This window comes from Psychrobacter muriicola 2pS (assembly GCF_904846535.1).
Classification (GTDB): Bacteria; Pseudomonadota; Gammaproteobacteria; order Pseudomonadales; family Moraxellaceae; genus Psychrobacter; species Psychrobacter aquimaris.
The window spans coordinates 1-57,671 of the sequence record NZ_CAJHBC010000004.1; the positions used below are offsets into that span (position 1 = coordinate 1).

Genomic DNA, 57,671 nt, shown 5'->3' on the forward strand with positions numbered 1-57,671 from the left:
ATATAATATTGAAAGAACTATTAAATTTTCTCATCTAAATAATATATTAATTTCAGATCATTTTAGCACAAATGATCCTTCTGAAACTTTAGAAAAGTGTGTAAGGTTTTTAGTTCCTTATGAACATAAAATAGAACTATTTGAAGGATATGTATTAATTTCTAATCAGAAATTTAATCTTAAGTTAATTTATAAGGCAGGAGTGGCCTCTATAAAAAGTGGAGTTAGAAAAAATAATATCCCTTATGAGGGTTGGGTTGTAAACACTCCTTTTAAAGACTTAAAGAGATGCAATACTATAGAAATCTATTTAGAATCGGAGGAAGATTTTTTGGTAACAAACCTATTATTTGAAGAAATTGATTTAACATAATTCTATAATTGTATATTAATTGCTGCCTTAATTCTAAAAAATCTTCATATTTGGATAAAATTTAGCCGATGTTTAACAATACAAAAAAATTAAGAATGGTATTTATAGGAGATGCTTTAACTTTTCAATCATTAAAAAATGAAAATATATTCGTAATGAATCATACAAATAATTTTTTTGATAAGTTTGCTTTAAAGCATGCAAATATATTGTTAGTCGAATCAGCTTGGAGTGGTCACAAAAACAAGTGGCGCTATAAAATTGCCAATTACACTGATTATCCTGAGCGTAATAATGTTGAGTTACGTCGACTCTTAGAGCTAGCAGATAAATACAATATTCCTGCGGTATTTTGGAATAAAGAAGACGGCGCTCACTTTAACCGTTTTATCGACTCTGCTAGTTTATTCAAATACATTCTGACCGTTGATTCTAACTGTGTTGAACGTTACCGCGCTATATTGGGTAATAGCGTGAAAGTAGGCGTGCTACCTTTTGCGGTACAGCCTAAGTTTCATTACCCCACCGATTTACCATCACGTTATAACGAAAGCCTATTTGTCGGTAGTTATAGTCAGCACATTCATAATGCACGCCAGCAGTGGCAGGATATAGCATTTACTGCAGCGTCTCCTTATGGACTTACCATCGTTGATCGTAACTCTGATCGTAAGTCTGATGTCTATCGCTATCCTGACCTACCGAATATGACTATCAAGTCTGCTGTTCCTTATGACCAGACGGGTGAGCTTTTTAGGCAGTATTCGCATTGTCTTAACGTTAACACTGTGACTGACTCTCCAAGTATGTTTTCCCGCCGTCTGATTGAGATTATGGCCTGTGGGCGATTGGCAGTGACCAATCCTAGCTTATCAGTCAGCACTCGTTTCGAAGGCATGTGCGAAGTCATTGAAAGTAAGGAGCAAGCAGATGAATTGTTCGCGCAGTTGTCTAGAGGCTATACCAAACAACAAGCAGAGATGATGCGCTACGCCAGTGACCATGTACTGAAAAATTATAACTATGATCAGTGGATTAAGCGTATTGTAGAGTTTATCGAGCTATGATCAATTGCCGTTGCTTTCTAAATCCTATTCTTATATGACAGTCTAAAATTATGAACAAAATAACTCATGCCGTTATCCCAGTCGCAGGCTTTGGTACACGTATGTTGCCATTGTCTAAATCCGTGCCAAAAGAGCTATTGCCACTTGGTAATCGTCCTGCTATTCATTATGTCGTTGAAGAGGCGATTGCAGCGGGTATCAAGCATATTGTCTTGGTCGGCCATGCGCAAAAGAGTGCAATCGAGAATTACTTCGATATCAATGCTGAGCTGGACAATCAGCTGCGTCATAAAGGTAAAGATGAGCTAGCCGATAGCTTAAATTGGTTACCAGAAGATGTGACAGTTTCGATGATACGCCAAGGTAAGGCATTAGGTTTGGGTCATGCCGTACTCGCGGCTCGCCCCATTATTGGTGAGCATGATTTTGCCGTATTATTGCCCGACGTTGTGCTTGATCCTTTTACGGGTGATATGGCTGCTGATAACTTAGCCTTTATGATTGATGCTTTTGCTGAAGATAACCATTCACAGATATTGGTCGATAAAGTCGCTGATGAAGATGTGCATAAATATGGTATTGCCAAACTGCATGAAGCATTTAGTGAGGAGAGCAAGGAAGATGATAAAGCAAACAGTAATGCCAGCTTTAAAGTCGCAGGATTTGTAGAAAAGCCCGATTTAGCCGATGCACCCTCAAAATTAGCAGTCGTTGGTCGTTATGTCTTTAGCAATCACATTTTTGACTACCTGGCCAATACCAAAGCCTCGGTCGGTGGTGAAATTCAGCTGACCGATGCTATCGATGCCTTGATTAGCGAGTATGGCGTTAATGTCACGACCATGCGCGGCGACAGCTATGATGCAGGCGATATGCGCTCATATATGCAGGCATTTATCTATTTTGCAGAGCAGCAATTAGCAGAAGATGAATAGCTGATGGATGAAATAAAGGGCAATAGCGCTTATAACAGTGCTCGAAACTCTACATACTGGCAGCAACTACAAATGCTTGCTAAGCAGCCATGGTCACTGGCAGCATTGTTTGCGCAAGATGACAGTCGTGCAACGCGCTTTAGCATGCAAGCTGGCGCACTATATATGGACTATAGCAAGCAATGTATCGATGAGCAGGTACTGGCAAGTCTGTTGCAGCTAGCAGAAAGTTGTGAATTGTCTACACGAATTGATGCGTTGATGCAAGGCGCAATGGTGAACACCAGTGAGGAGCGTGCCGCTTTGCATACGGCATTGCGATTGCCAGAGGATGCACAGTTAGACATTGATGGGCAAAATATTGTCGCTGATGTGCATCAGAGTCTTTCGCAAGTAGCGCGCTTATCTGAACGTGTTCGCAGTGGTACATGGCGCGGGTTTTCTGGTCAAGCTATTACGGATGTGGTTAATATTGGCGTTGGTGGTTCTGATCTTGGCCCGCTTATGGCGACTACCGCGTTGGATGAGTGGGCAGATACTGAAATTGAAGTACATTTCGTCTCTAACATGGATGGTACCCAGCTTGATAACTTGCTCAAGCACCTAAATCCTGAGACCACCTTGTTTATCATTTCATCCAAATCATTTGGTACGATTGATACGTTATCTAATGCTAAGACAGCATTATCGTGGCTGCTGGCCACTGCCAAGCTGCGTGCAGGCACTGAAGACAGTGTGTTACGCCGCCACTTTATTGGTATTTCAGCTAATAGTGAAAAAATGAGTGCTTGGGGTATTCATCCTGAGCATCAGCTACAGCTTTGGGAATGGGTTGGAGGGCGTTTTTCTTTATGGTCGGCGATAGGACTGGCGATTGCCATTCGTATCGGGATGGCTGGGTTTAAAGAATTATTAAGCGGTGCGCATAGTATGGATGAGCACTTTGCGCAGACGGATTTTGCAGAGAACCTACCCGTATTATTAGGGCTACTTGCAGTTTGGAACAGTACATTTTTACAGGTAAATGCTCATACCGTATTGCCTTATGATGGTCGTCTCAGCTATTTACCAAGCTACTTAACCCAGCTTGAGATGGAGAGTAATGGTAAATCGGTCACCCAACATGGTGATCATATCGATTATGATACTTGCCCGATTTTATGGGGCGAGATTGGCTCTAACGCGCAGCATGCCTTTTATCAGCTGCTACATCAAGGCACACAGCAGGTGTCTTGTGACTTTATTGCTTGTGTGCGCCGTTATAGTGGTCAATCGCAAAACGCGCCATTACAGCAGCAGCATGAGCTGTCTTTAGCCAATTGCTTGGCACAGAGTCGAGTGCTGGCTTTTGGTAATGCCGCGCTTCAAGAGTCTGAGGTTCAAGTAGCTTCTGCTGCGGATAAGTATAAATATTACCGTGGCAATCAGCCATCAACTACATTGCTAATCGATGAGCTGACGCCGCACAGTTTGGGCGCGCTGATTGCGCTTTATGAACATAAAGTCTATGTCATGGCCAGCATTTGGGATATTAACCCGTTTGATCAATGGGGCGTTGAGATGGGCAAGCAAATGGCAGAGTCCGTACATCAAGCCATGCAACAAGCAGGTGAGAGTCAGTTTGACAGCTCTACTAACCAGCTCTTAAAACATATTCAGCAGCTGTCTTGATCGTTTTGCTACTAAGTCGATAATCATTAAAGGTGAACGCATGAGCGCTGTTTCTATAAATGACAATACACCTAAATATACGTATGAGTCTAAACTACAAAGCACTGCAAGCAAGCAAGTTTGTGTGCTTATTGGTCATAGCATTGAGGCAATTACTAGCGCCGTTGTGCTGGCAAGTCTTGGTCAGCGCGTGCATCTTTATGCCGATATTGAGCTATTGACGCAGCAAATACAACAATACGGCTTTGAGCATCATTTGCAAGCACTGTGGCAGATGTATGAGCAGCAGCAGGTTATAATCAGTACAGCATTACCGGCTAGCGCTGACACGTTAATACAATATTATGAAACGGCAAATTTTAGTGACAGTCGTCACATCAATGAGAGCAATGAGATTAGTAAGATTGACGACCAAGGCACCGTTGCGCTTTATTGGTTATTTTTAGACAGTATCAAGCCAGTATGGGCAGAAGCCAGCTGGATTACCGCCTTCAACCACAGCCATCAGCAATCGTTACCCGTGATTATAAGTGGCATTGAGAAACTAGGGGTTGTCTCAGCACTGGCGCAAAATTTGCAGCGCGCGTGGGTCTACTATGTGCCGTTTGTATTCTTGCAAGACGGTGATGCTTATAGCTCAATGTTAAATCCTTCACTGTGGTTACTTGGTGAAAAAACAGCCAACAGTAGCCAGCATCTAGAAGTATTGAAGCCGTTAATGCAGCATGCGCGTGCCGCTCATCACGCTGATATCGCAACGATAGAGTTTGCCCGTAGCAGTATCATGGCGATGCTTGCAACGAGAGTAAGTTTTATGAATGAGATGTCACGCTTGGCTGATAGTCAACAGGTAGATATCAAGCAAGTCAGTCGTATCATGGGGCTAGATGCGCGGGTTGGTAGCAGTTATCTGCAAGCGGGCTGGGGCTTTGGTGGTAACACACTACCCACTGAGCTGGCTAAGCTACAGCAGTCCAGTCAATCGCACAGTTTAGATATGCCGCTGTTGCAGTCAGTCATGCACATCAATGAAGACCAAAAAGAGCTAATATTCCGTAAATTCTGGCAATATTTTGATGGCTTTATTGATAATAAAACTGTGATGATTTGGGGCGGTAGTTATAAATCAGGCTCAGGACGTACCGCAGGCTCAGCCATACATCCACTACTAGCGTTATTATGGTCTTATAATATTCGTACTTTAGTGTATAGCGATAAAGCACAAGGTGAACTTGCCATGCTTTATCAGCAGCAATCATTACTGCAATTGATTAACAATCCTTATCAGCAGCTAAATGCCGCACAGGCGATTTTTATCGTTAGTTGGTCGCCGCAAGATCAACTAGACATTGCCAAGCTTAATCAACACGCGATGCCAGTATTTGATGCGCAAAATGCACTGACACGATTGCAGATCGATAGTCTGGTAGGCGATTATATGGGCATTGGTCGGTCTAAGTAGCTTTATTCAAGTTTTTCTGTTATTAAAAAAGCTCGCTGATAATTATTAGCGAGCCTTTTTTTTGATTTGTAATTAAAACTATCCGCATTAAATCGTATTCATTTACGCTGGTACAGCACCTTGCGCCGCTAGCCATTGTTGAATCTCTCGAATTTTAATAACTAGTAATTCTTTATCGCCACGACTTTCAATGTTTAATCTGATAAGTGGTTCGGTATTGGAGGCACGCAGATTAAAGCGCCAATCGCCAAAGTTAAGGCTTAGGCCGTCCAGTGTCGATTTGATCGGATTTTCGCTGCTAAATTTTTCTTCAATAGCGTTAATAATCATCGATGCATCATGAGTTGTCAGACGAAAATTAAGCTCGCCTGAGCTAGGATAAGCTTGGATATAGCCAGTGACCAATTCCGATAGGGTTTTACCAGTGATAGATAACAATTCAATGGTTAACAACCATGGAATCATGCCGCTATCGCAATAGAAAAAGTCTCGAAAATAGTGATGGGCAGACATCTCGCCGCCATAAACAGCGCCAGAGTCACGCATGACTTGCTTAATAAATGAATGTCCAGATTTACTGATGACAGCCTTACCTTCATGCTCTTTAATCACCGCTTCAGTATTGTAAATGACACGTGGATCGTAGACGATTGATTCATTTTGGTACTTATTCAAGAAGGCTTGAGCGAGCATCCCAACGATGTAACTGCCATCAATAAATTCACCATGTTCATCGAATAAAAAGCAGCGATCAAAGTCGCCATCAAAAGCAATACCAAGGTCTGCTTTGTTTTCCAAAACCGCGTGCTGAGTCGCCACTCTATTGGCTTCAATCATTGGATTGGGGATGCCGTTAGGGAAGCTACCATCTGGTGTATGATGCAGTTTAATCACTTCAATTGGCGCACCAGCTTGTGCAAGCTTTTCAATCAACAAATCAACCACAGGCCCTGCACTGCCATTGCCTGAGTTAATCACTAATTTAAGAGGTTTGAGCTTATCGGTATCAATAAAAGTCATGACATGATCGATATAGGCGCTTTTATCAGTTAATAATTGCAACGTTCCTGATCGGTTTTTAGTAGTAAATTGCCCAGACTCTGCCAATGCTTGAATCTCTGCCAAACCATCATCGCCACTGATTGGCTTTGAGTGCTCCTTAACCAGTTTTAAGCCGTTATAGTTAATAGGGTTATGACTGGCTGTGACCTCAATACCACCCAAAGCCTGATAGTAACTGGTAGCAAAATACACTTCTTCTGTACCGCTCATGCCCAAGTCAATCACGTCGACACCTGCATCAACGATGCCTTTGATAGCGGCTTGTTTTAATTGCTCACTAGAGTGGCGAATATCACTACCAATGACGATAGCTGGTTTTAGGTCTGCTATATCATTGGTTTGGGTTTGAGCAGATGCCTGATAACGCTGATATAGAATCTGTGCAAAGGCGCGCCCGATGCGATAAGCGATATCTTCATCTAGATTCACGCCAAGTTCGCCGCGTATATCATAAGCTTTAAACGAATTGATGGTGATAGCATTGAATTCCGTGGCTGGCTGATAGCTGGTGGTCGCAGAAGTCGACATAATGATAAAATTCCTTGCACGTGAGCAATGATAAAATAAGAAAGTAGATAGCATAATTATAAGATAATCAGGGTTCAATGATACACTAACTGCCGAATGAGTTAAGTGAGTGTCAATAATTTTGACTCAAATTTGTAGCGATTCATGACTAAGCTGCACGCTATACTAAACAATAAAATGGCAACTTCTGTATTACGTAAAGCTAGCAAACAGCACAATAGACAAAAAAATAAGAGCATTCCTTATGAGTATTTTAGACAATAAAGTAACAGTGCCCGCGCCAGTGCAAGGGACGCCAACTGCTAGCGGTGAATTAGACGATTTATTGGCTTTGATGGCACGGCTACGTGTTGATTGTCCGTGGGATAAAAAACAAAGCAATCATAGTTTAATTCCTTATGCTATCGAAGAAGCCTATGAGTTGGGAGAAGCGGTACAAGATAATGACGATGAGGATATCAAAGGCGAGCTTGGCGATGTGCTGCTGCAAGTCGTTTTTCATTGTCAGATGTATGCCGAGCAAGGTCGCTTTGATATGAGCGATGTTATCACCACTTTACAAGAAAAGCTCATTCGTCGTCATCCGCATGTGTTTGAGGCTGAAACCCTTGAAGATGACGCGGCAGTAAAAGCTCGTTGGGATGAGATTAAAGTGGAAGAGCAGCAAGCGCGCGAGGCACGAGGCAAACCCAAACGTCGTCTAGACAATACCAAAGCGGGCAGTGCGCTCATGCAAGCGCAAGATGTACAAAAACAGGCGTCAAAGCTAGGGTTCGACTGGGAAGGCGTTAGCGGTGCCTTTGATAAGTTGGATGAAGAGATTACCGAGCTTAAGAATGAATTGATAGATAAATCCAAAACTGAAGTCAAAGCCAATATCAGAGAGATTGAAAAGGAGCTGGGTGATTGTATGTTTGCGCTCGTCAATGTCGCCCGTAAACTTAACCTTGATGCAGAAGCAGCCACCTTAACGTGTGTGCATAAATTTAAATCACGTTTTGGCTATATTGAAGAGCAATTAGCGGTAAGTGGTAAGCGTTTAGAAGACAGCGATATAACAGAGATGGATGCACTATGGGAAGCGGCGAAACAACATGAACGTTTATCATAAGGTCTCGTTTGTTAGCTTAGTCAATACGGCTGTTTTCAGTCTAGTATTGGCGGTTCTCATCTTGAACAGTGTTCAAGCTGCGCCTTGTTTTGATAATCCTCAGCGTGCCTACGATTATCTATTGGCGCAAGAAAGTGCCAAAACACAGGCACGTGATCAAGCCACTGTGAATATCAATCGAGCCAGTGAAGGCGAGCTGGTTTCGCTAAATGGTATCGGTAGCAGTAAAGCCCAAGCGATTATTCTATATCGTGAGATGTTTGGTAGTTTTAAGACCGTTGATGAGTTAGCAAAGGTCAAGGGTATTGGCGCAAAAACGGTTGAGAAAAATCGAGGACGTTTACGCGTACAAGATTAAGGGCCGTATTTTGCTTTAATTAACCCCAATATTGACAAAATAGCACGTAAGTAAATGTCATAACACACCTACTACGCGCAAAATTTGTTAAACTAGCGGGTACATCCGCCTGATAAACGCTGTGTTATTCAGGGGTGGTTAAAGAATACCGGCGAGGAGTAGATGCATGGCCGAGCGTGCCGCCAAGCAGTTAGAACTGAACAAATCTGAATTACCCAATTCCATTACTGAAGTCATTGCCACATTGACCCGAGCTGGGTTTGACGCCTATATCGTTGGTGGTGGTGTGCGTGATACCTTATTGGGTCTGCGTCCAAAAGACTTTGACGCTGTCACTGATGCCAAGCCGCATGAGATCAAAGACGTCTTTGGCAAGCGCTGCCGCATTATCGGTCGCCGCTTTCAGTTGGCGCACGTGTATTCAGGCCGTGAGTTGATTGAGGTCGCTACTTTCCGTGGTCCACCAACCAATGATGCTAATACCAATCAAGACGGTATGATTCTGCGTGATAATGTTTGGGGCGATATCAAACAAGACTTCTCTCGTCGTGATTTCTCTATTAATGCGCTTTATTATCAGCCGCTCAAAGGGGTGGTTCATGATTTTTGCGGTGCCCTTGAAGATATTGATAATAAAATCATTCGGCTGTTGGGTCATGCGCCAGTGCGTATCGAAGAAGATCCAGTGCGTTTGTTGCGTGCTTTACGCTTCAAAGCCAAGCTCGGTTTTGAGTTTGATGACGAGTTAGCCGATCAGTTTCATGATGGCAACTGGGCATTGCTTGAGCAAATATCACCGCATCGCCTCTATGATGAAACCCAGAAGATGTTTACTGGTGGTTATTTAGTGCCATTATTGCCGCTATTGTTTGAGTCGGGGGCGATTGATAGCTTAATTATCTATCCACCGTCTGAGCCAAGTGCACTGGTCAATCAAGTCGCTATTAATACCGACAAACGTATTGCTGCGGGCAAAAGTATCAATCCCGCGTTCTTTTATGCCGCGCTATTATGGGAAAACTATCTGCATCAATTGGCAAAGGCTAAGAAGCGCAATATGCCGTTTGCTGAAGCGCAAATGCATGCAGCTGGTAAAGTGATTGATCGTCAACGTATCAAAACGGCGATTCCTAAATTTGCAGAGCAGTTTATCCGTGATATCTGGATATTGCAGCCAAAACTAGCGGCGCCACGTAGTAAACAAATCGTTCAACTCTCTGAGCATCCACGCTTCCGTGCGGGTTTTGACTTTTTGTTGTTGCGTGAGCAATGCGGTGATGCTGAGCATCCGTTATCAGAGTCTACTAATGGTATGGGCGATTGGTGGCAAACCTATCAAACGTTGTCTGAACGAGAGCAGCAGCAAGCCATTGACGATTTTGATGAAAACATTCGTCGCGGTGCCTATAAACAAGCGCAGCGTGGTCGTGGGCGCAATCGTCAAAAGCCAGAGTCAAATAGCGTCGATCACTCAATATCTCATCAAAACAATACCAAGCATAGCAAAGCCAATGATACAGCTGAGCAGGGTAGGAATGATCAGAATATGGTAAATGACCCGTCAAATATTCCAGCACGCCGTCGCCGCGCTGCCAGTCAATCTGCCTCTGTTAAGCAATCTAGTGGCAATAAAAACAAGCATTATGAGTCGCAGCAAGTAAGTCAAGATAGTGATGAGCTTGCTCAGTTACGACAGCTATCCCTTGCTAATAATAGCAACCAAGCGGCAAATAAACGTCATCATTCCAAGCCTGCACCACTATTTGTAATCGAGCACGAAAAAGTTGTGCCGCCATTACAGAAGCAGCTATCAAATGGCGATAAGCCTGATAGTCGTCAAGAGGCTGTCCAGAAAAAACCTGCTCATAAGAGTGCATTGGCAGAGAAAGCGCTAAAAAATCAGGATGCCAGTTCTGATGCTAACTCTTATAGTAAAGCTGATAATAAGCCTGATCTCTCAAATCAAGCTCAGCAGCCCAAAGCAATACAGTCAGAGGATACGTCTTCATCTGTGGCTCGTTCGGTAGCAAGATCGCCTGCGTTAGTCAGTATGAATAATGAGCCGATACCGCATAAGCGTCGCCGTCGTCAGCCAAGTGTAGATAGTATAAATCTTGCTAATAGCACAGAGACGCCAGTAACGGTTAACAACAACGATAAAGCTGCAGCAAAGTATGCAAAAAAAGCACCTAAGCCAGCAGCCCAGCCTACTGATAAAGTAGATATTCCGGCTAAAAAAACGGCTGAGCGTAAAAAAGTGGCTAAGGTTGCGACACCTGCAAGTGCAAAAAAACCAGCCAAAACGACAGAAGCAAAGTCTGCTAACGGCAATGCTGGTACGAGTAGTGTGAATGACAATAAAGGCCCTGTACCATCGAAACGTCGCCGTCGCCAGCCTAGTACCAACAATGTCTAACATTACTGACGATGCGGGCAACGCTAATTGGGTAACCTGCTATGTAGGTTTGGGTAGCAATTTGTCTAACGAGTTGGGTTCACCGGTAGAGCATTTGCAGCAGGCAATCGCAGCGATGCAAGAGCATAAGCAAATACGCGCGGTTCGTGTTTCTTCATTTTACGCTTCAGCACCTATGGGGCCGCAAGATCAGCCTGACTTTGTTAATGCCGTCGCTGAGTTTGAGACGATACTGCCGCCTTTAGATTTGCTTAGCTACTGTCAACAGTTAGAAGAGCAGGCTAAGCGCGCACGAATACGGCGTTGGGGTGAGCGTAGTTTGGATGTTGATATTTTGTTATACGGTGCAGCGCAAATCAATGAGCCGCAGTTGACCGTACCGCACGCTGGATTGTTTGAGCGTAATTTTGTCTTGTTACCGCTGCGAGAGTTAGCACCAGCGCTTATCATTGCTAGTAAATCAATAGATGATTATCCGCCTAGCAAAGATTGGACAGGCTTAAAACTACTATAACCAATCTACTATAAAACAGTGACAGCGTTAACCTGTTTTAAGTTGAATCAACCATACCAAACGATTGCTAAGTGTTTTGATTACAATCAGAATAATGGCTAGAAACAGTTAAAAGCACTACAGGTTAATCGAGGATCATATGACGACGTTATCTACTTTAAAAAAATTTAAAAAAGACGGTACCAAGTTCACTTGCTTAACGTGCTATGACTCGATGTTCGCACGAATGATGGACAAGGCACAAATTGATACTATTTTAATCGGTGACAGTTTGGGCATGGTTGTGCAAGGTCATGACTCAACGTTACCTGTGACTGTCAATGACGTGGCTTATCATACAGCCAATATTGCACGTAGTAATAAACACGCTCTGATATTGGCTGACCTGCCATTCATGAGCTATGTGACCCTGCCAGAAGCGGTTGCCAATAGTCGCCAGCTGATGCAGGCGGGCGCGCATGTGATTAAGATTGAAGGCGGTAGTGAGCTTTGCGATTTAATCACGACTTTGGCGCAAGCAGGGACGCCTACTTGTGTGCATTTAGGGTTAACACCGCAGTCAGTCAATGTGTTTGGTGGTTATAAAATCCAAGGTCGCGGTGATGAAGCGGCTGATAAATTGCTTGCTGATGCGAAAGCAGTTGTCGCTGCAGGTGCTGCGCTGCTAGTGTTAGAGTGCGTACCTGCTGAGCTTGCAAAAGCAGTTACGGAAGCCGTCGCAGTGCCAGTTATTGGGATTGGTGCTGGTGCAGATACGGATGGTCAAGTGTTGGTCATGCATGACATGCTAGGTATGGCGCACGGCCGTGTCCCGCGCTTTGTTCATGACTTTTTGACTGATGAGCGTAATAGAGCACACAGTATTGAAGGCGCATTTGTCCTTTATCAGCAGTCAGTACGTGAAGGCAGTTTTCCAACTGAGCAGCACCAATTTAGCTAATATTTTATTTTTTATGATTATCAGTAGAAGAATAGTTAACCATGCCAATCATTCATCATCATATCTCCGAATTGCGTACCGCTTTACAGTCTTATCGTGGACAGAAAAATGACAATCAAAATAGCCCACAACGCATCGCTTTAGTACCAACGATGGGTAATCTGCATGATGGCCATCTTGAATTAGTAAAAATAGCCAAGCAACATGCTGATATCGTGGTGGTTAGTATTTTTGTCAATCCTACTCAATTTGGCGCGGGAGAGGACTTTGATAGTTATCCTCGCACGCTTGATGAGGATGTCGCTAAGCTAGCAACGGTCGATACTGATTATGTGTTTGCGCCCAGTATCGAAGAGATGTACCCAGTGTTACCGCCGCCGACTTCTGTTCTCGCAGGAGCTATTACCACTCAATTATGTGGTCAATCACGCCCTGGCCATTTTGACGGTGTTGGTATTGTCGTCTCTAAACTGTTCAATATCGTACAACCGGATATTGCTGTTTTTGGACAAAAAGACTATCAACAATTAGCGATTATTAAGCAGTTGGTACGTGATTTAAGTTATCCGATTGAAATTATAGGGGCACCTATTGTCCGCGCTGCTGATGGTTTGGCGCTTTCATCGCGTAACCAATATTTAAGTGCTACTGAGCGTGAGGCAGCACCTATCATCCATCAATCGCTACAGTATTTAGCAAAGCAGTTAGAGAATGAAGAACAAAGCCAACAAGCTGTTCAGTCGTTGTTAGCAGAAACGCATCAGCGTATTACTGATGCTGGCTTCATTATTGATTATTTAGAAATTAAAACCGATATGCTAGAGTCACTCACTAATGATGCTGTAATTTTTAATGCAGAAAACAAGAATTTGATGATTCTAGTCGCTGCTTGGCTAGGACGTGCACGTTTATTAGACAATCAATTAGTGACAGTGGATCAATCGTTGTGACATAGTAATTTGCAGGATGCAATGGACTAGAATGGGTGAATCATGGATGTAAGTCAGGATGGAAATAACGATAAATCTGAGCAGGCCGCACGTAAAGTAGCAATCGATAAGCTCAGTATCCTAGTGGTATCAGGGCGTTCGGGTTCAGGTAAAACCTCAGTATTGAATATCTTAGAAGATTTAGGATATTATTCTATTGATAACTTACCGTTATCCTTATTGCCGGATGCCGCGCATAAATTGGTCAATGAAAGTGGGATTCGTCGTATTGCGCTTGGCGTTGATATCCGAACACCGCGAGCGGATCTATCCAACTTTGCAGAGATGCATGCATCCCTAAAGAAAACGTACGGGGCGCATGCGGTAAAAGTGGTGTATGTGACCGCGCAAGAAAGCACCTTGATAGCACGTTTTAATGCGACACGCCGCGTACATCCGCTGATGTCACAGGATATCGATAGTGACAATGCCAAGCACATTGCTTTTAATCTACCTGCCGCGATCAAAAAAGAAGTGGAGCTGTTAGAGCCTATCGCAGGTCATGCCGATATCAGAATTGATACCAGCAGTCTGAATATTCATCAATTGAAAGACAGCTTGCGTGAACATGTCGGCGTGGACAATCAGATTGTGGTTAATCTGCTGTCTTTTGGCTTTAAATATGGCAGTCCTATTGATGCGGATTTCGTCTTTGATGTGAGGATTTTACCCAATCCACATTGGAACCCTGAACTGCGTACTTCGACAGGTCTAGACACTGAAGTTGCTTCATTCTTTGCCGACTATCCTGAAGTGGTTGAGATGACTGACGATATAGATAAGTTTTTAACTCGTTGGTTACCAGAATTTTTACACAATAACCGCCATACAGTGACAGTGGCTATTGGCTGTACTGGCGGTAAGCATCGTTCAGTATTCATCACCGATAATTTACAACGTCGTCTTGCCGATGTTATGCCACAAAGTATAAAAGTGCTGGCGAAACATCGTGAAAAAAATCGTTGGTAGTTATTGGTAAACATCAGGGCATGTTTTCATTTTTATGACTATTTTTAAAATGAGGACACGCCCTTATTAATTTTATTACTTATTATTTTGGAAAGCTTTTATGATTGACTGGAAAGAACAGGATATGCGCGTTTCGCGCACTGAACTCAAAAAAGCCCATGAGCGTTTGCAGAAGTTGTCGATACCACTTGCCAGCTTATCGAAAAAGCAGCTCAAAAATCTGCCAGCCAGTGACTATTTTATGGCAGAACTCATGGCATTGGCCGATATCACTAGTGCTAATGCTCGTATTCGCCAAACCAAGCGCGTTGGTAAGCTGATTAGTGAAGAAAACCGCCACGAATTGGTAAAAGCATTATTTGATGCGTTTTTCCCTAAAGAACAGGTCTCAAAAATAGAAAGTTGGTTTGAGCGTTTAAATATTAATGATGAAGGGACGCTTAAGCAGTTCGTTAAACAATACCAAGCATCTGAACAAAATAGTATGTATCAATTACTGTTATGGATTGAATACGCCAAACATACCCAAGATGATGAGCTGATGGCAGAGTCTAAAGCAGACTTAGCCAGTTATATTCGTGAAGTCGCTATTTTGTCGCAATTGAAAAAAGAAAAATAATAAGATGATAGCGACTAAATAACTTTGACCACTATTTATACAATATCTCCACTTATAAATTAATTTAGTATCCAAATAAAAAAGCCAATCATCAAGTGATTGGCTTTTTTATGGGTAAGAGCATTTATGTCCAAATGACACTTATAGATAAATGCTAGTCCCTAACTTATAACGGTGCCTAATTTATATTAGTACCTAACCTATTTCTTTTCAGCACGCACTTTGTCAACCAAATAGTCAACGACTTTAGGTACAGTGGCGCTTTCACCAGTGACAACGTATTTGCCTTGCACGACGACTGCTGGCACACCAGAGAGCTGATAACGCTTAGCGCCTGCTTGTGAACGACCAATTTTCGTGCCAACGGCGAATGAATTATAAAGGCTATTGAATTTCTTCTCATTAACGCCTTTCGATGCATACCATTTGCTTAATGATGATTGGTCAAATATTTTCTTACCATCTTTATGAATGGCATCAAATAGCGCGTCATGGGTCTTGTCTTCAAATCCTAACAGCTGAGCGGCATAGAAACCACGAGCGTTGGCTTCCCAGACAGGGTTAAGCGCTGCTGGTGTTTTGAAAAAGGCAACATCTTTGTCTTTGTTTTTAGCCCATTTTTCCATATGTGGGTTAAGAACGTTACAATGCGGGCAACCATACCAAAAAAACTCACGAACAATGATAGCATCACCGCTGATTTTTTCTGGATTGTCTAGCACGCGATAGTCTTTTCCGGCGACATAGTCGGCAGCTTGTGCGCCCATAGTGGCAAGTCCAATGGCCATGGCCAGACCAGTCAGTGTGATGACACGTTTCATACTTTATCCTTGAGGTGTGAAAACTTAGGGTTTGTTGAGATATTCTAGTATCGTATGGTTTTGAGTATAGCGCACAGGTTTTTAAAGTGCCCAAACGAGATAGCGTCGAGTATAATCGAACTATAGTGACGTATCGACTATAATAACGTAAAACATGGTCACTTGTGAATCCGATTCTTAACTAATGGTTGTAAAGCTGTGAGCTATTATTTAAGGCTTATTTCACTGTATTTTTTGGACTTTTTTTTAGCGTTTTATTATTTAGGCTTTAGGCTGTTTGAGCCATCTATCACCTAAAAAAACGGAACAGAAAATATGAACGTTTGCTAAGACCATTCACAATCGGTGACGATGTACTCACGACAAAGCTGCCGCTCTCATGCTAATATTAGGTACATAATTGTGCACTGTATATGATTACAACGATAATGACAATAAAGGAAAAATGCAATGAGCTCAGCTCCATCTTCCTCGCCTTCTTTGAATGAGCAAGCAAGCAGCAGTCTTGATGAAACAACGGCTACCGCCATTAATGTAGATCCTAGCGAAGTCGACAAGTTTAATAAGTTGGCCAGCGAATGGTGGAGTAACACGGGTGCATTTGCGACTTTGCATGAAATAAATCCACTGCGTTTAAATTGGATAGAGGAAAACGTCAAGCGTAGTTATCAAAATGACAGCGCTGATAAAGACAGTCATAAAACGGCTGAGACAGGCTTGGCTGGAAAAAAAGTGCTCGATGTTGGCTGTGGCGGCGGTATATTGTCGGAGTCTATGGCACGTCGCGGTGCGGATGTGACAGGGATTGATTTGGGTACCGAAAATCTAAAGGCGGCAGCGCTGCATGCAGAGCAAAGCGCTTTAAATGAGACTTTACGCTATCAGCATATTCCAGTAGAAGAATTAGCCAAAACTCATGCAGGTCAGTTTGATGTAGTGACTTGTATGGAAATGCTCGAGCATGTGCCTGATCCAAGCTCGATTGTACAGGCGTGTTTTGAGCTATTGGCACCAGGCGGTGTCTGCGTGCTATCGACGATCAATCGAAACCCTAAATCATATCTATTCGCCATCGTTGGGGCAGAGTATGTATTGCGCTTGCTTGATCGCGGCACTCATGACTATGCCAAATTTATTACGCCAGCTGAGCTAGACAAAATGGCAATTGACGCTGGATTTACACGTCAAGATATCATTGGGTTACATTATAATCCGCTGACCAAGCGCTATTGGCTGGCTCAAAATGTCGATGTCAATTACATGATGGTAGTACACAAGCCACTGGCTTAAGCCGAATGCCGTATTTGGTTGTTTTCATGCCATACTATTTCACTCAACACCTTATCTATATTAAGAGCATTCACTATGAGCCAATTTGTAAAAGCGGTTTTATTTGATCTCGATGGGACATTAATCGATACGGCTGCTGACTTTGTCCGTATTATCGGTAAAATGAGCCGCGAAAATGATTGGCAAGCACCGCCTGAAACAGAAATTCGTGAGCAAGTTTCTGCTGGTGCCTCAGCGATGGTACAGTTGATGCTACGTCATAACGATCAAATTGAGGTTAACGAGGAAGCTTTACTGGAGTTTCGCCAACAGTTTTTAGATGATTATGAAGCTGAGATATGTGTTGATAGTTGTGTGTTCGCTGAATTAGAAGACGTGTTGACTGCTCTTGAAGAAAAAGAGGTGCCATGGGGTATTGTGACCAACAAGCCGCGTTATTTGGCAGAGAAATTACTAGACAAGATGCAGTTAGACGGGCGCTGTTCTGCTTTGGTCTGTCCTGATGATGTGTCTCGCTCAAAACCCGATCCAGAGCCAATGTACATGGCTTTAGAAAAACTTGGAATCCCTCGCGGCGCTGCTGGTTGTGTACTTTACGTTGGCGATCATATACGTGACATTGAAGCTGGCAACGCGGCTGGTATGCCAACAATTTTGGCGGCTTACGGTTATATTCCACCTGAAGATCAAAAAAACCTAAAGAAGTGGGGCGCAGATTATATTACTGATACGCCTGAGCAATTAAACAAACTGTTGCTCTCTTCTGGTAAATTTGACTATCTATAAATCAAGTTTGCTACCAATCTAGTTTTTTAAAGAAACCAGATAAGTATTCAACATTCCAACTATTAAACGATAAGCAGTGAGCAATGCCATGAGTGACAATATTAATCAGCCGCCTAATCAGCAAGACAACCAGAGAACTGTTCAAGGTCTAAATCAACCTTTAACTCATGATGATATTCGTAATTTTGTGCCGTCTGATAATTGTTTAGACGGTAAGACTATTTTGGTCACGGGTGCAGGTGACGGTATCGGCCGCGTTGCAGCGCTGACTTATGCTCGCTATGGAGCTACAGTCCTATTATTGGGACGTACCAGCAGTAAACTTGAATACGTTTATGATGAAATTGAAAGTCTTGGCGGCAAACAGCCTGCCATGCTGCCGATGAATCTAGAAGGGGCAACCTATGCTGAGATGCAGCAGTTAGAGGGGTTGATTAATAAAGAAGTCGGTCAGCTCGATGGTATCTTGCACAATGCGGGTATGCTTGGGCAGCTAACCCCACTTGAGATGTATGACGTCGATACATTCGCACAAGTTATGAAGGTTAACTTTACCTCGACGTTTATGCTCACCCAAGCATTGCTACCATTACTCAAAGATGCTGAGAATGGTTCTATTGTTTTCACCTCTAGCACAGTTGGTACACATCCTCGCGCATTTTGGGGTGCTTATGCGCTGTCCAAGCAAGCCGTAGAGGGTATGAGCGATATCTTTACTCAAGAGACACAGACTACGACTAATCTACGTTTTAACTGTGTTAATCCTGGCGGTACTCGTACCAATATGCGTGCTCATGCTTATCCAGGGGAGAACCCTATGAGTCTAAAAACACCGGAAGATATCATGGCAGGCTATGTCTGTTTGATGAGTGATGCCAGTATTGGGGTACGTGGTCAAGTGGTTGAGCTACAGCCGAAAGATTAGCCATGGGATTTTTTGCTAAGAAATGTCATTATTTAGCCCATTTAGTCGCTTGCGTTCAGATTGAAGGCACGCTCTAGTAGGTTGCAATCAATCATAAATAACCCCATCTATTTGTTATTAAACTGATTTGTAATATCTAATTATCATAAATAGGATAGAGTTATGGCAGGTGGTTGGTCAAGAGATGGTGCTGAGCACGAACAGATGGATGCGACCGTTAATGATGCATTAGAGCGGGCGCGACGTGCGTTGCCAACTGGCATCAGTGCCGAGCTGTGTGATGAATGTGGCAATCCTATTCCAGAAGCACGGCGGTTAGCAGTACCTGGTATTCAGCATTGTGTCAGCTGTCAGACAGAACTTGAACAAGAGGCGAGAGCCGCTGAGTTGTTCAACCGGCGCGGTAGCAAAGACAGTCAATTACGTTAAAAAAGAAAAAGGGCAGACATTGCTATATAAAACAGCAATGTCCGCCCTTTTTTTGTCTATTATTATATAACCAGTGCCATTAGTTCACGATCGCAGGCATCCCAATCGATAAAAGGCAGTGTCTCTATAGAAGACAAAAATGCTGTCCTATCTTTTTCTTCTGAGCGGTCGCTTTCTACCGTGGTCTCGTTGTCGTTACTAGTGTGTGCATCCAACTGCAAGATAATCTCTAGCCGACTATCAACTTGTGCGCTGACCGTACTGGTGGTTAAGCTGTCAGGAGTAAAATTGATTTGTAGCCAGCCGTCAGAGGTATGTACCACACCTTTGATACGTTGCCAATTCGGTAGCGTTAATAACCAACTCTGTAACTCATCCGCTTTTAATATGTAGTGCGCTGGCAGTCGCCAACCCGCCAACTGTAACTCTTGCTGTTTCTCATGATAACGGTAAGGTAGCTCAATATCTGTGTCGGTCTGCGCGTCATCTCTATCTGTAAAAGCGTTGGATGACAAGGCGGTCGATAGGGCGTTACTCTGCGATTGCAAATTAATAATCGATTTTTGAGCGTGAACGATATTGACTGTGCGTTGTTTCGAGATAACCTGACTGGGCTTGGTTAGCTGAGTGGTCAGCTCTGACATGCTTGATTCTGATAGATAGGCATGGGATAGGTTTGCAATATCAGGCGTGGTTTGTGAAAATGCTGCCCAAATAATTTTTACCTGTGCATTTAGCTTGGCTATCCATTGTTGCAGTGCTTGTTTTTCGCTATCGCTTAATTGCGCATAGCGATTAATGACCAACACATCGGCATCACGGACATGCGCTTGAAAACCGTCATGATCACGATATTTGTCTTGCTGCCATTGCACGCCACTCAGTACCGTTATTACTGCCTGCATATTGAGCGCTGTTTGCCAATGCGGTGCACTGAGCTGCATGATAAGCTCACGCGGATGAGCAAGCCCTGTAGGTTCAATGAGCAACCGCTGTGGATGATGCTCACTAAGTAGCCGACTGATAGCAATTTGTAATGGCAGCTGACTGGTACAACAAATACAGCCACCACTGACCTCTCGTATCGCAATATTATCTTGCTCAGCCATACTATCTTGCGAGCTTGCCAACAGCGCACCATCAATACCGATACGACCAAATTCATTAATCAGTAATGCCCAGCGCTCATCGGTAGGTTTAATAGCAAGCAGCTGATTAATCACGGTGGTTTTGCCAGCACCCAAAAACCCTGTCACCAAGGTGCAGGGTATGTTTTGAAAAATAATAGATGGTTTCAAAATGGTCTCAAAGATGCGCCTCATCTGCTAGGAAACGTAAACGATGCTAACAGAAAACGAGGTTAAGCAAATGTGTTAAGTGACTGTTTTAAGTGATTCTCTCAAACAAACGTATTAAGTGAATACATAACGCAAAGTCTATTCACTTTTAACGGTTTCTACTTCGGCTTCGTCAGGAACGAATACGTAGCCTACACCCCAAACGGTTTGGATGTAACGTGCTTGTGACGGATTGTCTTCAATCAAACGACGCAAACGTGACACCTGTACGTCGATAGAACGCTCCATCGCACCCCATTCACGACCACGCGCAAGGTTCATCAGTTTGTCACGGGTTAATGGCTCACGTGGATGCTGCACTAAAGCCTTTAATACTGAAAACTCACCTGTCGTTAAGGTAACAACATTACCATCGCGCTTGAGTGTACGAGTCGATAAATCAAGGGTCCACGGTCCAAACTCAACCACTTCAAGCTGATGGCTTGGTGCACCAGGCAGCTCGCGATTTTGACGACGTAATACCGCTTTGATACGAGCCAATAGCTCTTTTGGGTTAAATGGTTTTGGCAGATAATCATCCGCGCCTGCTTCAAGACCGGCGATACGATCGGCATCACCCCCTTTTGCGGTAAGCATGATGATAGGAATGTCACCATTGTCTTCACGTAGACGCTTACAGATACTAATGCCATCTTCGCCTGGTAGCATCAAATCGAGTACTACCAAAGAAAACAGTTCACGCTGCATCAATTTATCCATCTGACTGCCATCATGAGCTGTACGGACGACAAAACCATCGTCTTCCAGAAAGCGCTGTAATAAAGAGCGCAAGCGTGCATCATCATCGACGACTAAAATACGCTGAGTCAAAGTATCGGGGCTGTTATTATCGGTCATACAGGCATCCTCTTATAAAAATTATTATTAGTAGAAATTATCATTAACAGTTAAGGCTAAAGGTTATATAGTCAAAATGACATAAAGAAGATACGGTGTCAGGCTCGTTGAGTCTACTATTCATAGTATTTTAACGTGCTTTCATCATAGCTAAATTATCTTGAATCGACTGTACAGAAAAAACCATGAGCAAAAAACTGTTTTTATTTAATGAGTGGTGAAAAGTAAAGGTCCGTCTCAATCCATCATAAATTTGAATACTATTGTTCAATGCGTCAGCGCGTACCAATATTTGTGCTATTGATACTTTAGTGTATAAGATTGCACCGCGAATTGCATCACCCATGAGAATAAATGCTGTATGCGTTTGTTTAACAAAGCGACAGAACCTATGATATGAGACGATTTTTGCCATAAAACAAGCGATAAAGAACGAAAAGATAAAAAGGATTTTTATTCATGCAGCTTTTGCTATAATGCAAAACTACATTTCTCAACGATTGATACGTCTATGAGTAGCACTGATACCTTAACGCCATCTCAAACCTCGACAAATGCACAGGTTTTGGATGCAACCACACACGCGAATATTCACGACAAGCTTGCTCGCGCGCTTGGCATTAAGACTGCTCAAGTCAATGCGTTTGTCAAACTTTACGATGAAGGCGCGACCGTTCCGTTTATTGCCCGTTACCGTAAAGAAAAGACGCAGAATCTTGACGATGCGCAATTGCGAGCTCTAGAGAAGTCACTCAATTATGAGCGCGATATGGCAACCCGTCGCCTTAAAATCACTGAGCTGCTTAGTACACAGGGCAATCTAACGGACGAGCTACAGACGCGTATCGATAATGCGACGTCGAAACTTGAGCTGGAAGACATCTACTTGCCATACCGCCCGCGTCGCCGTTCTCCAGCTGCCAAAGCACGTGCTGCTGGTCTTGATGTGGCAGCGCAAGCCGTCTTGACGCAAGAAGTAACACCAACCGCTGCACTTGCTGACTATCAAGTACCATCTAGCATCACCGATGATAGTGGTAATGAGATCGAAGTTGATTTTAGCGATATCGACAAGCAATTGGCTGGCGTACAAGCCATCATCGTTGATGAATGGACGCAGGCTTTGGCGTTGCTAGACAACTTGCGCAGTGGCTTTGCCAAGACGGCCAGTATCGTGTCTGCCGTTGCCAGTGAGGAAAAACGTGAAGTCGGCGAGAAGTTTAAAGATTACTTCGAGCATAGCGAAAGCCTTGCGCGTCTGCCGAATCATCGTTTATTAGCGATGCTGCGTGGTCGTCAAGAAAACGTCTTAGGTCTCAAAATAGAAGGCGAAGACGCACCCTTTATTGAAAAAATTATTAAACATTTTGAGCTTGATGCCAAAGCACCCGCTGAGCGCCGTGAATTTTTAGTAGAAGCCGCGACCAGTTTATGGAAAGATAAATGGCGTCCGCATATCGAACATCGCTTATTGACGGAAAAACGTCTGACTGCTGAAGCGGATGCGATTGATGTGTTTGCCAATAATCTACAGCATTTACTCATGTCAGCGCCTGCTGGTCGCAAAGTGATTTTGGGCGTTGATCCCGGTATTCGTCATGGTGTCAAAATGGCCATCGTCGATGCGCAAGGCCACGTGATGCTAGACAGCGAAGACAAGCCTGTCGTCGCCACAGTTTATCCATTTGCGCCTGATAATAAAATGGATGAAGCCAAAAAAGTCATCGATGAATTATTAAGTACTTACAACGTTGATTTAGTTGCTATCGGTAATGGTACGGCGAGCCGCGAAACAGACGCGATGATTAAAGAAATTTTGGCTGCCAACTCTGAGTTACAAGCCAAAGCAGTTATCGTCAATGAATCTGGCGCTTCCGTCTATTCAGCCAGTGAGCTGGCCAGTGATGAGTTGGCTAATTTAGATGTTTCTGTACGCGGAGCCGTTTCTATTGCGCGTCGCCTGCAAGATCCATTATCAGAGCTGGTTAAAGTCGATCCAAAAGCCATTGGTGTGGGTCAATATCAGCATGACGTCAACCAAACCCAGCTGGCAGACAGTTTGGATAAAGTGACTCAAGATAGTGTAAATGCCGTTGGCGTTGATGTGAATACGGCAAGCCCTGCTATCTTGGCGCATATTGCTGGTTTGAACAAAAACGTCGCGCAGCAAATCGTGACCTATCGTAAAGAGCATGGTGCTTTTGATAGTCGTGAGTCATTGAAAAATGTCCCACGCTTAGGCGCTAAGACCTTTGAACAAGCAGCAGGCTTCTTGCGTATCCATGGTGGTAGTAATCCCCTTGATGCCACTGGTGTGCATCCAGAAAGCTATGCGCTGGTCGATAGCTTATTGGCACAAACTGGTCAAGCATTGCCAGAAATAATCGGTAATGACGGCGTACTAAATACGATCGATACTACTGCACTTGCTGCTAATGATGACAATATTAGTGTATCCGCTATTATCGAAGAGTTAGCCAAACCAGCACGCGATCCACGTCCTGAATTTAAAACTGCCAATTTCCGTGAAGACGTTAACAGTATTAAAGACTTAGCAGAAGGTATGCAGCTTGAAGGTGTGGTGACCAATGTGACAGCCTTCGGTTGCTTCGTTGATGTTGGCGTCCATCAGGATGGTTTGGTACATATCTCACAAATGGCCAATGACTTTGTCGCTGATCCGATGAATCGTGTTAAGCCAGGTGATATCGTTTCAGTACGTGTCATCTCTATCGATGAAAAACGTGGTCGTATTGGCTTTAGTATGAAGCCAGAATCTGAAAAGCCTGCGCGCCCAGCAGCGAAGGCGGCTGAAAGTACTGGTAATAATGAGAAAGTCAGTCGTCCACGTAGCGATAATGCAAATAGCAACCGTCCGAATAGTAGCCGTCCAGCTACTGATAAACGCCCGTCGAAACCTCGTGGTAATCGTCAGGATAAAGACAATGCTAATAATAATCGTAGCAAAGCACCAAAGGCTGATAAAGCAGAAGCGCCTAGCAAAATGGGCACGCTTGGTGCATTGTTACAAGAAGCTGGCGTGACCAAAACCAAAAAATAGTTATTACTCATCATCATAAAAAAGGCAGCCTAATGGCTGCCTTTTTTATGGAATTTATCTACAAATAGAAATTGCTAATGAACACTGATAACTGCTCAAAACTTAACTCGCTAAATAACTTTTTTTCAGTGATCTCAGTTAACAGCAGCGTTTGTGTCGTACTCTATTTCGTATTCTATAAAGCTTCTGTGGTTTCTTCGCCTTCTTGTAAATCTTGTTGTGCTTCTAATGAGCCTTCTTCTTGCATGGCCTCTTCTTGCATCACTTCTTCTTGCATCACTTCTTCAGCATCTTGAATCCCTGCCTGTTCGGCATCCATTTCCATTGATTCTTGCTCCGCTTGAAGCTCAGTAGTCATCGGCTGTTGGCTAGCGCTATTATTCACGTTTGCTCTTGAGATAATTTGGGTCTCACTAATCTGAAACGGAGTAGATTGATTGTCTGTTGAGGCATTATTTATATTTTCAGCGTCTGTCTCAAGTGTGGTGGCGGTAGCCGCAGCTTGCATATCAACTGCTGCAGTATCAGCAGGTGCTGCCATAGCCAAACTTGGGATGGTGAGCGCAGCGCCAATGAGTAGCGATAAAGATAGAGTACTTTTTTTCATGAATCAATTCCTTAATTTACAATCTTATAATGTCAGTTTAAAAAATTTCAAACTGGACGCTTATGTTGCCAACTGTCATATATCGCAGTTGCATATCAAAAATTTATTTAGTAATTCAAATCTATATATTTAATATATCTAACATTTGATTTGTAGACAAAATAAAATCATGATAACCATTAAGAGATTATCATGATGGATTTGGATAAAGAGCTTTATAAGCTGACCTAAATCAGTGATAAAAATCTAAAGGGGAGAATACCAACTAAACAAGCGTTAGTTCAGTAGTGCATAGATTAAAATTCTAACAGACGGATGTTAGCAGGTGACTTTGTGCAACTATTGTATGGTTATTGTCAGATAGGAAAATAGCGTTACTCTCTACCTTCCTTTCCTTGTTTTTCATAATAATGGTGCTTCAACTAACCTTGTCCATCTGTATTTTATTAAAGTCTTACTCAATCACGATATACTTACCAGTGTTTGGATCAACGACGCGTTGTTGAGGGCTGCTATTAGGAACACGAGTGACTGGGAAGGTTTGATTGATTTCAGTGTTATCGATAACATCCTCATCTGCTTCTTCGCCAACGATTAGGGTACGATTGGCCTCATCTTCGATAGCAATGGCTGTACCTGTCGCCGTATTTATACGCTTGATTTGATCTTCTGGTACGATGATGACTTCTTTTACGCTATATTTAGTAGGGCGGATAACACGTGTGGTTTCAACGATGACAGGCTCTACACGGCGATCTTCAACAATAGCGATTTGTGCCTCTGGTGCTATAGCTTCTTTTATTTCGCTCATAATAGGCGTTGGAAACTTGGCACCGAAGTGGTTATCGCACTGCTGCATGCTTAAACGTATTGGATTGCCAGCCTTGTCCATATAGACGTTGACAGGCATGCCAGCGGCGATAGGGACGTATGTACCAACCAATGCGCCCGAAACACCATAGCGCCCATTCGACTGCCCAACGCCTAAATCGCAAGCACCTGCGGAGTAATCATTGGCTGTTAGGTTGTTTGCATTGACCACTGTTTGAGGAATCATTACTTCAGATAAGCGCATTTTTTTGACAGTTGCTTCACCCGCTTGGCGCTTTGGGTTTTGATAAGTATAGGGGGTATAAAATTTGGCCGAACCATCTTTGACGGCGGTGACACACTTCTCATAACTATCATAGCCAACGTTGCCATGGTTATCGGTAGTCATAGCGGCGTTAGCAGAGCTTGCAAACATAGCAAGACCAGATGTCAGTACGGCAGCGGTCAATACATTCATTTTCATCGTTACGTCCTTTTAATTAGATTAGGATCTTTTGATTGGTTCTAAATTAATGATAAATAAGTCAGACTTAGTTTTTATTAATATGATTTTTATTACACTGGCAACTTACTTTGACACGTCTAAAGCCTTAATGAATTTCAAACTCTCAGTGAATAAACGGTTCGTTTTGATAATTATTTTTTATAAAAAGTCACTATAAAATATGGGGTAAAAAATACTTTACCTTTTTCATGCTACGTCATTCATTGCAATATGGCTGTGACATTAATCTAGGGATATGTAGATTAATGTATTAGAAAGGCAAAAATTGCCAATATTGTTTACTGAAAAATTACGTTATTATTATTTATTAACAATCACTCAAGAGATTGCTATCCGACTAATGAGGAAACATAGGCAATGAAAAACCGTATCTTATTGCTAAGATACGGTCATTGATAAGATATTAAGAATTAGATTGCTTCGATTTATAGATAGGTAATTTTAAGAATCGACAACTTCAAAACTAAGACCTGCATGCTCTTCTAAACGTGCTAGTAGATGATTACCCATGGCAGAGGCTGGCGTCCAAAAACCGCCACCAACTTCTTCTTTGCTGATATCTTGTGCGAGACATAATGCTGCTTGCGCTAGCATACGCGAAGTACTGCCATAACCTGGATCTTTGTCACCCGTTACTTTCGTATTGATTGTGTCTTTATTAGCCGTCTTTCCGAAGAGGCGAATGTCAAAGTAGCCGTTTGCTTGCTCTTCTGCAGATGGACCAGAACCTGATTTGGGTAGCACGTGCTTAGATAATAACTCACGGCTCGGTTTGACCATCATAGCAGTGGCAAATCCAAACAAGCCGGCGCTCATTGCATAGCTTGATAATTGACCTTTCACGCCATCTTTCATCCACATCGCTTCGTCATATTTAAAGTCGCGGCCATACTCATAGCCAAGCAATTGGTTGGTGCGATGCACGATACGGGTATTGATACTGGCCATCACAAAAGGAGCAAGCCAGCGTTTGTGCTGGTTATCGTATTCTGGTTTGCTGACGTTATCTTGGCGCACGTTTGGTGCATCTTTGTCATCGTTGAGTAGATAAGGATTTGCTACCTGCTTACGACGTGACTTATCCTTTCCGACTTCTTCAAAAATAGTCGCCATCGAGGCAATGGTGCCGCCTGATAGACCGCCTTTCGCCGCTTTGACACGCATATGAATCACATCGCAGGCGCTACCAAACTTCTCTTCTGCCTGTTGTTGGGTAAAGTAGACGCCCAAATCCGATGGAATCGAATCAAAGCCACAAGAATTGACGATACGAGCGCCGCTTTGCTTTGCCGCGTCCTGATACTTGTCCATCATATCTTTGATGAAGATAGCTTCACCGGTGAGATCGACATAATCTGTACCATGAGTGGTACAAGATTTTATCAGCGGCTCACCATATTTGAGATAAGGACCGACGGTTGAAATGATGACTTGGGTTTGTTTGGTCATCTCATCAAGGCTGTCCTTATCGTCACTATTGGCAATGATAATATCGACGGTGCTGCCAAGCTTAGACTGCAATTCATTCAGTTTTTCTTCATCACGACCAGCAATCGCCCACGTGACATCAGAGCCATCTTTGTCTTTAGTATTAGATAAAAACTCTGTTAAGTAGTGTGCTGTGATTTGACCAACAAAGCTGGTTGCACCATATAAGACGACCGCATAAGGACGATTTTCATCGTTGTTCTGTCGCGTGTTGTTTGCAGTATCCGTATTGGTATCCATATTTATTATCCTTAATAGATGTTTTGATGAGTAGTTTGACGTTTAAAAGCTATTGCCGTTTAACAGTCAGAGTTTGAAGTCTAATGTGTGGATAGAAATCAAATTAACCACATGATTAATGTCTAAAATTTATATCTGTCTGAAAGGCTATATTAAAGTATTTTTGACCAGTAAAAATGACTTGTAAGTTACTGTTTATAGCAGATTATATGATGAAAATGTTGAAGGCTCAGTGATAACTAACCATCTATACACATAAGTGCTATTAAGCGATAGAAAAAAGGTCTGCTGCTAAGATTTGCTACAAAGGTTACATAACCTACCGATATTATTACTAAAATGAACGTTTTCTGAAGATAAACATTGCTAATCTATGGTCGTAAGCAGTAGTAATGAGTATCAAAATTAACGAGTAGTAAAAAAACAAAAAGTAAAGTGAAAAGGATTTTAGAGGCAGCAATACCCACATCAATAATAATGATGATTATTTTATGATTTCTTATTGGTGGGGTCTATTGTATGACTTTGAATATCTGATTTTTCAATAATAATTTAAGGAGAAGGTTATGTTTCGCTGGGCTATTATTTTTGCCGTGATCGCATTGTTAGCAAGTTTATTGGGTTTCGGCGGTGTCGCTGGGTTGTCTGCTAATTTGGCATACATTTTCTTGGCCGTTGCTGTTATTTTATTTATTGTGGCATTTGTAAGCCGCAAGATGTAATTAATAACTGTAAATTGTTAAATAAAAAAAGTCCTCAATTGAGGACTTTTTTATTGATGTGTATTAATCATTAATTTATATAAATTTTATAAAAATAAATTCATCTTTATAAACGTTTAGGCTGAATAATGTGTTCCATCCGTTTGGCTAGACGAATATCATGGCTGGTAATGCCGCCGGTATCGCCAGTTGTCAAGCGCACCTCTACCACGTTATAAGTGTTACGCCATTCGGGATGATGCTCGAGTGCTTCGGCATGGAACGCTGCTTGATTCATAAAGCTTATGGCTTCGACGAAATCGCTAAAGTGATATGTTTTCACAATAGCATTACCCTCACGCTGCCAGCCAGGCAATTCTTCCAGCTGCAAGTTTACTTGTTTATCAGATAAACTACTCATATTAATAACCTTTATTGTTATGTTGGTTTGGTTTATTAAAAACTATATCAGGCACAAAATTGTAGATGCTAGAGCTATTTTATAAAAAAATATCCATTATCTTTTTCAGCTGTAGCATTGGCACTAGTACATCCGCTTAAAGGTACATCAATTTAAAGACCTTTTACTCTATAGCCATTATAGGACAGAAAACCCACCTATATTTGTTATCTTGCCATATATTCAAAGATAAATATACGACGGCAGACAGCAAATAAACAGGTGGGTAATGGTATATTAACGCTTAAAATTTATTAGGGCGTGTCCTCATTTTTAAAATGGTGATAAAAGTGAGATAAGTAGCAGCCAAATTGAAAAATAATAAGTACGTCAAACACTTTTAAATAAATCGTGATGCTTATTAGCGTACTTCATTTTCTATGGCTCATCGCTTAAGCATGAGCTATATCAAGTCTTGGTAATCAGGATGTTTGCTGATGTATGACGAGACAAACGAGCACTGTGGTATTACTTTTTTATTCTGTTCACGTGCATAATTCAGTGCATGCTTAACCAGTGCGGAACCAATGCCGCGCCCGCCCAATTCTTGCGGTACGATCGTATGATCATAAACAAACTTATCATCACGCTCTTGATAGCTAATATAACCAATATGATTGTCAATGGATGTTTCAAAGCGCTTGGCTGCTTTGTTATGAATAATCTCTAGATCCATCTTAGAATTCTGTTCGCTCATCTGTACGCTCCACTTATTGACTATCGCTATCGAGAACTTAGCATTTATTAAATGTGCTATGCGCCACAATAACCATAGCTATGTATTATGAAATATTAACTTATAAAATCGAGTATAGGATTCCAGACCTTAGTAATCCATGGGCTTACCGTAAGAGTAGATAGTGCGACTGTTAACTTTCTTAAAGTATAGCTATTTAGGCTAACCACATAGGCATCTTACGGACAGCTATAGAGAGATATCACCAAGCATAAGACAAAGCATGGCGGACTACTGGTGGAAGCCATTTTCCTAAACCGTCGGCATCTTGTTTATCTGGCGCGACACCATAAGCAGTTGTATTTTTCACAGTAGATAGGGATTGAGTATGAGCCTGCCATTCTTCAGTGCTCGGTTTACTAAAGTGACGGATACGTCCTAGCATTTGCCGGAATTGTGTACCAAAGCGCCCAGTATTATAGGGTAGATTATACTTGCGACATATTGCCTGTATTTGCGGCGAAATACGAGCGTAATGACTGGCGGGCATATCAGGGAAGATATGATGCTCAATCTGATGAGATAAATTACCAGTCAAAATATGAAACAGCTTATTTCCTTGAATGTTGCTAGAGCCGAGAATCTGGCGTACGTACCAGTCGCCTTTGCTCTCATTGTCATCAAGATGAGTATAAATATGTGCTTGTTCGGTAAAGTGCCCGCAGAATATCACCGCCCATGTCCATAGATTACGAGCAATATTGGCAGTAACATTACCACTCAGTGTCGTCATAGCACTACGCCGACCTAATGTCAGCCCTGCTAATGTGGGTAGCAAAATATGATCTTTACCGACTTGTCGTGCGATTTTGGCAAATAATGCGCGAGATTTTTGTTGCATGGTTTGGTGTCGATCAGGGGAGTCTGCATATTCGTCGACACTGATTTGAATGTCATGAAAGGCGACAGCCCACTCAAAACCTAGAGCCAGTATCGCCGTTTTAAACATATTATGGCGGTCGCTTGGCGTCCAAGGTTGCTCATCAGTCACGCGAATTAAGTGATAGCCAACGTCGTGGTCACGACCAACGATATTGGTAAAAGTATGATGCAAGTAATTATGAGAGTGTTGCCACAATGGGGCAGGACAGACAATGTCCCAATCAAATTTTTGGCTATTGAGATGCGGATGCTGCATCCAGTCATACTGACCATGCATGACATTATGCCCAAGCTCCATATTGTTTAGGATTTTACTAAAGCTAAGCAGTGAGGTACCCAATAGCCAAGTCGCGACAAGCTTACGTTTTGACTGCATGCATCCAGCCGCTGCTAATAAGCTACGCGCCGTCATCTCACTATAGACTACCGTGGCATAAACTCGTTTAATGTATCGTGTCTCCTCACTACCTAACGAATTCATCACGCTTCGGTAAAGCGCGTTTAATTCATTAGCGAGGGCATCAGATTGCGCCTTCGGTAGCGGCGCTCCTGTCAACGTTGGGTAGCGAGTCAACTGCTTTTTTTTCGATAGTTGTGCATCAGTTAGTGGGGTCAAAACTGGTACAGCAGATTGTGCAGTAGTGACGGGTGGTAGCAAGCGCATAAATAATCCTTAACCGAAATGGTACGGATAGACGGTACTGGGTTCGGTTCAATAAGTTGTTTAAGTTTTTTACCGTAGGCTATAAGTTAACGTCAAAACGTCAAGCTGTGTTTCTATCTTATGAGCATTTATTTTTATCACCGTGTTGCTAAATATCCAGCACCACATCAGTCATGGCAATGTTGATGCAAGTCTGAATAGATTCATAACCATCACTGCTCATTTTGCCAGTTTGGATATTTTTGACCACGCCGCTGACTTTATTGCAGCGACACAACTGGCAGATACCTTGTCTGCAACCATGCGCTAAGCGAATTCCTGCGTCTTCCGCGGCATTCAATAATGTCGTGCTACTGTCAAACTGCCGTTGCCTCGCCCGTAAATAGACAGTATGTTGTTTTGCGTATTTTTTTCTATCGAGCGCTTGATCGTTATCAAATTTAGAATCGGGCGAAGTATTGCCAAAGTTTTCTATAATGATGTTATCGCGCAAGTTTTTGTTTTGCGGTAAGGTTATCTCTGCCGCTGCTTTATATAAGCCAGTTAACAGAGCCTGCGAGCCGCATGCAAATATTTGCGTATCTGCCAGTGGTAGGCCTAATGCCAACAAACCGTCCGCGCTCAAGTGTCGCTTGCTAGCCAAATAAGTAGCAGATTCTTTAGTATTGACCAGATGATAGGTAAAAGCTGGGTACGCTGCGCTCAATTGTTGCCATTGGTTTTGAAACGGAAACAGTTCAGTACGACTATAATATAACAGCGTCACCCGATGCCCGCTTTCCAGTGCCTGTGTAATAAATCCTAACATGGGAGTAATACCGCTGCCACCAGCGATAAATAATAGAGGGGCAGGTTTCTCGGCATCTGATTCTATTCGTGCTGTTATAAATGATTGTTGCAAAGTGAAAGAGCCACTGGGAATACTACTGTTGATGATACTGCCAAGTGTCATATGTTTGGTTAAATAATCCGAAACCAACCCTTGTGGCTTAATAGCAATGGTAACGGTAAGGTTAGGCGGTTGTTTTTTGCTAGCACCACTATTAATAACATTGTCGATAGTATCATCGTGCCACCAAAGCGGTTGGTGCGCCAAACCTACTAATGAATAGCTGCGCTGGTGATACACGTCCTCAATAAGAACGCTTAAGTTAAGATGTTGCCCACCTTGCCAACCACGTTGCGTACCAATTAATTGCCGTCGAAAAGCGTGATTGGTCTCAAATCTGAGCGCTACTAAGTCATCGTTCAGTGGATATCGCGCAATAAGGCGTAGCTTCGGAGTCGTCAATGACCAAAATGGATATAGGTGCGACCCGATAAAATCGATAAACGCATGTTGAATAATTTCAGGACTATAGCCGTTGGCCATATGGTCAGTACCTTTGTTAGTGCTATCAGAGTGATTTATATCATAAATATTGTGTTTGCTTGTGCACCAGTTTAGTGGATATCACTGATGTCAGCTCACTCGTTCTGTTAAGCTACTCTAACATGCTAACGACTATTGATTAAATTTGCGAAAGTTTTGATGCTATTTTTTGTGGTCTTTATAAAACAGTTATAAGTCAAAATGTTAAGCGAGGCGTTTCGATGATAGGTTTCGTTACCACTTTTAGCTAGAAAGCTTCGCACTCTGTGACAAAAGCTTTAAAACAACCGCTAAAACAATCTGTTGGCTTGCAGGGTATGCGCCACAATGCGATAATGGCTTATAATTTGTAACCCTGATTTTGAGGTGCAGCAAGCTTGGCATCATTGCTAAGTATGATTCGCTTGCCTCTTCTATGCAGTCTATCGGAGTGTTAATGGCTCAATATATTTACACGATGAACAACGTGTCAAAACTTGTTCCGCCTAAGCGTGAAATTTTAAAAAATATTAACCTGTCATTTTTCCCAGGTGCCAAAATTGGTGTATTGGGTATTAATGGTTCAGGTAAATCAACCTTGCTACGCATTATGGCGGGCGTGGATACTGAGTTTAGCGGCGAAGCGCGCGCGCAGACAGGTACTAAAATTGGTTATCTGCCGCAGGAACCACAGCTCGATGACAGTAAAGATGTGCGCGGTAATGTCGAAGACGGCATGCGTGAAGCATTAGATGCACTCGCTCGTCTAGATGCGATTTATGCCGAATACGCTGAGCCGGATGCTGATTTTGATAAATTGGCTGAAGAGCAAGGTAAGATGGAAGATATCATCCAGTCTTGGGACGCTCATAACCTAAACAATCAGTTAGAAAAAGCGGCCGATGCGCTACGTCTGCCACCATGGGATGCTGATGTTAGCAAACTGTCAGGTGGTGAAAAACGCCGCGTAGCACTATGCCGTTTGCTATTGTCACGCCCTGACATGCTGTTACTTGACGAACCAACCAACCATTTGGATGCCGAATCTGTTGCATGGTTAGAGCAATTCTTGCAGAACTACAGCGGTACTATCGTTGCCATTACCCATGATCGTTATTTCTTGGATAACGTCGCTCAGTGGATTTTGGAGCTGGATCGTGGCCATGGCTATCCGTACGAAGGCAACTATACCGAATGGCTAGAGCAAAAGAACACGCGTTTAGAGCAGCAGAACAAACAAGAAGAATCATTCGCTAAAGCGCTGAAAAAAGAGCTTGAGTGGATTCGTAAAAACCAAAAAGGGCAACAAGCCAAGTCTAAGTCTCGTGTACAGCGCTTTGAAGAGCTGAACTCAACCGAGTTCCAGCAGCGTAATGAGACGGCTGAAATTTATATTCCACCTGGTCCACGTTTGGGTAATAAAGTCATTGAAGTGAATGATATCTCCAAATCATTTGGCGACCGTTTGCTATATGAAAACTTAAGCTTCAACGTGCCAGCAGGCGCTATCGTTGGTATTATCGGTCCAAATGGTGCGGGTAAAACCACGCTATTCAACATGATTACCGAGCGTGACAAACCAGATACTGGCTCAGTCGATTTGGGTGAAAGTGTCAAAGTTGCCTATGTTGGTCAGGTACGTGATAACTTAGATGACAACAAAACCGTTTGGGAAGAAGTGTCTGACGGTCTTGATATCATTACGGTTGGCGACTATACCACGCCAAGTCGTGCTTACATCGGTCGCTTTAACTTCAAAGGCTCAGACCAGCAAAAACGCGTCGGTCAGTTATCAGGTGGTGAGCGTAACCGCTTGCAGCTTGCTAAGACACTAAAGCAGGGCGCAAACGTCTTGCTACTCGATGAACCATCAAACGATTTGGATATCGAAACCTTACGTGCGCTAGAGGATGCGATTCAAGTATTTCCAGGTACGGTAATGGTGGTGTCGCATGATCGCTGGTTCCTTGATCGTATCGCCACTCACATCTTGGCATTCGAAGATGAAGGTCCTGTTTGGTTCGATGGCAACTATTCTGAGTTTGAGACTTATCGCAAGAAAACCATGGGTGATGATGCCAGTCCTAAGCGTGCGAAGTATAAGAAGATTACGAACTAATACTTCTACTTAGTATATTTACATCCAATAAAAAAGACCTCTAATTATTAGAGGTCTTTTTTTGTACTTGTTTTAAGTGAATAATAATTAACGCTTACGACCAAATTTACGCTGCTTTTTATTGCTAATCTCAGTAATCGCATGGGTAATTTCTTCTTCGTCTAGGCTAGCGACTTGCTGCAAAATCTGCATCATATCAGGCGTCAGGACATACTTAGCATGATGGGCAATGTCATTGATACGATGATCAAAGGTCAATACGCCAGTTTCATCATCTTTTTGCAAGTAATCAAGACGAGTCAAGGCACTGATGAAGCTGGTGAATAAGGCGCGGTCAAAGAAATCAGGGATATCATCTGCATATAGTACAGATAAGCGCTGACCCAGCAGATGACACAGATCAACGACTTCGTTTTCGGTCAGATTACCTGAGCCTTGCTGGGCGAGTAGAGCAAGGGTCATAAAGTAACGCTCAAGGCTCTGCCCAACAGGTGTCGCCAGCACTTGCAACTGCTGATAGCATTTGCTGTTTGATTCAGGGACGCTGAGTACGCCATCGCTCAATTCGACAATCAGACCATGAGAGAGTAGGCTATCGACTTTTTTGTTCAAGGTATCAGCCAAGCCATGTGCTGGATAATATAAGAACAGCTCGCTTTGTAAGAATGGATAGAGTTGCTTAGCAATATTGTCCAAACGACTGCGTTCGATACGACCATTACGCGCGACTAAGGCGGCTAAAAAAGACAGTAAAATAAAGACATGGAGAATGTTATTACGGAAATAGCTGAGCAAGGCCGCTTGCTTGCCGGCGATCTGAATGATATCGCCTAGGATATGCGGCGTACGCTCAATAAGTTTCAGCTTAATACCATAATCAATAATTTGCTGCGGACTCATATCTGTAATGACGGTGTCATCTGAGTAGGACAGCTGCTGAGCAAGACCTTGATAGAGGGCAATTTGTTCGCGGCATATCGTTTCATCTAGAGCAGCTTTAGGTGCAGATAAGAGCACTAAAGACAATAGTGATACTGGCGTTACGACCGCAGCCTTATTGATGTGCTGCATGATTTTGACGCCGATGTTATCGACCATCGCACTGGCTTTATCATCGAGAGGGGTATCGGTACGATCTGTCGGCAAGCTATTGGCTGGCACATCGAATTTTTTCATAAAGTCGCTAAGATGCAGCGGTGTGCCAAAGCTTAAATGTACATTACCAAAGATACGCTCAATTTTACGGCCAACTTTGAGTAAGCCTATTAAAGATTCAGATTCTTTAGGCTTGCCTTTTAGCTCACCAATATAGGTGCCACCTTCCATGATACGCTCATAACCGATATAGGTCGGGATGAAAACCACTGGCTTCTCAGAATAACGTAATTGACTGTGCACCGTCATTGCTAGCATGCCCATCTTCGGTGGTAATAAACGTCCTGAACGTGAGCGACCACCTTCGATAAAGTACTCAATCGGCGTGTTCCGCGTAATAAGGGTGTGCATATATTCGCGGAGGACGGCAGTATAAAGTGCATTGCCACGAAAGCTACGACGTATATAAAAGGCAACCGCACCGCGTAATAGTGGCCCCAATACGGGCACATCTAGGTTGTCACCAGCAGCGACATAAGGAATGCTCAGACCGCGCTTGTAGATGACATAAGACAGTAATAGATAATCGACATGGCTACGATGACAAGGCACATAGACAAGCTCATAGTCAGTCGCAAGCTCGCGTACGCGCTCGAAATGATGGACTTCTACGCCATCATAAAGTTGCGTCCATAACCATGTTAAAAACTTATAAAAACCACGCACGATAGAATGTGAATAATCATTGACCATCTCATTAGCATAGCCTTTAGCCAAGATACGGGCTTCACGTACGCTGATACCGGACTCTACCGCTTCTGTCTCTATCGCATGTTTGATAGCTGGTGAATACACTAGCTTGTCTACTAAATTGCGTCTGTCTGATAAATCAGGGCCGAGCATACTGGCACGCTGCTTGTCTAAATAAACGGTAAGCTGCTGCTGTAGCATACGGACCAGTTCACGATTGCTGTCGGCGGTCGCTACCAAAGCATAATTTGGTGCTTCGTTGGCATCACTAATGCTACTCGTGATGTCTAAATTGCTGTCTTTTGCAGGACTTTCTTTTATATCATCTTTTTTTATAAAATTATCTTTTGAATCAATGGCTAGCGCATCAAAAATAGAAGACCCTTCGTCATCACCTTTAAGGCTATTATTGATAAGGGTACGTAGATCTTGGGGTGGATGGAACTGTACAAAGGTGTCACGTCCCATTACCCCGATATTAAAGAGCTGCTTGGTAATGCTAGGGTCTTGCCAGTTGTCAGCGGTCAGCAACTTAAACAATGAATCCTCTTTTTCTGGAGCACGTCCCCATAAAATAGAGACGGGCACTAGACGAACCTTGAGATCTGGATGCTGTAATACAGCGGATACTAAGCGTGACAGGCGCGGCGATAGCTGACTGTCTTTAGCACTTGGATGTTTTAAAAAGATAATAGCCGCATTTTCTTTGATATCATGGGCAGCATCATGTACCCCAACCAATGCTGGCGGTAGATTATGCTCTTGCGTCTGCAAATCAATCAAAATACTGTTGGAGCGTGAGTAATCTTGTAGTACATAAAACCTTAGCGTTTGATCGTCAGTGTCGAACTCAGGTAATTCACCCAATAGCTTAGGTTTGACAGCGACGTCGAGCAGTTGCCCCGATAGCTTGCGATACAGCTGATTAATCGGAGCAGTCGAATAAGGCTTGGGGGCGATTGGATTGACGTCAGTATTAGAAGCGCTGTCGGTTGTAACAGGCGCTTTAAAAATCCGTTTTTTTAAGAACTTCGGTATCATAATCAGTATCAAAAATAGTCAAATATGTTGCGCTTATGATGCCATAAAAGCCACCAAAGCGATATATAGTGTCTGTATATACTGCTAATATTAATACGGTCTGGTCACTATATAGTGAGTTAAGCCGCTCTTAATAAGCTCAAATAATTGAAAGTTAATGTATTTAGCGTGATAATAGTTTGGCGGCAACCAAAAATAACTATATTTAAACTCACCCTTTAATATCATTGATATAAGCTGAAATATTATGACACCAGCGATTAATCTTGCCAAACAACGCGCTCTTGATTATCAATTACATGAATATATCCATGACAGTAATGCCGACTCTTTTGGATTAGAAGCAGCAGAAAAGCTAGGCGTGGATGTGTCACAAGTGTTCAAAACCTTGGTGGTGTCGACAGATACTGGTGCGCTTGCCGTTGCTACCTTACCCGTGGACAAAACGTTAAACTTTAAAAAAATGGCTAAGGCACTATCTTCGAATAAACTGTTGACCTGCAAAAAAGTTCAAATGGCAGACCCTAAGCAGGTAGAGCGGAGTACTGGCTATGTGCTGGGCGGCGTCAGTCCATTGGGACAAAAGAAGCGCTTGCCGACTATCATAGACAGCTCGGCTGCAGAGCAGACAACGATTTATGTCAGTGGTGGTCGTCGTGGTTTAGAAATTGAGCTGCCACCAGCACAATTAGCTGCCACCCTTGCTGCTTGCTTTAGTACTATTACTGATGATTAAAAAATTACTGCTAACTAAAAATCATTGCCGCTGACGGGTTGTTCAAGCAAGCCTGAGACGATAGCTGATACCTTACCCCTCGCTCATATTTTATAAGGACATATTCATGCCACATTTAACCATTCAAATGACGCCCAATGTCAGTATTGCTCATGAAGAATCATTTCTTAAAGCGTTAAATAAAGCATTATGGGACAGTGGTCAGTTTAAACAGCCTGCTGAAATCAAAACACGTATCGTGCCTATTGAGACATTTTTGGTGGGGGTTGAAGATGATGAGCAGGCGTCTGGCTTTATTTATGCGAATCTAAAGCTCATGAGTGGTCGTGATATGGTCGTTCGCAATCAGCTCGCTGAGCTATTGACGGTAGCCATAGAGAATACGCTGAGTGAACAGCAGTCAGGGCGCGCAGCGTTACAGATATGCGTAGAAGTTGAAGAGATTAGCGCGGTGTATCATAAAAAAATGCTGGGTAGCTAAAAATGTGAATATCGTCCAAAGTGACTACCCATAAATCGCTATAAGTACTCACATAGCGATTTGCTGGCATACTGGGGTAATATCATCACTTCGACTTTATAACCAGCCGTTTTACCTTCAGTCGCCATCAAGTTGCGGGCAATACGTAAGCGATATTCTCCTGTTGTGGGCAAGCAGCCTTGATAAATGATACCGCCTTTGGTGCCATCTTGCGTACCATTCGGCATATGTAACACGCCGACGTTAGCAGTCTCGGGCGTGCCAGTAAGTGGTGCAATATTAATCACAGTATATTGATGACTGGTTGCATTAAAACGATACCACCGCTCATTTTCATGGGTGTTCAACTTGCCAGTGATGATGCTACTAATGGCGCCTTTTGTAAAGTGAAGAGGAGTATCGCTACTTTTAGCAATAGCACTGTTGGTGGCTATGCTGACTAGCGCGGTACTAATGACCAATGCTTGTATATATCGAGCGGCTAATGAAGCGGTCTTATAATGGGTTGGTAGCATGAGATACTCCTGATTTAGCTATCTACTATTTATTGTTTTTCGTCAGACTGCTTTCAGTTAAACACAAAAAAGCGCCTAAATGATAGGCGCTTTTTTGTTGATTATTGATGCAATCTTAGTCTAGAAAAGCGAAGTTCTCAATTTCCATCGCTGTCATGCTATCGCTTGGTGCGACCATGGCTTCGGCGTGACCTGAAGTACGTGGCAGCAGCTTATCAAAATAGAATTCAGCCGTTTGGATCTTAGCTTTGTAGAATTCTGGTGATTCAGTGCCACCATTTTCAAGCTTGTCGTAAGCGACTGCTGCCATACGCGCCCAATGATAACCCATCATCACATAGCCTGAATACATCAAGAAATCGTCTGATGCAGCAGAGATGATCTCACGGTCTTTACGTGCCATTAGCATCAAGCGTACGGTCAGTGTGTTCCACTCAGCACATAGCTTGGTGAGCGCCCAAACAAATTTACGCATGTCTTTATCAAGCGCATACTCGCCACACCATTTCATGATGCTTGAGGTGTAATCGCGGATGATTTTGCCTTTAGACTGCAAGATCACTTTACGACCGAGTAAATCCAATGCTTGAATACCAGTCGTACCTTCGTACATGGTGGCGATACGAGCATCACGAGCAATCAGCTCCATGCCCCATTCTTTGATATAGCCATGACCACCATATACTTGCTGACCGTGTTTGGCCGCTTCGATACCTAGCTCAGTTAAGAAGCCTTTTAGGATTGGTGTGTAGAAACCCAATTTGTCATCCCACTTTTCAAACTCTTCATCATCACCGTTAGCGATACCCTGTGCCATTTTATCGGCATAGCGCGCAGAATGATAAATCATTGAGCGGCCACCTTCTGCAAAGGCTTTTTGGGTCAATAGCATACGACGTACGTCAGCATGGTTGATGATAGCATCAGCAACTTTTTCAGGCTCTTTCGTGCCTGATAATGTACGCATAGAACGGCGGTCCTTGGCATACGGTAGCGCATTTTGGAATGACAGTTCAGTGTGTGCTAGACCTTGGATGCCTGTACCGATACGTGCCGTGTTCATAAAAGTGAACATAGCTTTAAGGCCTTTGTTCGGCTCACCAATGAGATAACCAACCGCATCATCAAAGTTTAAGACACAAGTCGCTGATGAGCTGATACCCATTTTGTGTTCGATCGACCCACAAGTCACGCCATTACGCTCGCCAATTTCGCCTTCAGTAGTTGGCAAAAATTTCGGTACGATAAATAATGAGATACCGCGTGTGCCCTCTGGAGCATTTGGCAGGCGCGCAAGCACAATATGCACGATGTTTTCCGTTAAATCATGCTCACCGCTTGAGATGAAGATTTTGGTGCCGCTAAGCTTATAAGAGCCATCGTCTTGCGGAATGGCTTTAGATTTAACTTGACCCAAATCCGTACCACATTGTGGTTCAGTCAAACACATAGTACCAGCCCAAGAGCCTTCAACCAATTTATGTAGATAGGTTTCTTTTTGCTCATCGCTACCATATTGCATAATGGTATTGATACAGCCGGTTGATAGACCAGGATACATCGCCCAAGGCCAGTTCGCAGTGCCCATCATTTCAGACTTAATGAGGTTGATTGACATGGGCAAGTTCATACCGCCAAATTCCTCAGGGTACGAAATACCTTGCCAACCACCATCTACGAACTGATCGTAAGCTTCTTTAAAGCCTTTAGGGGTGGTAACCACACCATTGTCAAAATGACAGCCTTCTGCATCAGCTGGCTGGTACAAAGGTGCTAAAACGTTTTCAGCGAAGTCAGCAAAGCCTTGTAAAATCATATCGACCGTTTCAGGATCCGCATTTTCACCATTATCTAGGTCTTTGTAATGGGTTTGAAAGTCAAAAACATCATTTATTAAAAACTTGATATCACGTAAAGGTGCTTTGTAAGTTAACATAGTCGCTCTCTTTAGTTATTCGCTATCATAGATGGTTAGCTCAGTAGTTGAGCCACGTTTCATACAAACGGTTGTTTATTTTTAGAGATAAAGATAGACAATATCACTGATTGTCATACAGATTTGTTAAAAACAGCTCGTCCATTTAGATTACCGTTGAGGCGTCCCTGATAAAAAACAGCTGTTGTGGCGTTGATGTCAGTATAAATCTTCTATAGCGACAAATATATAACTAATAACAAATATTCATAATTTATATGTAAAATAAAAACATTAAGTTATTAATTGCCAATCAGATTTTTATTGATATTCATCGTTAAAGCGCTGTTTAATGAAATTTTTTTTAGTAGAAAATAATATTTAAGTGCATTGACGAGATAAGGAAAGCCAATTATGAGTGTATCAAAGCACGAGACAAAGCGAGTATCTTGGCTGACAGCGTTATTTGCTCGCATGAAGATTTTAATTAATGGGGAGCTGGCGCATCTGTTGACAGTGAACCGTAGTAAGAGACCGTGGCACATGCCGATTATTGCCGCGATCGCCATTAGTTTCCCTGTGTTTGTGGGCGCTTATTTTGATGCTTTATCGTCAGGTATTAAAGCATCTTTGGGAGCGATGGTTATTTTAAATACACCATTAGCTGGCAAGTTGCCCTATCGCTTGGTGACGGTGATGGCATGGGGCTTTGCCATGTCGCTGTGCTTTGCGCTGGGTTTGATTGCGCAGCATGTCCCCATATTGAAATTGCCGATATTTACTTTAATGGCCTTTGGTATCATCATTCTTGGACGCTATTATCGTCAGCCGCCGCCAGCAGGATTGTTTATAATGATGGCAGGTGCGATTGCGTTATTTATACCACTGCCTTTAGAGGACGTTATGCCAGCTACGGGTCTGGTGATGCTGGGTAGTGGTTTTGCCTTGATCATGGCGCTGCTGTATTCGCTGTTTTTATTAGCGACGCGCCCGTCCAGTCCTACGCCCATTTATAGCTATGAGCCAGATACAATTAGTGAAAGTATTATTGTGGCTGGTTTTGTTAGCCTAACCTTACTCATAGCATTAACTCTGAATCTGACCAATCCATATTGGGCGGCAATTAGCTGCTTTATTATTATTCAAGGTATTCATTTACGTACTATGTGGATTAAGCAAATACATCGTTTGCTCGGCACAATATTGGGCGTAATTCTGGCGAGTTGGATGTTGTCTTGGGGGTTGTCGATATGGGGCATAGCGTTGGCAATCTTGATAATGATGCTCTGTATTGAAAATTTGGTTGATCGGCATTATGGCTTGGCAGTGATATTTATTACACCGCTGACGATATTTATTGCGGAATATGGCAGTGGTTTGCCGCTTTCTGAGCAAGCTTATTATGACGTGATTCGTGCGCGCTTGTTCGATACAGTGATTGGCTGCTTGGTTGGTTTGAGTGGCGGAGTAGTGATGCATTCAACCAATTTACGTGTACCACTAAGGCGTATGGAAAACTGGCTGCTGGCGCGCTTTGAATAAAATAAAAAGAGAGGCATTAAAGCCGCATGAGCTGAGTTCATGCGGCTTTTTCAATATAGATTTGCAGTTAACGACTGTGGAGAGTCTTGGTTGCTTGCACAACATCAATAGCGTGACCCGTCCAACGCTCAAAGCTTAGCGCTGCTTGCCCGATGAGCATGCCATAACCGTCCGAGGTCTGCGCGCCACGTGCAGAAAAATGCTGCAAAAATGGCAGCTCACGTCCATACATCATATCGTAAGCGTAGTGACCGTTTAGATTGTCGCTCAGTGGTAGCGTATCCGCTGATAAACCGATAGAGGTCGCATTGATGATGATATCAAACTGTCCGTCTAATTCAGCCGTGCGGCAAGTTTCAATCTGCTGCTCATGAATAACAGGGCTGGCCGCGCTCAGCTCATCGACGAGTGCCGTTGCTTTATTTAACGTACGATTGGCAAGAGTAAGACTGGCAATACCTGCTTCAATTAATGGCAATATCACCCCACGTGCTGCCCCGCCTGCACCAATGAGTGCTACGCGAGCATCTTTTAGTGGCCAACCCAAACTTAACATGTGATTGACCAATCCTTGTCCATCAGTATTATCGCCATACAATGCTTCGATGAGTGGCACACCACTTTGTAACAGTGTTTTATTTAGTAGCAGTGTATTGACTGCGCCTGCAACCTTGGCGTGTTCAGACAGGCCACCGCGCGCCACGCAGCAGTCATAAGCGATTTGTTTAAAAGGCACAGTCACATTGGCTCCAACACCGCCGCCCTGAAAGAATGCTTCGATAACAGCGGTAAAACTTGCTGCATCATCGGGACAATATTGACGCTGATAGCTAATCTCAATGCCCGTCTGCGCTGCAAATAACGTATGAATTTCAGGGGATTTGCTGTGGGCAATGGGATTGCCGATAACGATAAAATGCTGGGTCATAATGGATTCGCTTGCAGTAAGAGGCAAAAATTGATTAGTAGAAAGGCCTTAATAGGCAATCATCATAAGGGATAACACTATGTTTGACAAATTGGCTCTCTAACGAGTAAATACTTGAATAGGTAGGTTTTTTGATAGGTTAGGTCTTTAACAAATCTGTACTGTCTGGGAGCGTTATCCGTAACGTAAAGGGTAGTCAAGTGTTAAGCAGTTGGGTAAACTAGAGAGTATGAAAATTTTATATTGATATTTTCGGCAGTTGCATAACTATAAGGAATTGAACTGTCAAAACCCAGTGATAAGAAAGCTTATTTATAAAATATATTATCCATTATCAGCGGCCCATCTGCCTGCTCGTTAATACTATTTTGAGAATCATCTAAAAGTGTGAGTAAATTGCCCATGTTGAATAATAGCCTACAGACCCTATTGGTCGGTACGATAATGGCAGTTGGCGTGTCGCTCAGTGGCTGTGATAGCAGTAAAGACGACGCCCAAAATCAAGGTGCCAATGCAGATATGAGCGAGCAAACCGTCGCTGACAATGCTCAAGCACAGGACAGTGCTGCGACGAATGCCGATCTAGACGGCGCTACTGCTCAGCAAGGTACGCAAGTGAAATATGACGTGTCGGGATGGGGCACTAAAGATGTAGCGTCACTGAACGTCGATGATTTAGATGAGATCAAAGCGACTTTTGGTAAGGTCATGAGCACTGATGAGAACAGCCTCGACTATGCCAGTAATCCAGCCGTCAAATATCGCTTTATGGATACCGATGCGCCGTATTTGGATCTGATTGATTCTGAGAAATATCTCGAACTTGGCTGGTACTTTGCCAATCCTACCGATTCCGATAAAGAAAAGGAGATAAGCCAAAACCATGCCGAAAAAGCGCATAAGCTTGCGCGTCAACTGATGGGTGATGAGGGCGGACAACTGATTTCTGATATGCTTAGTGGTCAAATTATCAAAAATAAAGTCATCGGTGGACAAAAAATAGAACTGGCGAAATGTGAGTTCTATAGTTGTATGCTGGTCATCAATAAATCTGCTGCCCAAACAGATAATAAATAAGCTGTGCTAGCTATGATGCCGCTCAGTAATTGGCTATGTATACATCCATCAAGCACTAAAACGGTTAGCTCAGTGACAGTATCATTAGACAATCGTGGGTTGGCATATGGCGATGGCTTTTTTACCACTATGGGGGTCATCGATGGACAGATACTGTGGTTGAATCATCATCAGCAGCGCCTTATTTCCCATGCTGAAGCTTTACAACTTGAATTAGACAGTCACTCTGTATTGGCGATATTGCAGATGCATGCCGAGCAACTACAACAAGGCATGCTGAAGTTGATGGTGACTCGCGCCGTGCAAGATGTCCGTGGTTATGGCTATATGCCAACCACGTCTGGTAGTGCTTGTGAGATTTGGCTAAAATCCTCTGCGATGACCGTCACTACGACTGAGCAATTACGCTTGCCTGATGGGTGCTTAATCCCGATGCAGCCTATCAGTTCTGCCATTTGCCTATCTTCGCAGCTTGCCTGCTTACCGCCACCATTAGCAGGACTCAAAAGCCTCAATCGCCTCGACAATGTGCTGGCAAGTGGTGAGCTACAAGGTATCAAAGCTCAAGTATCGGAAGCCAAGATCAAACCAAGCATTGGCGAGGGTCTGCTACGAGATATGGGTGGTCGTTGGGTTGAAGGAACGATGAGTAATGTTTTTTATCAATTGTCTGAAGCACCGTTAGCAAAACTATCATCAGAAAAAACATCATCAGAGAAATTATCTACGCTTCCGCTTCAGCAAGACAATGCAAACTATCTAACTACTGGTCAATGGTATACACCCTCCATGGCGCAATCTGGTGTCGCTGGCGTGATGCGTCAAGTGCTTATCGATGCTTTATCCGGTATGGAACAGCCTGTCATCGTTAGGTCATTGCAAGATGAGGATCTACCGCATTTAAGCCAGCTATTCTTTTGTAATGCACTACGAGGTATCATGCCAATGAACAGCCTGACTTTATTATCGGGTGAGGTGGTGTGTTTTTAAGCGATTTAATCGTATTTAAAAAGGGCGGCCTAGAGCTGAGCGTTATAACGGAAAGCGTTTAATATAATTTACGATATTGCCCACGACCAGTAAATTGAATAATACCTCTATCGCGTAACACTTGTAGTTGCTGACGAATTTTATCTTTAACATGATTGTTTTCGGGATGTTTAAGCTTTAATAAGTCGGCAAACGCATAAACTTGATTGAGAGAAAATCTATCTTCTAGTCTATCGATACATTGCCAAACATCTAACGTCCAACCACGTGAAGTCGTAGATTGCGCGCGTAAAAACAAAGTTTTTTGAAATTGCTCGGTGACATTATCGCGTGGTATGACTTGCTCTCTTTTAATCAAAAACACCTTTCCTGATTCAGGCACTTTACGCAAATCAATATTGCAACCAACCCAACCAGCACGTCTAGCAGCGACTGATAAAGGTTTGCGCTTGATAATCATATCAGGCTTAAAAAAATGCTTAGGGATGATTAAAAAGTTATTAACTCTGTATTCTGGCGAATAGGTTAAAAAGAAAAAGCTTGGATTATTGTCGCTATTGATACGCTCAATCATGGTGTCATAAGCGCCGTCATTGATAATGTTGCTTAATTTTGCTTGCTTACTTTTTAGCTCATATTGCTCATTACAATTTGCACAATAAAAGTCAGCGACAGGCTTATTGTTAGTAAATTCTGCCAATGGCTCAGTATTGCAATTAGGGCAGTAGCTTTGCTTAGCAACCCAATCCTCACTCAACACTCTAATGATTTGACTAGGTGACTTATAATTTTTGGCAAGGTTTTGATTAAAATATAGATTCATAACCAGTTTTCGTTATTAGAGAAAAGTAAAAATACCAAAAGAAGGTAGTAATATTAGCGCATATAAGCAGGCGTAAATACCAAGATAATTGATAAGCTAAGCAAATACCATTGAAAATCGCGCGGTTCAGTGCTAAATTCTAGCAAACTTCTGCCTCGCGAGTTGCCATGAGCAAGCCTACATCTGAAACGCCTCCTGAACGTCCTAATGAAACGCCGTCGAATAGATCAGATAGCAGTGTTGAGGAGCGTGTCGATACCACGCTACCGGACGCGCAGCCAGTAGTAGACGATAGGGTAGAGGAAACGCCAGCGACAGATGTGTCACTCATCAGCGGAGATAGTAAGCCACGTACATATAAAGTGGACAACCAATCATTTTTTATGCAGCGTGGCTATCAGGTGTTGCTGGTGCTGGGGCTTATCGCTGCATTTTTCTTAGTGATGGTCTATCAGACATTGTTTGGGCGGATTGAGCAGCCAAAGCAAATGGTCACAATTGAGCAGGGTCAGAGCTATTACGGTCTACTGCCGCAGTGGCAACAGCAAATCCCGCTATTTTCTGCCACGATTGCCAAGCTTTATATGAAAACACAAGTCGATGGCCCCTTACATGCTGGTATTTATCGATTACCAGAAAACCCGACCTTTGCTGAAACGCTACAAGTGCTCACGCAAGGGGTAAAAGCATCGATGGTAAAGGTGCAAATCATCGAAGGCAAAACCTCTAAAGATTTATATCAGACTTTACGGGATAATAAAGGCATCAAAAAAGAGGTGCTGACCGACGATAGTGGCAATGATAGAGACAATGCCGGTATTGCTCAAGCGTTGGATTTGGTCGGTATATTGCCAAGTGAAGTGATCAATAGTAACGACCCTATCGTCAATCACAATCTTGAAGGCTGGTTTGCACCTGACACTTATTATTACGGTGAAGGCAGCACTGATAAGCAGGTACTGACCGATTTATATAAGCGTCAACAGCAAGTATTGACTGAAGCGTGGGAAAATCGTGCGCCCAACTTACCTTATAAGACGCCTTATGAGGCGTTAGTGATGGCCTCTATCATCGAAAAAGAAACCAGTGTGGCAGAAGAGCGTCCTTTAGTCTCTGCGGTATTTAGAAATCGCTTGGATAAAGGTATGCGGATGCAGACCGATCCGACCATCATTTATGGTATGGGCAGTCGCTATGACGGCAACATTCGCCGCAAAGACATTGATGAAAAAACGTCTTATAACACTTATCAAATTGATGGCCTACCACCAACACCTATCGCGCTACCATCGGCCGCCTCTATCGAAGCGACCTTGCATCCTGCAGATAGTGACGCATTGTACTTTGTGGCGACAGGTAATGGCGGGCACAAATTTACCAATAGCTTGGCGGCGCACAATCAAGCGGTAAAAGACTACCTAAGCGTCATGCGTCAAAAGAAATCGCAAACACCACCGCAGTAATTTAATCCTCTATCTTTTTTCAAACCTATCGTGAAATGAGCGTTATGCAACTGTCTATATAACGATATAACGCTCATCCATGACATAAGGTCATATCATGTCAGCATCTATACAAGACCACTTATCTCAAACAGTCCAGCCGAAAGCAAGTCAGCCCAAAATAATCAATGACATCGCACCCAATCGAGGGCGCTTTATCAGTTTTGAAGGTACTGAAGGCGTAGGTAAAACGACTGCCATTGAGCAGCTGTGCACACGCTTAGAAGATAAAAATATTGCGTATCTGCGTACCCGTGAGCCGGGTGGTAGCCCGTTTGCAGAACGTTTGCGCGCCATATTATTGGACCCTGCGACCGACATCAATGATGATACAGAGCTATTGCTACTATTTGCGGCGCGCTGCGATCATATGCAGCAAGTAATCTTGCCAGCGCTGCAACGCGGGACGTGGGTAATATGCGACCGTTTTATCGATTCCACCATTGCTTATCAGGGCTTCGGGCGGGCACATGGTGATGCGGTGGTACAAGTCAAAATTGAATCGCTTATCGAGCAGTTTGTGCCGCAACTACCCGAGTTGACATTGTGGCTAGATTTGCCCGTATTAGAAGGCATGGCGCGTGCCAATAAACGTAGCGCGGCCGACCGCTTTGAGCAGCAAGCGACCGAATTTTTTACTTGGGTACATAAAGGTTTTAGCGCGCTTGCGAATCAGCATCCCGAACGGATACAGCGTATTGACGCATCAGGCAGCGCCGATGAGGTGAGCGCGCGAGTATGGCAGACGGTACAAAACAGATTTGATGTTTAGTAACCGATTTTATAAAGTCATCACCTATCCAAATAAAAAGCCCCAACATTTCGTTGGGGCTTTGGTGTTTTATAAACTATTATTTTTTTATAAAGTATTAAAACAGTTGTCAAGATATTGTCAAAACTGTGTTAAATCAAAGCTGTGGCAACGATTATTTATCCTGTTTATTCACAGCTTTATTATCTGAAATTTCTTGAACATTGTCTTTGTTAATGTTGTCTTTATTAATATCGACATCAGAGCTTGCATTGGCTGTATTATCTTGACCAGAATCGGGTAGACGATTTGGATCAAGCGAGCCTTTCTTAGTTTTAGGTGCGTTGCCATTACCATTCCTACTGCTGCTGTTAGACACCTTATTCTTAGGAGTTACCTTCGAGGTCGCTGTTGAATTAGCTGACATGACGCCTTTATTAACGACGTCAATAGACTCATCTTTTGATGCTATCACTTTGTCATTTAAGGTGTCTGGTGTGGTTTTAGATTCAGCACTGCCGCTCGAATGGTTTGATACCTCGTTATCTGCATTTTGCTCAGCGATTCTCTGCTCAGCGATTCTCTGCTCAGCGATTGTTTCTTTAGCGCTGTCGCTATCAATGGTTTGCGCTGTTGCATCAGCACTATCATCGCTCAGCTCTTTTTCTTTACGCTTTTCAGGCGCTTTTGAGCTGGACTCAAAGCTGGCATCAGCAGCCATGCGCGCTTGCTCTTGTTTAGGTGTCACGTCGACAGGTTTTGGCTGTACTTCATCTTCCACCACCAGTGAGATGAGCTTGCGATCACGTGGTACGATACCATCAAACTTATCGGTAATGACGTGCAGCTTGCCTTCTTTGTCGATTGTATACAGCGGCACGAATTGCTTATTGTCAGCTTTGTATTGCTCAAAGCTGTAGCTGTCGGTGATGTTGGTAATCTTGATACGGGCTTTTTTCGATAGCATGCTGGCAAGTTTGGTATAGGTGACGTCTTTACCAAACAACCACTGCGAGTGGAAGTTTCCTTGCTTATCATCGCGCTCGCTTTTGACCTTTTCGTCGCTGAATTTGAGACGGTACAATTTGCGCTCACCAAATTCATGACGATAATGAATTTCAGATAAGGTATTCATCTCTTTGTCCATACTCATGGCAAACAGACGACCGATACCAATCAAGTCAAGATGATGATCGGCGTGATCAGAGATAGGATTGCCAAAATAAGTGCGCAGACCACTCATGCGTGCGCGGGCAATATTGGTGTAGTTATTGTGTGCGACAATGACATCAAAGCCCTGATCTTTTAGAGAAGTTGCTATCAACAGCGCAATGGGATTTGAGCCGACGATCAAGATACCATTGGTCTCAGGTTCACGGACGCCAAGCAAGTTGCCGACTATTTTTGCCCCCAAGCCCTGAATCATAACCGTGCCAATAATGACCATGAATACTAAGGGCACAAGCAGTTCAACACCTTGAATATCATACTCTTGCAGACGAATAGCAAACAGTGATGAGATAGCTGCAGCGACGATACCACGTGGCCCAATCCAACTAATCATCAGCTTTTCATTGGTCTTTAAGTTTGAGCCAATAGCCGATGCCCAAACGGATAATGGTCGTGCCACAAACATCACGATAGCAAGTAACACCAGACCGGCAAAACCAACGCTAAGTAAGCTTTCCAGCTCTACACGTGCTGCAAGGATGATAAACAGCACAGAGATAAGAAGGATGGTTAAAGATTCATTAAACTCTAAAATCGTGTCGCGTGGGAATTTTGGCCAATTCGCCAATGCCACACCCAATACGGTGACTGTCAATAGCCCAGACTCATGCTCTAAATGGTTCGATACTGAAAATAACACCAAGACAAAGGCAAGCGTAAAGACATTGCGTAAAAACTCAGGAATCATATGCCGACGCATCAGGAAGGCAAGCAGCCAAGCGCCTGCCATACCAAGCGCTGTCGCTAATACTACGATTTTGGCAAACAATAAGATACTACTGGCTTCGCCGCCAGAGATGATATATTCATAGACCAAAACCACGGCAATAGCGCCGATTGGGTCAATGATGATACCTTCCCATTTAAGGATATTAGAGATTGTCTTATTGGGGCGCACACTACGTAATAGCGGCATAATGACCGTTGGACCCGTGACGCACACTAGCGCACCGAACAGCAAAGCAATCAGTGGATCGACATCGAATAAGAGATAAGTCGATAACGCCACGATAGCAATGGTGATAAGTACACCGACCGACACCAGCATTTGTACCACGGTACCATGCTGTTTAATCTCATCAAACTCTAATGTCAGCGAGCCTTCAAATAGGATGATCGCCACGCCCAAAGAGATGAAGGGGAACATCAGCTCCCCGAGCACCAAGTCAGGATCGAAAACACCGAGCACTGGGCCCACAATAATGCCAATCAGTAACAAAAATAAAATGGACGGTTGCTTCAAATACCAAGCCAACCATTGGGCGGCGATGCCAATCCCAACCACGCCAGATAATAATAGGGCGGTATCCATAAATTGATCCTTTTATAATCTTGTCGTATTTTATAGCTATCAACCGCTTTTTCAGAGTAACGGCTGCCAGAGTATAGTAATAAGTTGACGCTACTCTCTATAGAGAAAAATCTCTATAGAACGTGAGCGACGACAATGGTATCCATCATGAATCACAACATGAGCCAGATATGATATAACTACGATAGAGTAGTAAAGACAAAAGCATTTCTAGAAAAAATCGTCAATCTCATATAAATCGTATATGGCGTCAAGCTCGCTCAGCCTATTATTGATAGTACTGTCACGCGCCTTTTCTGTATTCAATTATCTTGAATCGACCATAGCACTATTCTAGTTATGCAAAAGATGAAAAATAAGGGTGATAATAGCCAGCTTTACAAAGTAATAGTCAATAATGATTAATTATAGACTTTAGTTTGCTTTTAAAGTTATTTGGCTTGCTATCATAACATGCTTTTATTTCATGCTGAGCAAGGCTGCATTTACCACGATATCAGTGGGCAGTGGTAAAAATATACAATAAATGGGTCAAATAACCGCGCCTTAGGTTATCCTGCATGATCGAAATAATGACAAAACAGCACGATGACTTATCATACAGTAGCCGCCTTTATCATGCACGTAGCGAGGATCACCATTATTTTGGGGTTTTTGTAGAAGGAAAGGCGAATGGGCGATGGTATAAGGGTATAAAAAACAGTAATCTAATAAATGACTAGATAGTGACTAAAAAGGTTGGCAAGCATAACAGCAAGTGCCGATGCAAAGTCTGTCATATACGGATGTGGATGAATATTCCATTGACCTATCGCTATGCAAGTGTCATTGGTTAAGATTAAGACATCGTATACACGTTACTAGCCAAAACCTAACTATTAAAAATAACAACGATTACTTATATGGAGGACAACATGCCTATCAATATGCTTACAGTGCAATCTAAGTTTCGTGTGCCGCATTGGTTAAAACATAGTGCGCTGGCGATTGCTATCAGTACCTCGATGGTTACTGGCGTCACTGCCATAGCCATGACGAGCGCTCAAGCTGCTGTCACTACGGCAGATTTTTCTGACTTGGTACAGCAGGTCACCCCAGCCGTTGCCCGTGTGAATGTCACCAAAACCGTCAGCGAGGCTGAGCTTGCCAAAGCCCAAACAGCCGAATTGTTACGGCAGTTCTTTGGTGATCGTTTACGTATTCCTGATCAGGCCGCCACGCCAGCGATTGAGCATGCTTATGGCACGGCCTTTTTTGTCACAGCCGACGGTTATATGCTGACCAATCATCATGTGGTGGAGGGCGCTGATAAAATCACTGTCACTCTTAACGATAGAAGGGAGCTTGATGCAACCTTGGTTGGTAGTGATGAGCGCTCTGATGTGGCGGTACTAAAAGTCTCGGGTAACCAATTTCCCGCTTTGCCTATCGGCGACTCGAATGCTTTGAAAGTAGGGGAACCAGTACTAGCCATCGGCTCGCCATTTGGTTTTGATTACTCAGCATCGGCGGGCATTGTCAGTGCTAAGTCACGTAGTTTTTCACGTGATACCAGCGTGCCATTTATCCAAACAGACGTGGCATTGAACCCTGGTAACTCAGGCGGTCCGCTATTTAACCAGCGTGGTGAAGTGATTGGTATTAATTCGCGTATTTTTAGTGGTACTGGCGGTTATATGGGTCTGTCATTTTCCATTCCGATTGATGCAGCGATGGATATTTACGAGCAGCTAAAGACCGATGGCGAAGTGGTACGTGCTTATTTAGGTATTTATCCGCAAGACATCGATCGAAATTTAGCGGAAGCTTATAATCTAGATCGTCCTCAAGGTGCACTATTGACCAGGGTATCACCAGACTCACCTGCACAAAAAGCTGGTCTAAAACCTGGCGATATCATTTTGCAATATAATGAGGTGCAAATTATGCGCGCCTCAGATTTATTAAACCTGCTCAATCGTGCCAAACCGAGCGATAGCTTCCGCGTACAGATTCAGCGTAATGGTCAGCAGATGACCATCAGCGGCAAGCTTACTTATGCGCCTAATGATGTGAGAGCACAAGGCGGCGATCAGCAGAATGATGAGGTGCAGTTAGGCTTGCGTTTACGTAACTTGACTGCCGATGAGCAAGCAGAAATCGCCGTGGACAATAAAACTGGCATCCTAGTGACCACGGTTGATCCCACTGGTTTAGCAGCGCGCTCAGGTATCTTGGCAGGTGATGTGATTACCAATTTTCACCAAAAGCCGATTAAAAAGGTCACGGATTTTTCAAGTGCTATCTCATCATTGCCCAAAAAGGGTGTAGTGACCATTGAAATTATCCGCCAAGGTATCCCCGCGATCATTGGGTTACGTATTGAATAAGTATGGATAGATAGAGTGATAGGGAGAATCGGAGCGGCAATTGAGCATGACATAACAGGCGCGTCAATAATTCTACTTGTCTATGATAGAGCTCGACCCCTATAATGGCTGATTTTTTTATCCAATGACTCAAAACGCTCCAACACTGTCATTAACTTATACATTGAGCGATTTATTTATTGCTTTATACGTTCTAATATAGGGTAAGCCGTTTGATAGGCTCATACTCTTCCGTAACCATCAGGTAATTATGACTGACCATGCTCTTTATATCCTAAGTATCTCTACGGCAGCAGCATTGCTTGCATATATTATACTGTGGTCAGGATTACAAACGTTCAATGCCAATCCTACCAAACGGTTTATGCGTATTTGGTTTAAGTTGGCACTATATTATGCCGCTTATACTATGCCCGTTTGGGCTTTACTGTTGGTGATAGGTTGGTTGCAAGAAGTGTTGCCGATACTGGCACAGCTATCATTGACACCAGTGCTAGTGGCTATATTTGCAATGGGGTTATATTTTTATACCGTGGTGGTACAACCCAATCGTTTACGCTTAGATCATCATGCAATCGACTTAGATTTATCCACACCGCTGACGGTTGCTGTACTGGCTGATTTACGCATTGGATTGTATAGCGGCAAGCCGCGCCATATCCGTAAATTGGTTGCTACCCTTAATGCGTTACCCGCAGACGCTGTGCTGATTACGGGCGACTGGTTATATTATCCAAGTGCAGACTTGGTGGGTCAGCTCATGTTGTTTAAAGGGGTTAATAAGCCTATTTATACAGTGATGAGTACCTCAGACTTGCGTTATCAATCGATCAACACGACCAAGCAAGGACAGCCACTATTAGAAGATACGTTGTCCAGTGCCTTTGATGTACTCGATATCAGCTATATCGGTCAGCAGTGTACGTCGCTGCCACTCAAATGTACTGGGGCTACTAATGCGCTTTCAGTAACGTCCGATGCAAGCTCAAGCTATCCTAAAAATAATAAAGAGTGCTTTAGACAGCAAAGTTTGGAAGACAGTCCAACCATTGCTGTGCTTTGCGGCTGGCAAGATGTCCCTAAACAACTTGCTGATATTGAAGATGCAAATGCGTCTGATAAAGTAGCGCTTGGTGCTGAAATTGCTAATGCCACTAAGCCCGTCATCATCTTGGCTTCACGATTTGATAGTATTAGCGATTTGCCAAAATCCTTACAACCACGACCACTATTGATTACTGGTGCGGCAAAAGCGATTCAAAAAAATATATGGTTGGCACAAAAACAAAAAAATATCGAGCGTAGTAGCGAGCAGTCAACTCTGTTAAATAATAGCCGCATGGGTAAGCAGCAGGGTTTATACCAACATGGCAGTGCACAAATCTTTGTCAGTAGCGGTATTGGTACACGAGGGCTGCCTTTTCGCTTGTATCGCCCCACTATCGATGTGTTGACGATTCGTTAATACGACTCAAAAGACTTATCAGCGCTGATTCATTACGCTAAACTAAGAGTTGAGTAATAAGGCTATTGGTTTATCGGTTTTGATAGCATATCATCAATTCAATTGATTGAACGTTAATTGATTGATAGCGGTCAAATCAAAATATGCTACACTAGCAGGCGTTTTTATTATTCTATTTTTAGTGCTTAATAAGCGTTGTCGGCCATTGGCAAAAATAAGGTTAAGACGACTTTGAGCATCTACATTGCGACCGCTTTTATCATAGAAAAATATTGATAATAAAAAAATACTCAGCATTAATATCAAGCAAGATATTGCCAATGGTGCCTATGAATGTACACAGTATGAGTGCAGACGTAGACATAATAATTGACACTTGCAAACGACCTATCATGTGACAGCTTTGAAAAAAGCTAGGATAATACAGTAAGGCACGGTTATGAGCACAGCATACGACGAGATCAAAACCCGACTACAAGGCTCAATGGTAGCCTTGGTAACGCCCATGCATCCTGACGGCACGGTTGATTATAAACGTCTGGCGGATCTCATAGATTGGCAGATTGAGCAAGGCACGCATTGTCTCGTTGCCGTTGGTACTACTGGCGAGTCAGCGACATTGTCTATGCAAGAGCACAGCGATGTCATTCGCTACTTTGTTCAGCACGTCAAAGGTCGTGTACCAGTGATTGCTGGAACAGGTGCCAATAACACGATGGAAGCCATTAAGCTGACCCAAGATGCTGCCGATGCTGGTGCAGATTGTGCTTTATTGGTTGCGCCTTATTATAACAAACCGCCACAAGAAGGCTTGTACCAACATTATAAGGCTATCGCGAGCGCGGTGAATATCCCTCAGATGCTCTATAATGTGCCAGGACGTACGGTCGTTGATATTGCACAAGAGACGGTAGAACGTTTGGCTGATATCGATAATATCGTCGCGATTAAAGATGCCACAGGCTCTATCGCTCGCGGTGAGCAATTGATCAAAGCAGTTGGCGATAGAATCGTCGTGCTATCTGGTGATGACGGTACGGCGCTTGATTTGATGCAATTCGGTGGTAAAGGTAATATCTCAGTCACTGCCAACGTCGCCCCAAAAGCGATGAGCGAGACTTTTACAGCGGCGCTTCGTGGTGATTTTGACGCGGCTCATAAAGTCCATGATGTGGTCAAGCATTTACACCGTGACTTGTTCATTGAGTCAAGTCCTATCCCAGCCAAATATGCGCTTCATAAAATGGGTATGATAGATACCGGAATTCGTCTGCCTTTGGTATGGTTGGCTGAACAACATCATGCCACTATTGATGAAGCCTTGGTGCGTGCGAACTTATTATAAAATGATGCGTATAAATGCTAACTCAGAGAGATAATATGATGAAAACATCATCACCGACTGCAAAAATATTCCCTGCAATGCTGACCTTAATATTGGGAAGCACCTTGGTACTGAGCGGTTGCCAAAGTGTCAAAAACTTACTCGGTAAGCGTGACAATGGTAGCTTAGAGTATCAGCAAAGCAAAAAGCTTGTGCCAATAGAGTTGCCCGCTAACAAAGAGCCAGCTCCTTTTGTACCTTTATATGCAACCCCTAATGCGGGTGCAAATACGCTGAAACTACAGAACGAATCAGGTAATCAGTACCAGCTACCGAAGCCTGAGCGTGCTGTTAGTAGTCCTTCGAATTAAACCTATTTCCTTATTTGTACCGCTGATATTTTACAGTGATTAATGTAAATATTATTAATTCTGTCATACAAAAGTCAGCGGTCGCTGCGCGTTTTTACCACATAAGCTTGAACGAACAGGAACTCCCATAATGCAAAAGCAACAACTGCTGTATAAAGGCAAAGCCAAATCTGTCTATGAAACAGAAGACAACGACCTGCTGATCTTACATTTCCGCGATGATACCTCAGCGCTTGATGGAAAACGTATTGAGCAATTAGCACGCAAAGGCGTCGTCAATAATCGTTTTAATGCTTTCATCATGCAAAAACTGGCTGATGCTGGTATCGAAACGCATTTTGAAAAGCAA

50 protein-coding genes (1 of these 50 running past the window's edge) are annotated in these 57,671 nt (G+C 43.1%); 32 read left to right on the forward strand and 18 right to left on the reverse strand.

The window, feature by feature from the left end; all coding sequences use genetic code 11:
* From JMX93_RS06865 to JMX93_RS06885, 5 genes are all read left to right on the forward strand, one after another.
* Positions 1 to 373: hypothetical protein (locus tag JMX93_RS06865; protein WP_499204292.1), on the forward strand; the 373-nt coding region annotated here is incomplete at its 5' end.
* 155 nt (positions 374 to 528) lie between these two features.
* Positions 529 to 1,440, forward strand: a complete 912-nt coding sequence (locus JMX93_RS06870; RefSeq protein ID WP_499204293.1) for a CgeB family protein — start codon at positions 529 to 531, stop codon at positions 1,438 to 1,440.
* Between the two features lie 50 nt (positions 1,441 to 1,490).
* Positions 1,491 to 2,375, forward strand: coding sequence for a UTP--glucose-1-phosphate uridylyltransferase (locus tag JMX93_RS06875; RefSeq protein ID WP_499204294.1), 885 nt, complete (start codon positions 1,491 to 1,493; stop codon positions 2,373 to 2,375).
* Between the two features lie 3 nt (positions 2,376 to 2,378).
* Positions 2,379 to 4,046: a glucose-6-phosphate isomerase gene (pgi, locus tag JMX93_RS06880; RefSeq protein WP_499204295.1), complete on the forward strand. Its 1,668-nt coding sequence runs from the start codon at positions 2,379 to 2,381 to the stop codon at positions 4,044 to 4,046.
* A gap of 40 nt (positions 4,047 to 4,086) precedes the next feature.
* The gene (locus JMX93_RS06885) at positions 4,087 to 5,508 is read left to right on the forward strand and encodes a UDP-glucose/GDP-mannose dehydrogenase family protein (RefSeq protein ID WP_499204296.1); all 1,422 of its coding nucleotides are present in this window, start codon (positions 4,087 to 4,089) and stop codon (positions 5,506 to 5,508) included.
* Positions 5,509 to 5,610: 102 nt separating this feature from the next.
* Here JMX93_RS06885 and JMX93_RS06890 read toward each other — a convergent pair whose 3' ends face one another.
* On the reverse strand, positions 5,611 to 7,098 hold the full coding sequence (locus tag JMX93_RS06890; protein ID WP_499204297.1) for a phosphohexomutase domain-containing protein: 1,488 nt from the start codon (positions 7,096 to 7,098) through the stop codon (positions 5,611 to 5,613).
* A 244-nt stretch (positions 7,099 to 7,342) separates the two neighbouring features.
* Between JMX93_RS06890 and mazG the strand changes: the two genes are divergently transcribed.
* The 8 genes from mazG to yjgA all read left to right on the forward strand — a co-directional run bounded on the left by mazG (position 7,343) and on the right by yjgA (position 15,014).
* Positions 7,343 to 8,209: a nucleoside triphosphate pyrophosphohydrolase gene (mazG, locus tag JMX93_RS06895; protein WP_499204298.1), complete on the forward strand. Its 867-nt coding sequence runs from the start codon at positions 7,343 to 7,345 to the stop codon at positions 8,207 to 8,209.
* Positions 8,193 to 8,567, forward strand: coding sequence for a ComEA family DNA-binding protein (locus JMX93_RS06900; RefSeq protein WP_499204299.1), 375 nt, complete (start codon positions 8,193 to 8,195; stop codon positions 8,565 to 8,567). Before mazG ends, JMX93_RS06900 begins: the two co-directional genes overlap by 17 nt.
* A 166-nt stretch (positions 8,568 to 8,733) precedes the next feature.
* On the forward strand, positions 8,734 to 10,983 hold the full coding sequence (gene pcnB, locus JMX93_RS06905) for a polynucleotide adenylyltransferase PcnB (protein ID WP_499204300.1): 2,250 nt from the start codon (positions 8,734 to 8,736) through the stop codon (positions 10,981 to 10,983).
* Complete coding sequence (gene folK / locus JMX93_RS06910; protein WP_499204301.1) at positions 10,976 to 11,497, forward strand: 2-amino-4-hydroxy-6-hydroxymethyldihydropteridine diphosphokinase; 522 nt, start codon at positions 10,976 to 10,978, stop codon at positions 11,495 to 11,497. Before pcnB ends, folK begins: the two co-directional genes overlap by 8 nt.
* A gap of 139 nt (positions 11,498 to 11,636) precedes the next feature.
* Positions 11,637 to 12,437 carry a 3-methyl-2-oxobutanoate hydroxymethyltransferase gene (gene panB / locus JMX93_RS06915; RefSeq protein ID WP_499204302.1) on the forward strand — a complete coding sequence of 267 codons (801 nt, stop codon included), beginning with the start codon at positions 11,637 to 11,639 and terminating at the stop codon, positions 12,435 to 12,437.
* Between the two features lie 41 nt (positions 12,438 to 12,478).
* Positions 12,479 to 13,387: a pantoate--beta-alanine ligase gene (gene panC / locus JMX93_RS06920; protein ID WP_499204303.1), complete on the forward strand. Its 909-nt coding sequence runs from the start codon at positions 12,479 to 12,481 to the stop codon at positions 13,385 to 13,387.
* A gap of 42 nt (positions 13,388 to 13,429) precedes the next feature.
* Positions 13,430 to 14,395 (forward strand): RNase adapter RapZ, encoded by a 966-nt coding sequence (gene rapZ / locus JMX93_RS06925; protein ID WP_499204304.1) that lies wholly within the window; start codon positions 13,430 to 13,432, stop codon positions 14,393 to 14,395.
* A gap of 100 nt (positions 14,396 to 14,495) precedes the next feature.
* The gene (gene yjgA / locus JMX93_RS06930) at positions 14,496 to 15,014 is read left to right on the forward strand and encodes a ribosome biogenesis factor YjgA (RefSeq protein ID WP_193008459.1); all 519 of its coding nucleotides are present in this window, start codon (positions 14,496 to 14,498) and stop codon (positions 15,012 to 15,014) included.
* A 200-nt stretch (positions 15,015 to 15,214) separates the two neighbouring features.
* Here the strand turns inward: yjgA and JMX93_RS06935 are convergent, their stop codons facing one another.
* The gene (locus tag JMX93_RS06935; RefSeq protein ID WP_045443155.1) at positions 15,215 to 15,835 is read right to left on the reverse strand and encodes a thiol:disulfide interchange protein DsbA/DsbL; all 621 of its coding nucleotides are present in this window, start codon (positions 15,833 to 15,835) and stop codon (positions 15,215 to 15,217) included.
* A gap of 450 nt (positions 15,836 to 16,285) precedes the next feature.
* Here JMX93_RS06935 and ubiG point away from each other — a divergent pair, with 450 nt between their 5' ends.
* The 4 genes from ubiG (at position 16,286) to JMX93_RS06955 (ending at position 19,265) form a co-directional block, all read left to right on the forward strand.
* Positions 16,286 to 17,125 (forward strand): bifunctional 2-polyprenyl-6-hydroxyphenol methylase/3-demethylubiquinol 3-O-methyltransferase UbiG, encoded by an 840-nt coding sequence (gene ubiG / locus JMX93_RS06940; protein ID WP_499204305.1) that lies wholly within the window; start codon positions 16,286 to 16,288, stop codon positions 17,123 to 17,125.
* Positions 17,126 to 17,200: 75 nt separating this feature from the next.
* Positions 17,201 to 17,911 carry an HAD family hydrolase gene (locus JMX93_RS06945; protein ID WP_193012033.1) on the forward strand — a complete coding sequence of 237 codons (711 nt, stop codon included), beginning with the start codon at positions 17,201 to 17,203 and terminating at the stop codon, positions 17,909 to 17,911.
* Positions 17,912 to 17,999: 88 nt separating this feature from the next.
* The gene (locus tag JMX93_RS06950; RefSeq protein ID WP_499204306.1) at positions 18,000 to 18,836 is read left to right on the forward strand and encodes a YciK family oxidoreductase; all 837 of its coding nucleotides are present in this window, start codon (positions 18,000 to 18,002) and stop codon (positions 18,834 to 18,836) included.
* A 162-nt stretch (positions 18,837 to 18,998) separates the two neighbouring features.
* Positions 18,999 to 19,265 carry a DksA/TraR family C4-type zinc finger protein gene (locus JMX93_RS06955; RefSeq protein ID WP_443557671.1) on the forward strand — a complete coding sequence of 89 codons (267 nt, stop codon included), beginning with the start codon at positions 18,999 to 19,001 and terminating at the stop codon, positions 19,263 to 19,265.
* Between the two features lie 62 nt (positions 19,266 to 19,327).
* Here the strand turns inward: JMX93_RS06955 and JMX93_RS06960 are convergent, their stop codons facing one another.
* The 3 genes from JMX93_RS06960 to JMX93_RS06970 all read right to left on the reverse strand — a co-directional run bounded on the left by JMX93_RS06960 (position 19,328) and on the right by JMX93_RS06970 (position 21,875).
* A complete protein-coding gene (locus JMX93_RS06960; protein WP_499204307.1) occupies positions 19,328 to 20,587 on the reverse strand; it encodes a CobW family GTP-binding protein in 1,260 nt (419 codons plus the stop codon).
* A 114-nt stretch (positions 20,588 to 20,701) separates the two neighbouring features.
* Positions 20,702 to 21,460, reverse strand: a complete 759-nt coding sequence (gene ompR, locus JMX93_RS06965; RefSeq protein WP_193012037.1) for an osmolarity response regulator transcription factor OmpR — start codon at positions 21,458 to 21,460, stop codon at positions 20,702 to 20,704.
* A gap of 130 nt (positions 21,461 to 21,590) precedes the next feature.
* Positions 21,591 to 21,875, reverse strand: a complete 285-nt coding sequence (locus tag JMX93_RS06970; RefSeq protein ID WP_499204308.1) for a hypothetical protein — start codon at positions 21,873 to 21,875, stop codon at positions 21,591 to 21,593.
* A 96-nt stretch (positions 21,876 to 21,971) separates the two neighbouring features.
* On the opposite strand from JMX93_RS06970, the gene JMX93_RS06975 reads away from it, so the two are divergent.
* The gene (locus tag JMX93_RS06975) at positions 21,972 to 24,521 is read left to right on the forward strand and encodes a Tex family protein (RefSeq protein ID WP_499204309.1); all 2,550 of its coding nucleotides are present in this window, start codon (positions 21,972 to 21,974) and stop codon (positions 24,519 to 24,521) included.
* A 175-nt stretch (positions 24,522 to 24,696) separates the two neighbouring features.
* Here the strand turns inward: JMX93_RS06975 and JMX93_RS06980 are convergent, their stop codons facing one another.
* The 3 genes from JMX93_RS06980 to JMX93_RS06990 form a co-directional block, all read right to left on the reverse strand.
* Positions 24,697 to 25,128, reverse strand: coding sequence for a hypothetical protein (locus tag JMX93_RS06980; RefSeq protein WP_499204310.1), 432 nt, complete (start codon positions 25,126 to 25,128; stop codon positions 24,697 to 24,699).
* Between the two features lie 454 nt (positions 25,129 to 25,582).
* Positions 25,583 to 26,422, reverse strand: coding sequence for a hypothetical protein (locus JMX93_RS06985; RefSeq protein ID WP_499204311.1), 840 nt, complete (start codon positions 26,420 to 26,422; stop codon positions 25,583 to 25,585).
* A 483-nt stretch (positions 26,423 to 26,905) separates the two neighbouring features.
* Positions 26,906 to 28,192 (reverse strand): saccharopine dehydrogenase family protein, encoded by a 1,287-nt coding sequence (locus JMX93_RS06990; RefSeq protein ID WP_499204312.1) that lies wholly within the window; start codon positions 28,190 to 28,192, stop codon positions 26,906 to 26,908.
* A gap of 566 nt (positions 28,193 to 28,758) precedes the next feature.
* Here JMX93_RS06990 and JMX93_RS06995 point away from each other — a divergent pair.
* Entirely contained in the window at positions 28,759 to 28,914 is a 156-nt protein-coding gene (locus tag JMX93_RS06995; protein ID WP_021814049.1) for a DUF1328 domain-containing protein, read from the forward strand.
* Between the two features lie 106 nt (positions 28,915 to 29,020).
* Here the strand turns inward: JMX93_RS06995 and JMX93_RS07000 are convergent, their stop codons facing one another.
* The 4 genes from JMX93_RS07000 to JMX93_RS07015 all read right to left on the reverse strand — a co-directional run bounded on the left by JMX93_RS07000 (position 29,021) and on the right by JMX93_RS07015 (position 33,007).
* On the reverse strand, positions 29,021 to 29,314 hold the full coding sequence (locus JMX93_RS07000; protein ID WP_193010954.1) for a 4a-hydroxytetrahydrobiopterin dehydratase: 294 nt from the start codon (positions 29,312 to 29,314) through the stop codon (positions 29,021 to 29,023).
* Between the two features lie 442 nt (positions 29,315 to 29,756).
* Positions 29,757 to 30,050: a GNAT family N-acetyltransferase gene (locus JMX93_RS07005; protein WP_499204313.1), complete on the reverse strand. Its 294-nt coding sequence runs from the start codon at positions 30,048 to 30,050 to the stop codon at positions 29,757 to 29,759.
* Between the two features lie 241 nt (positions 30,051 to 30,291).
* Positions 30,292 to 31,635 carry a fatty acid desaturase family protein gene (locus JMX93_RS07010; RefSeq protein WP_499204314.1) on the reverse strand — a complete coding sequence of 448 codons (1,344 nt, stop codon included), beginning with the start codon at positions 31,633 to 31,635 and terminating at the stop codon, positions 30,292 to 30,294.
* Positions 31,636 to 31,783: 148 nt separating this feature from the next.
* Positions 31,784 to 33,007: a flavin reductase family protein gene (locus tag JMX93_RS07015; protein WP_499204315.1), complete on the reverse strand. Its 1,224-nt coding sequence runs from the start codon at positions 33,005 to 33,007 to the stop codon at positions 31,784 to 31,786.
* 436 nt (positions 33,008 to 33,443) lie between these two features.
* Between JMX93_RS07015 and ettA the strand changes: the two genes are divergently transcribed.
* Positions 33,444 to 35,105 (forward strand): energy-dependent translational throttle protein EttA, encoded by a 1,662-nt coding sequence (gene ettA, locus JMX93_RS07020; RefSeq protein WP_193010958.1) that lies wholly within the window; start codon positions 33,444 to 33,446, stop codon positions 35,103 to 35,105.
* An 87-nt stretch (positions 35,106 to 35,192) separates the two neighbouring features.
* On the opposite strand, the gene plsB is transcribed toward ettA, so the two are convergent.
* Positions 35,193 to 37,991 (reverse strand): glycerol-3-phosphate 1-O-acyltransferase PlsB, encoded by a 2,799-nt coding sequence (gene plsB / locus JMX93_RS07025; RefSeq protein ID WP_499204316.1) that lies wholly within the window; start codon positions 37,989 to 37,991, stop codon positions 35,193 to 35,195.
* A gap of 247 nt (positions 37,992 to 38,238) precedes the next feature.
* Here plsB and ybaK point away from each other — a divergent pair, with 247 nt between their 5' ends.
* Both ybaK and JMX93_RS07035 read left to right on the forward strand, forming a co-directional pair.
* On the forward strand, positions 38,239 to 38,727 hold the full coding sequence (ybaK, locus tag JMX93_RS07030; protein ID WP_499204317.1) for a Cys-tRNA(Pro) deacylase: 489 nt from the start codon (positions 38,239 to 38,241) through the stop codon (positions 38,725 to 38,727).
* Positions 38,728 to 38,833: 106 nt separating this feature from the next.
* Positions 38,834 to 39,208, forward strand: coding sequence for a 5-carboxymethyl-2-hydroxymuconate Delta-isomerase (locus JMX93_RS07035; RefSeq protein ID WP_499204318.1), 375 nt, complete (start codon positions 38,834 to 38,836; stop codon positions 39,206 to 39,208).
* A 38-nt stretch (positions 39,209 to 39,246) separates the two neighbouring features.
* On the opposite strand, the gene JMX93_RS07040 is transcribed toward JMX93_RS07035, so the two are convergent.
* A complete protein-coding gene (locus JMX93_RS07040) occupies positions 39,247 to 39,723 on the reverse strand; it encodes a hypothetical protein (protein ID WP_499204319.1) in 477 nt (158 codons plus the stop codon).
* A 115-nt stretch (positions 39,724 to 39,838) separates the two neighbouring features.
* Entirely contained in the window at positions 39,839 to 41,659 is a 1,821-nt protein-coding gene (locus tag JMX93_RS07045) for an acyl-CoA dehydrogenase C-terminal domain-containing protein (protein WP_193010963.1), read from the reverse strand.
* Positions 41,660 to 42,052: 393 nt separating this feature from the next.
* On the opposite strand from JMX93_RS07045, the gene JMX93_RS07050 reads away from it, so the two are divergent.
* A complete protein-coding gene (locus JMX93_RS07050; RefSeq protein WP_499204320.1) occupies positions 42,053 to 43,180 on the forward strand; it encodes an FUSC family protein in 1,128 nt (375 codons plus the stop codon).
* A gap of 67 nt (positions 43,181 to 43,247) precedes the next feature.
* On the opposite strand, the gene aroE is transcribed toward JMX93_RS07050, so the two are convergent.
* Positions 43,248 to 44,108, reverse strand: a complete 861-nt coding sequence (gene aroE, locus JMX93_RS07055) for a shikimate dehydrogenase (RefSeq protein WP_499204321.1) — start codon at positions 44,106 to 44,108, stop codon at positions 43,248 to 43,250.
* Between the two features lie 402 nt (positions 44,109 to 44,510).
* Here aroE and JMX93_RS07060 point away from each other — a divergent pair, with 402 nt between their 5' ends.
* Both JMX93_RS07060 and JMX93_RS07065 read left to right on the forward strand, forming a co-directional pair.
* On the forward strand, positions 44,511 to 45,185 hold the full coding sequence (locus tag JMX93_RS07060; RefSeq protein WP_193010965.1) for a hypothetical protein: 675 nt from the start codon (positions 44,511 to 44,513) through the stop codon (positions 45,183 to 45,185).
* Between the two features lie 72 nt (positions 45,186 to 45,257).
* Positions 45,258 to 46,175, forward strand: coding sequence for an aminotransferase class IV (locus JMX93_RS07065; RefSeq protein WP_499204322.1), 918 nt, complete (start codon positions 45,258 to 45,260; stop codon positions 46,173 to 46,175).
* A gap of 58 nt (positions 46,176 to 46,233) precedes the next feature.
* Here the strand turns inward: JMX93_RS07065 and JMX93_RS07070 are convergent, their stop codons facing one another.
* Positions 46,234 to 46,998 carry a DpnI domain-containing protein gene (locus JMX93_RS07070; protein ID WP_499204323.1) on the reverse strand — a complete coding sequence of 255 codons (765 nt, stop codon included), beginning with the start codon at positions 46,996 to 46,998 and terminating at the stop codon, positions 46,234 to 46,236.
* 167 nt (positions 46,999 to 47,165) lie between these two features.
* On the opposite strand from JMX93_RS07070, the gene mltG reads away from it, so the two are divergent.
* Together mltG and tmk are read left to right on the forward strand one after the other, a co-directional pair.
* A complete protein-coding gene (gene mltG, locus JMX93_RS07075) occupies positions 47,166 to 48,461 on the forward strand; it encodes an endolytic transglycosylase MltG (protein ID WP_499204324.1) in 1,296 nt (431 codons plus the stop codon).
* Between the two features lie 97 nt (positions 48,462 to 48,558).
* Complete coding sequence (tmk, locus tag JMX93_RS07080) at positions 48,559 to 49,272, forward strand: dTMP kinase (protein WP_499204325.1); 714 nt, start codon at positions 48,559 to 48,561, stop codon at positions 49,270 to 49,272.
* Positions 49,273 to 49,426: 154 nt separating this feature from the next.
* On the opposite strand, the gene JMX93_RS07085 is transcribed toward tmk, so the two are convergent.
* Positions 49,427 to 51,793, reverse strand: a complete 2,367-nt coding sequence (locus tag JMX93_RS07085; protein ID WP_499204326.1) for a cation:proton antiporter — start codon at positions 51,791 to 51,793, stop codon at positions 49,427 to 49,429.
* A 1,004-nt stretch (positions 51,794 to 52,797) separates the two neighbouring features.
* Between JMX93_RS07085 and JMX93_RS07090 the strand changes: the two genes are divergently transcribed.
* The 5 genes from JMX93_RS07090 to purC form a co-directional block, all read left to right on the forward strand.
* On the forward strand, positions 52,798 to 54,162 hold the full coding sequence (locus tag JMX93_RS07090; protein WP_499204457.1) for a Do family serine endopeptidase: 1,365 nt from the start codon (positions 52,798 to 52,800) through the stop codon (positions 54,160 to 54,162).
* A 250-nt stretch (positions 54,163 to 54,412) separates the two neighbouring features.
* On the forward strand, positions 54,413 to 55,627 hold the full coding sequence (locus JMX93_RS07095) for a hypothetical protein (protein WP_499204327.1): 1,215 nt from the start codon (positions 54,413 to 54,415) through the stop codon (positions 55,625 to 55,627).
* Positions 55,628 to 56,066: 439 nt separating this feature from the next.
* Positions 56,067 to 56,972: a 4-hydroxy-tetrahydrodipicolinate synthase gene (gene dapA / locus JMX93_RS07100; RefSeq protein WP_443214757.1), complete on the forward strand. Its 906-nt coding sequence runs from the start codon at positions 56,067 to 56,069 to the stop codon at positions 56,970 to 56,972.
* Between the two features lie 35 nt (positions 56,973 to 57,007).
* Positions 57,008 to 57,322, forward strand: coding sequence for a hypothetical protein (locus tag JMX93_RS07105; protein WP_226914216.1), 315 nt, complete (start codon positions 57,008 to 57,010; stop codon positions 57,320 to 57,322).
* A 130-nt stretch (positions 57,323 to 57,452) separates the two neighbouring features.
* Positions 57,453 to 57,671: the 5' portion of a phosphoribosylaminoimidazolesuccinocarboxamide synthase gene (purC, locus tag JMX93_RS07110; RefSeq protein WP_193010975.1), read on the forward strand. It continues 495 nt past the right edge of the window; the window shows 219 of its 714 coding nt (coding positions 1–219); its start codon is at positions 57,453 to 57,455; the stop codon falls past the right edge of the window.

Coding starts and splice junctions, on each gene's coding strand:
- JMX93_RS06870 (WP_499204293.1), top strand. CDS start 529: ATGAATCATACAAATAATTTTTTTGATAAGTTTGCTTTAAAGCATGCA.
- JMX93_RS06875 (WP_499204294.1), top strand. CDS start 1,491: ATGAACAAAATAACTCATGCCGTTATCCCAGTCGCAGGCTTTGGTACA.
- pgi (WP_499204295.1), top strand. CDS start 2,379: ATGGATGAAATAAAGGGCAATAGCGCTTATAACAGTGCTCGAAACTCT.
- JMX93_RS06885 (WP_499204296.1), top strand. CDS start 4,087: ATGAGCGCTGTTTCTATAAATGACAATACACCTAAATATACGTATGAG.
- JMX93_RS06890 (WP_499204297.1), bottom strand. CDS start 7,098: ATGTCGACTTCTGCGACCACCAGCTATCAGCCAGCCACGGAATTCAAT.
- mazG (WP_499204298.1), top strand. CDS start 7,343: ATGAGTATTTTAGACAATAAAGTAACAGTGCCCGCGCCAGTGCAAGGG.
- JMX93_RS06900 (WP_499204299.1), top strand. CDS start 8,193: ATGAACGTTTATCATAAGGTCTCGTTTGTTAGCTTAGTCAATACGGCT.
- pcnB (WP_499204300.1), top strand. CDS start 8,734: ATGGCCGAGCGTGCCGCCAAGCAGTTAGAACTGAACAAATCTGAATTA.
- folK (WP_499204301.1), top strand. CDS start 10,976: ATGTCTAACATTACTGACGATGCGGGCAACGCTAATTGGGTAACCTGC.
- panB (WP_499204302.1), top strand. CDS start 11,637: ATGACGACGTTATCTACTTTAAAAAAATTTAAAAAAGACGGTACCAAG.
- panC (WP_499204303.1), top strand. CDS start 12,479: ATGCCAATCATTCATCATCATATCTCCGAATTGCGTACCGCTTTACAG.
- rapZ (WP_499204304.1), top strand. CDS start 13,430: ATGGATGTAAGTCAGGATGGAAATAACGATAAATCTGAGCAGGCCGCA.
- yjgA (WP_193008459.1), top strand. CDS start 14,496: ATGATTGACTGGAAAGAACAGGATATGCGCGTTTCGCGCACTGAACTC.
- JMX93_RS06935 (WP_045443155.1), bottom strand. CDS start 15,835: ATGAAACGTGTCATCACACTGACTGGTCTGGCCATGGCCATTGGACTT.
- ubiG (WP_499204305.1), top strand. CDS start 16,286: ATGAGCTCAGCTCCATCTTCCTCGCCTTCTTTGAATGAGCAAGCAAGC.
- JMX93_RS06945 (WP_193012033.1), top strand. CDS start 17,201: ATGAGCCAATTTGTAAAAGCGGTTTTATTTGATCTCGATGGGACATTA.
- JMX93_RS06950 (WP_499204306.1), top strand. CDS start 18,000: ATGAGTGACAATATTAATCAGCCGCCTAATCAGCAAGACAACCAGAGA.
- JMX93_RS06955 (WP_443557671.1), top strand. CDS start 18,999: ATGGCAGGTGGTTGGTCAAGAGATGGTGCTGAGCACGAACAGATGGAT.
- JMX93_RS06960 (WP_499204307.1), bottom strand. CDS start 20,587: ATGAGGCGCATCTTTGAGACCATTTTGAAACCATCTATTATTTTTCAA.
- ompR (WP_193012037.1), bottom strand. CDS start 21,460: ATGACCGATAATAACAGCCCCGATACTTTGACTCAGCGTATTTTAGTC.
- JMX93_RS06970 (WP_499204308.1), bottom strand. CDS start 21,875: ATGGCAAAAATCGTCTCATATCATAGGTTCTGTCGCTTTGTTAAACAA.
- JMX93_RS06975 (WP_499204309.1), top strand. CDS start 21,972: ATGAGTAGCACTGATACCTTAACGCCATCTCAAACCTCGACAAATGCA.
- JMX93_RS06980 (WP_499204310.1), bottom strand. CDS start 25,128: ATGAAAAAAAGTACTCTATCTTTATCGCTACTCATTGGCGCTGCGCTC.
- JMX93_RS06985 (WP_499204311.1), bottom strand. CDS start 26,422: ATGAAAATGAATGTATTGACCGCTGCCGTACTGACATCTGGTCTTGCT.
- JMX93_RS06990 (WP_499204312.1), bottom strand. CDS start 28,192: ATGGATACCAATACGGATACTGCAAACAACACGCGACAGAACAACGAT.
- JMX93_RS06995 (WP_021814049.1), top strand. CDS start 28,759: ATGTTTCGCTGGGCTATTATTTTTGCCGTGATCGCATTGTTAGCAAGT.
- JMX93_RS07000 (WP_193010954.1), bottom strand. CDS start 29,314: ATGAGTAGTTTATCTGATAAACAAGTAAACTTGCAGCTGGAAGAATTG.
- JMX93_RS07005 (WP_499204313.1), bottom strand. CDS start 30,050: ATGAGCGAACAGAATTCTAAGATGGATCTAGAGATTATTCATAACAAA.
- JMX93_RS07010 (WP_499204314.1), bottom strand. CDS start 31,635: ATGCGCTTGCTACCACCCGTCACTACTGCACAATCTGCTGTACCAGTT.
- JMX93_RS07015 (WP_499204315.1), bottom strand. CDS start 33,007: ATGGCCAACGGCTATAGTCCTGAAATTATTCAACATGCGTTTATCGAT.
- ettA (WP_193010958.1), top strand. CDS start 33,444: ATGGCTCAATATATTTACACGATGAACAACGTGTCAAAACTTGTTCCG.
- plsB (WP_499204316.1), bottom strand. CDS start 37,991: ATGATACCGAAGTTCTTAAAAAAACGGATTTTTAAAGCGCCTGTTACA.
- ybaK (WP_499204317.1), top strand. CDS start 38,239: ATGACACCAGCGATTAATCTTGCCAAACAACGCGCTCTTGATTATCAA.
- JMX93_RS07035 (WP_499204318.1), top strand. CDS start 38,834: ATGCCACATTTAACCATTCAAATGACGCCCAATGTCAGTATTGCTCAT.
- JMX93_RS07040 (WP_499204319.1), bottom strand. CDS start 39,723: ATGCTACCAACCCATTATAAGACCGCTTCATTAGCCGCTCGATATATA.
- JMX93_RS07045 (WP_193010963.1), bottom strand. CDS start 41,659: ATGTTAACTTACAAAGCACCTTTACGTGATATCAAGTTTTTAATAAAT.
- JMX93_RS07050 (WP_499204320.1), top strand. CDS start 42,053: ATGAGTGTATCAAAGCACGAGACAAAGCGAGTATCTTGGCTGACAGCG.
- aroE (WP_499204321.1), bottom strand. CDS start 44,108: ATGACCCAGCATTTTATCGTTATCGGCAATCCCATTGCCCACAGCAAA.
- JMX93_RS07060 (WP_193010965.1), top strand. CDS start 44,511: ATGTTGAATAATAGCCTACAGACCCTATTGGTCGGTACGATAATGGCA.
- JMX93_RS07070 (WP_499204323.1), bottom strand. CDS start 46,998: ATGAATCTATATTTTAATCAAAACCTTGCCAAAAATTATAAGTCACCT.
- mltG (WP_499204324.1), top strand. CDS start 47,166: ATGAGCAAGCCTACATCTGAAACGCCTCCTGAACGTCCTAATGAAACG.
- tmk (WP_499204325.1), top strand. CDS start 48,559: ATGTCAGCATCTATACAAGACCACTTATCTCAAACAGTCCAGCCGAAA.
- JMX93_RS07085 (WP_499204326.1), bottom strand. CDS start 51,793: ATGGATACCGCCCTATTATTATCTGGCGTGGTTGGGATTGGCATCGCC.
- JMX93_RS07090 (WP_499204457.1), top strand. CDS start 52,798: ATGGTTACTGGCGTCACTGCCATAGCCATGACGAGCGCTCAAGCTGCT.
- JMX93_RS07095 (WP_499204327.1), top strand. CDS start 54,413: ATGACTGACCATGCTCTTTATATCCTAAGTATCTCTACGGCAGCAGCA.
- dapA (WP_443214757.1), top strand. CDS start 56,067: ATGAGCACAGCATACGACGAGATCAAAACCCGACTACAAGGCTCAATG.
- JMX93_RS07105 (WP_226914216.1), top strand. CDS start 57,008: ATGATGAAAACATCATCACCGACTGCAAAAATATTCCCTGCAATGCTG.